Raw genomic sequence first — 57671 nt, forward strand, 5'->3', positions numbered from 1 at the left:
TGATCGTTAAGGCGATGAGTATCCTGGTGTTCCCGTTCGTTATCGCGCTGATGCTGCTGGCCCTGTACCTGATCCCTAACTGGACCGGTGCGGTGTTCGACACGCTCTCCTTCAGCAGCACCCCGGCAACCGGCAGCGGCCTGTGGATGACCCTGTGGCTGGCAATTCCGGTCATGGTCTTCTCCTTCAACCACTCACCGATCATCTCTTCCTTCGCGGTAGCCAAGCGTGAAGAGTACGGCGATGGCGCTGAGAAAAAATGTTCCCGCATCCTGGCATTCGCACACATCATGATGGTGCTGACCGTTATGTTCTTCGTGTTCAGCTGCGTGCTGAGCCTGTCTCCTGCTAACCTGGCAGAAGCGAAAGCGCAGAACATCTCCATCCTGTCTTACCTGGCGAACCACTTTAACGCGCCGGTTATCGCCTGGATGGCCCCCATCATCGCGATGGTAGCGATCACCAAATCCTTCCTCGGCCACTACTTAGGCGCCCGTGAAGGCTTCAACGGTCTGATTATCAAATCGCTGCGCGGCAAAGGCAAAAGCATTGAGATCAACAAGCTGAACCGCATCACCGCGATCTTCATGCTGGTCACCACCTGGATTGTGGCGACGCTGAACCCAAGTATTCTGGGGATGATTGAAACCCTGGGCGGCCCGGTTATCGCCATGATCCTGTTCCTGATGCCGATGTACGCGATTCAGAAAGTCCCGGCCATGCGCAAATACAGCGGCCACATCAGCAACGTGTTCGTTGTGGTCATGGGCCTGATTGCTATCTCTGCAATCTTCTACTCTCTGTTCGGCTAATAGCCCTAAACCGCCTGCTCTCTGCGGGCGGTTCTTCCCCCTCTTCAAGTCACTCACGCAATGGACGCATCATGATTAGCGTATTCGACATTTTTAAAATCGGCATCGGGCCTTCCAGCTCGCATACCGTCGGCCCGATGAAGGCCGGTAAACAGTTCGCTGATGACTTAATCGCGCAAGGGATTTTGCACGATGTCACCCGCGTAATTGTTGATGTTTATGGTTCCCTGTCGCTGACCGGCAAGGGCCACCACACCGATATCGCCATTATTATGGGACTGGCGGGTAATCTGCCGGACACGGTAGATATCGATTCCATCCCGCATTTTATCCAGGATGTGAATACCCACAGCCGCCTGCTGCTGGCCAACGGCGCGCACGAAGTTGAGTTCCCGGTTGATAGCTGCATGAATTTCCATACCGACAACCTGTCGCTGCACGAGAACGGCATGCGTATCACGGCAGTCGCTGGCGATACGGTTCTTTATAGCCAGACTTACTACTCTATCGGCGGCGGCTTTATCGTAGATGAAGCGCATTTTGGCGTGGAAGATACGCAAAAGGTGTCGGTTCCCTACCCGTATAAAAACGCAGTCGACCTGCGCAAACATTGCGACGAGACGGGACTTTCCCTGTCCGGGCTGATGATGCAGAACGAACGTGCGATGCACACGCAGGCGGAAATAGACGCGCACTTCGCGAACGTGTGGAACGTTATGTGCAGCGGCATCGAGCGCGGCATCACCACCGAAGGTGTTCTTCCGGGAAAAATGCGCGTTCCTCGCCGGGCAGCGGCACTGCGCAGAATGCTGGTAAGCAGCGACAAGAACAACTCAGATCCCATGGCGGTTGTTGACTGGATCAACATGTTCGCGCTGGCGGTCAACGAAGAGAACGCAGCCGGTGGCCGTGTCGTCACCGCGCCAACCAACGGCGCATGTGGTATTGTTCCTGCGGTACTGGCCTACTACGACAAGTTTATCCGTGAAGTGAATGCTAACTCCTGCGCGCGCTACTTCCTGGCCGCCGGGGCCATTGGCTCACTTTATAAGATGAACGCCTCGATTTCCGGGGCGGAAGTAGGCTGTCAGGGTGAAGTCGGCGTGGCCTGTTCCATGGCGGCGGCTGGCCTTGCGGAACTACTGGGCGGCAGCCCGGCGCAGGTTTGCATCGCGGCGGAAATCGGCATGGAGCACAACCTGGGGCTGACATGTGACCCGGTTGCGGGACAGGTTCAGGTGCCATGCATCGAGCGTAACGCGATTGCGGCCGTGAAGGCGGTCAACGCCGCGCGTATGGCTATGCGCCGCACCAGCGAGCCACGGGTTAGCCTGGATAAAGTTATTGAGACAATGTACGAAACGGGCAAAGACATGAACGCCAAATACCGGGAGACCTCTCGTGGCGGGCTGGCGATGAAAGTTTCCTGCGATTAATAAGGCCCCTCACCCTAACCCTCTCCCCAAAGGGGCGAGGGAACTGGATCGAGTGCCTGGCCCGTCTCCCTTTCAGAGAGAGGCCATTCAGTTTCTGCTCCCTCTCCCCTTTCAGAGAGAGGCCATCCAGTTTCTGCTCCCTCTCCCTTTCAGGGAGAGGGCCGGGGTGAGGGTAAGAACTAGCGCAAATCCCCCACCTTCACGTGGTCCATATCATCAAATACCTGGTTCTCGCCCACCATTCCCCAGATAAACGTATACGCCCTGGTTCCCACACCGGAGTGAATCGACCAGCTTGGTGAAATCACCGCCTGCTCGTTCTGCACCACAATGTGACGCGTCTCCTGCGGCTGGCCCATCATATGGAATACGCAGCTGTTCTCTTCCAGACCGAAATAGAAATAGACTTCCATACGGCGTTCGTGGGTGTGGCACGGCATGGTGTTCCACAGGTTGCCCGGTGCCAGTTCGGTGAGACCCATGCTCAGCTGGCAGGTTTCCAGCACGTCCGGCACAAAGTATTTGTTGATGGTACGGCGGTTGCTGGTAACGTCTTCGCCCAGCGAAACTGGCGATACGTCAGCAGGCGTCACGCGCTTCGTCGGGTAAGTCGTATGGGCTGGCGCGCAGTTATAGTAGAAGCGCGCAGGTTTAGCAGCGTCCACGCTTTCAAACACCACCTCTTTCGCGCCTTTCCCGACATATAAAGCATCGCGATGGCCAATTTCATAGCAGGTGCCATCAACGGTAATCGTCCCCGGCCCGCCAATGTTAATTACGCCCAGCTCGCGGCGCTCCAGGAAATAGCTCACGCCCAGCTGCTTGCCAACTTCTCCCCCTACGCTCACGGAACGTGTCACCGGCATCACACCGCCCACAATAATGCGGTCGATATGGCTGTAGGTCATGGTGTACGCATCGGCGGTAAAAATGGTCTCGACCAGAAACTCTTTGCGCAGGCCTGCCGTATCGAGCGTTTTAGCATGATCGCTGTGAATGCTTTGACGAATATCCATGACTTCTCCTCATTAAACCCGAATTAAATACTCAAGTTAATTACACAAAATTTACATTTAACTGACTTACTAAATAGTTTAGCAGCGGCCCCGGCGAAATAATGTGATCCAAATTGAAATATCGTTTCATTTTCATTGAATCATAATTCCAATCAATAGATAGTACCAGCCATAAAGTTTCTGTTGGAGCACGGTTACCCAGCTTAAGAGTCTTTCACAGCAGCGAAACAGGAGCGGCCCGTAAGCCACTCAGGCGAAATTTAGCTAACTCAATAAAAAGAAAAACTTTTTATTGCGGACCTCTGCATCCCTTTTTCGGCTGACGCCGCAGGGATAAAAAAGAATGGAGAGTATTTAAATGAAAATCAAAGCCACGATTGAACGTATTCCGGGCGGTATGATGCTGATCCCACTGTTATTAGGGGCCATGCTCAATACCTTCGCACCGCAGACCGGGGCTTACTTCGGATCATTCACCAAAGGAATGATCAGCGGCACGGTGCCGATCCTGGCCGTCTGGTTCTTCTGCATTGGTGCCTCCATCGATCTGCGCGCTACCGGCACTGTGCTGCGCAAGTCCGGGACGCTGGTAATCACTAAGATTGCCGTTGCGTGGGTGGTGGCGATGATTGCCGCCTCCTTTATTCCAGATGAAGGCATCCAGACAGGGATGTTCGCTGGCCTTTCCGTACTGGCGCTGGTTTCCGCGATGGATATGACGAACGGCGGCCTGTACGCCAGCCTGATGAACCAGTATGGCACCAAAGAAGAGTCGGGCGCCTTTGTCCTGATGTCTCTGGAATCCGGCCCGCTGATGACCATGGTTATTCTTGGTTCTGCTGGCCTCGCCTCCTTCGAACCGCACCACTTTATCGGGGCCGTTCTGCCGTTCCTGATCGGTTTCACACTCGGTAACCTGGACCATGATTTCCGCGCCTTCTTCAGCAAAGCAACGCCGACGCTGATTCCGTTCTTCGGCTTCGCGCTGGGCAATACCATCAATCTGAACGTGATTATGGATACCGGCCTGCTGGGCATTATGCTGGGCGTAGCCGTTATCGTCGTGACGGGCATCCCGCTGATTCTGGCGGACAAATTTATCGGCGGCGGCAACGGTACGGCAGGCATTGCAGCTTCGTCTGCTGCGGGTGCCGCAGTGGCAAACCCGGTGATTATCGCGCAGATTAACCCGGCGTTTGAGCCGGTCGCCGCATCGGCTACGGCACTGGTGGCCGCAAGCGTCATCGTGACGGCGATTCTGGTACCTATCATTACCGCAATCTACTCCCGGCGAGTGGGCGGCAAGGTGAAAGAAAAAGCCTTAGTCCAGGAAGTACAGCATCACTAAACAAAAGGAGCCGAAAGGCTCCTTTTTAGTTATGTTGGGGATAAGCCTGTGTCGGATGACGCAAGCTTATCCGACCTACAAAAAGTTGTCAGTTTGTGGGATCAAAGCGCCGATTTAAGGCGCTGCACCGCTTCAAAAAGCTGCTCGTCCGACGCCGTCGCATAAGAGAAACGCAGCGTTTTCTTATCGGCATTGTCGCTGAAGAAGAACTCCCCGGGAACGTAAACCACGCCTTTCGCCAGCGTCTGCTCCAGCCACTTCGTGGTGTCGAAATCGTAGCGGAATTTCGCCCACAGGAACATGCCGCCCTGCGGCTGGTTAAAGCTGATGTGGTCGCCCAGCTCATCATGCAGGTAGCGTGACAGGCTCAGGCATTTCTGCTTATAGGCTTCACGAATCAGGGCAATCTGCGGATTCAGTCGGTTCAGCGACAGATAAGCCGACACCAGCGACTGGCTAAAGGAGTTGGCGTGCAGATCGGTAGCCTGTTTGATAATCGCCACTTTATGCTTCATCCAGTCCGGCATCAGGATCCAGCCCACGCGCAGGCCAGGCGCCAGAATTTTGGAGAAGGTCGAGGTATACACGACGTTTTCGTGATTGCCCATTTCCGCCGCCACCTGGAAGAGAGTCTTCTCGCGGTTTTCGGTGAAGCTGATGGCGCCATACGGGTCATCTTCAATAATGACGAAATCATACTCGATAGCCAGCTTAACCAGCTTTTCGCGGCGCTCAGCGCTCAGCGTTGTACCACTTGGGTTGCCGAATGTCGGCACCAGGTAAACACCTTTAATACGGGTTGTTTTAAGCAGGGCTTCCAGCTCGTCCACAATCATGCCGTGTTCGTCACCGCCAACTGACTTAACGGTCGCTTCCGTAAGGCTCAGGATCTGCAGCGTGGCGAGATAGGTCGGACGTTCAACAACGAACACGTCGCCAGGGTTTGCCAGCGCCCGAATTAATAAATCAAGCGCCTGCTGGGAGCCGGAGGTGATCAGCATCTGCTCGGGCGTGGTCGTAATACCGCGCTCCTGGCAAAGGCCAACAAGCTGCTGGCGCAGCTCGACGTTCCCTTCCGTTAATCCGTACTGAAACGCATCGTTAAAATTCTGCTCCACCACGATCTGCGTGGCCTGCGCCAGCCCTTCTTTATCGAACAGCTCGCTGGAGGGAATGCCGCCTGCAAGGGAGATGACGCCGGGCATTTTGCTGTGCTTCAACAATTCACGAATGGCGGAAGGCTGTAGGTTCTGGATACGGTCTGCGAGGTGGCTGCTCTTGCTCATTTAGTTATCTCTGTTTTTTTATTCCGATAAAATATACATAGCAACCAAATTAATAAGCAATGCCTTTTCCTGGCGATTGCGGAATCATTTTTTTGCGAGGCGCTTTCCCGAATTGAATTCACGGGTTCGCCCCGGCCGCCGCGAAATGTTAAAGTGGGCGCAGATCATTTTTCTGGTAAAAAAATCATGAGCATTCATCTACTTATCGTTGACGCCCTGAACCTCATCCGCCGTATCCACGCGGTGCAGGATTCGCCGTGTACCGATACCTGCCTGCATGCTCTCGGTCAGCTCATCAGCCACAGCCAGCCGACCCACGCCGTGGCGGTCTTTGACGACGAGGACAGGCGAGACGGCTGGCGCCACCAGGTTTTGCCGGACTACAAAGCGGGCCGTGCCCCCATGCCTGAGTCCCTGGAGCAGGAAATGCCCGCCATAAGGGAAGCCTTTATCCGCCGTGGGGTGGCCTGCTGGCACTCGCCGGGTAATGAAGCGGATGATTTAGCAGCAACGCTTGCCGCAAAGCTCGCCGTCAGCGGGCACCAGGCCACCATCGTTTCCACGGATAAGGGCTTCTGCCAGCTGCTGGCACCGACAATTCAGATCAGAGATTATTTCCAGAAGCGCTGGCTGGATGCGCCGTTCATTGACAAAGAATACGGCGTGCTGCCGGAACAGCTGCCGGACTTCTGGGGGCTGGCGGGGATAAGCAGCAGCAAGATCCCGGGAGTGGCGGGCATCGGCCCAAAAAGCGCGACCCAGCTGATTAATCAGTTTTCAACGCTCGAAGCGCTTTATGAAAGGCTTGATGAAGTGCCGGAGAAATGGCGCAGGAAGCTGGAGCAGCACAGAGAGAGCGCGTTTATCTGCCGCCAGGTAGCCAGATTGCAGACGGATTTGAACCTGGAGGGGAATTTGCAGCAGTTAAGATTGGCGGGAAATTCCCCCTCACCCTAACCCTCTCCCCAAAGGGGCGAGGGGATCGGATCGAGTTTCCTTACTCCTCTCCTTTCAGGGAGAGGGTCAATTCTAACGTTCGTCGCGACGGCCACCAACGGCAGCCCACATGCGGCGCACGTGCACGGTCACTTCTTCGCGGTCATGATAGAGCTGGCGCGCCTGGATTTGTGCGCTGATGCCGTTTTCTTCCAGCTTCTCACGGATCTGCGCGAGGTTCTGAGAGACTTCTTCGTAACGCTTTTTCATCGGCAGCTTAAGGTTGAAGATGGTTTCCCGGCACCAGCCGTTGACCAGCCACGTTGCCATCAGGCTGGCGACCTTCGCCGGTTTCTCGACCATGTCGCAGACCATCCACGAAATGTTGCTACGCGTTGGCTTATATTTAAAACCGTCTTCACGCAGCCAGGTCACCTGTCCGGTATCCATCAGGCTCTGCGCCATTGGGCCGTTATCCACAGAAGAGACCCACATGTTGCGCTGCACGAGCTGATAGGTCCAGCCGCCGGGGCAGGCCCCCAGATCCACCGCGTACATGCCGTTTGCCAGACGCTCGTCCCACTCATCGGCGGGAATGAACACATGGAAAGCTTCTTCCAGCTTGAGCGTTGAGCGGCTTGGCGCATCGGAAGGGAATTTCAGACGCGGAATGCCCATATACCATGGGGAGTTATTGTTGGTATAAGAATACCCCGTGTAGCAACAGCCCGGCGCAATAAAGAACACGTGAACAACCGGACGCTTCGGCGTTTCATAGTTGGTCAGCACGCCCGCTTCGCGCAGGCTGGAACGCAGCGGTACCGTGAGCTTACGGCAGAATTTCATCAGCTCTTTGCTCTCGTTGGTATCCGCCACTTCAACGCGCAGATCGCCGCCCTTCTCTACCACGCCCTGCAGCATGCCGGTGATCGGCGTAATACGATCTTCCGGAGGAAGATCTTTTAGCAGCTCACCGGCGACGATCATCTGGCGGGCAAAGATCAGATCGCTAAACGGCAGCTCGCGGGCCAGCTTATCGGCATCTTCCATCTGGTAGCATTCGAAAACAACATAGCCGCTGTTATCTTTAACCCGGGCAAAACCGTAAACGCCGCGCTGACCGGCTTTATCGGTAATTTCTGCCGCGCACTCTTTCTCGAAGCCCTGGCGGCAGTACAAAATCACTTTGTTATTCATGGCTTACGCCCTTACGTTTCAGGCGCATTGCACCAATCAACATCAATATCCAACCGGCGAGGAAACAGACGCCACCGACCGGTGTAACAAACGCCCACAGGCGTAAATGCGACAGCGCCAGGCAGTAAAGGCTGCCGCTGAAGAGTACGGTACCGAGCGCCATAAACAGGCTGCTCCAGTAAAACCAGATGCTAATGCGGCGCTGCATGGCCACCGCGAGGCCGAATATAGCCAGCGTGTGAAACGCCTGATATTGAAGGCCGGTATGAATCCATCCCATCTCCGTCACGCCGAGAGACTTGCTTAACACATGGGCCCCAAAGGCACCGAGCGCAACGAAGATAAATCCGCTAATCGCGGTAAAAATCAGCATGAAACGGCTGGTCATTGTGTAACCCTAAAAGTAGGGCGCGGTGCACTACCGCGCATCGTATGCATTATTGATCGTAGCGGAAGCGGAATTTCTCTTGTTCGCTGGCGGCTTTTGCCAGGATCCACTGCCGGAATGCCGCTATTTTACCGAGTTCTGCCTGACTGTCATGACAAACCAGATAAAAGGCATTTTTACTCACCAGTACGTCATTAAACGGACAGACCAGACGCCCGGCTTCAATTTCGGTTTGCGCCATCACGTTGTTCGCCAGCGCAATGCCCTGCCCGTGAATCGCGGCCTGTAGCACCATCGCGCTGTGGCTGAATATCGGCCCCTGCTGCACATTGATATGGCTTACGCCCAGCTGGCGAGTATATGTCTGCCAGTCCCGACGCGAGGCATCGTGCAATAAAGTATGTTGCGCAAGGTCTTCCGGCGTTTTGATTGGCCTGTCCCCCGTAAGCAGCATTGGCGAGCAAACCGGCAGCAGGTATTCGGCATACAGTTTTTCGACCCTCAGCCCCGGCCAGTTACCGCGACCGTAGAAAATCGCCACGTCCACGTCGTCAGAAAGTTTATCTTCCTGACGGTCCACGGCCTGGATACGAACGTCGATTCCCGGATAAGCTGAGTTAAAGCTTGTGAGGCGAGGCACCAGCCAGTGAATGGCAAAACTGGGCAATAAACTTACCGTTAATGCGCCTTTTGCACTTCGCGCCTGAAGCTTGCGCGTGGCCTCGGTGAGCTGAGAAAAAATCTCTTTAATATCGAGATAATAGCTCTGACCTTCTTCGGTTAACAGCAGGGAACGGTTACGTCGACGGAACAGTTTTAGCCCTAAAAAGTCCTCTAAGGACTTAATCTGGTGGCTAACTGCCGCCTGGGTGACGAATAACTCTTCGGCCGCTTTGGTAAAACTCAGGTGACGTGCGGCGGCATCAAAAACGCGTAAAGCATTCAGAGGTGGCAAGCGCTTGGACATAGTTGACAGGCTTAAATGTTAATGGCTGTTAACAAACAGGTTATTTATATTAACCTATTAGTTTTTTTTATCTGAGCCATTATAAATTGTCCGTTGAGGATGCACCAGCAAATACCTATAGTGGCGGCACTTCCTGAGCCGGAACGAAAAGTTATCTGGAATGCGTGTTTCGGAGGGCTTTTGGCTTACGGTTGTGATGTTGTGTTGTTGTGTTTGCAATTGGTCTGGCATTCCAGACCCCGGTAGCTAAGCTACCCCTTTTTCACTTCCTGTACATTTACCCTGTCTGTCCATAGTGATTAATGTAGCACCGCCTGAAGCGGTGCTTTTTTTTGCCCAAATTTTACTGGTCGAGCTCAACCATCTCTTTCACGTCGGTACGGTTGATCTGCTGCTTGTTGCCGTTGGCGTCTTTGTAGCTGATCATCCCGGTTTCATCATCGGTCTGAGGCTTACCGTCGGCCACGATGGTACGACCATCGTTGGTGTGCATCACGTAGTTTGGGCTGGAACATGCTGCCAGTGTAAAAGTCATCAGACATGCAGATACGATTGCGGCTGCCTTATTCATACTTCTTCTCCTTGTATGTAGATTTTAATGCTAATTAAAGCTCTTATGCTTACAGGCTGAAACCTTAGCCTAACAATAATTAGCATAACTCTCTTTCGTGACTTTGCCAGGTTAAGCAGAAAATTCCGAGGGTTACACATTTCTTGTTTGTTCCTAAAAAATGCGCCACGATCTAAGGACAGAAACGAGGATAACCATGAAAGCATTTAATCCCGCCGCCTTTCGCAGCCAGTTTCCGGCGCTGGCGGATGCGGGCGTCTATCTCGACAGCGCGGCGACCGCGTTAAAACCCCAGCCGGTGATTGAAGCCAGCCAGCAGTTTTACAGCCTCAGCGCAGGGAACGTACACCGCAGCCAGTTTCCTACGGCGCAGCGCCTTACCGCCCGCTACGAAGCGGCGCGTGACGCGGTGGCAGCGCTGCTGAACGCCCCTTCCGGCAAAGATATCGTCTGGACGCGTGGCACCACCGAAGCGATTAATATTGTAGCCCAGTGCTATGCCCGCCCCCGCCTGCAACCCGGCGATGAAATCATCGTCAGCGAAGCGGAACATCATGCCAACTTTGTGCCGTGGCTGATGGTGGCTGAGCAAACCGGCGCTAAAATCGTCAGGCTGCCGATTGGCAAAGATTATCTTCCCGATCTCAGCCAGCTTCCTTCGCTGCTGAACGAACGCAGCAAAATTCTCGCCCTTGGCCAGATGTCGAACGTCACGGGCGGCTGTCCCGATCTGGCGAAGGCTGTCGGCCTTGCCCACAGCGCTGGTGCAGTGGTCATGGTGGATGGTGCTCAGGGCGTCGTGCACTCCCCGCCGGACGTTCAGGCGCTGGGTATCGACTTCTATGCTTTCTCCGCCCACAAGCTGTACGGGCCAACGGGTATCGGCGCGCTGTACGGCAAAACCGACCTGTTAGCAGAGATGTCGCCGTGGCTTGGCGGCGGCAAAATGATTACCCACGTCTCGTTTGACGGCTTCAAAACCCAGGCTGTGCCTTATCGCTTTGAAGCGGGAACGCCAAACGTTGCCGGCGTGATTGGCCTGAGCGCGGCCCTGGAGTGGCTTTCCGGGATTAATATTGCCGAAGCTGAAACCTATAGCCGCGGGCTGGCGACGCTTGCAGAAGCAGAGCTGGCTAAGCGCCCAGGCTTTCGCAGCTTCCGCTGTCAGGACTCAAGCCTGCTGGCCTTCGATTTTGCGGGCGTGCACCACAGCGATCTGGTCACCCTGCTGGCCGAATCCGGCATCGCATTACGCGCGGGCCAGCACTGCGCCCAGCCGCTGCTCGCAGCCCTTGGGGTAAGCGGCACCCTGCGCGCCTCTTTTGCCCCTTACAACACGCAAAGCGACGTGGATGCGCTGGTGAAAGCCATCGACCACGCGCTGGCAATTCTGGTGGATTAAATGACAAGTGGATTCTTAGCCGGCCACCCGTTTGGCCACGCCATCACCCCGGAAATGCTGCGGGCGACATTCGTGCCGCTCCAGCAGTGGGAAGATAAATACCGCCAGCTGATTCTGCTCGGTAAACAGCTGCCCGCCCTGCCCGGGGATTTAAAACGCGACGAGATAGAAATTGCCGGCTGCGAAAATCGCGTCTGGCTTGGTCATGAACGCGAAGCAAACGGCACCCTGCACTTCTATGGCGACAGCGAGGGCCGCATCGTGCGGGGTTTGCTGGCCGTACTATTGACGGCCATAGAGGGAAAAACGCCGGAAGAGCTGCGGAATGCTGACCCGCTGGCGCTGTTTGATGAGCTGGGTTTGCGTAATCAGCTAAGCGCGTCGCGCAGCAGCGGGCTTGCGGCGCTGGCCGATGCGGTTAAACAGGCGGCAAACGCGTAGTTTCTGGAGGATGGCGCTGGCGCTTATCCACCCTGTTGAACGTCGATACGTCGCGCCTTCGCCATCATCTTCTTCAATACGTGGGAAACCGCCACAAAGCCAAAGCTGGCGGTGACCATGGTCGCCGCACCGAAGCCGGACGCGCAATCCATCCGTTTCGGGCCGTCCGCCGTGCTCTTCGCGGCACACACTGAGCCGTCTGCCTGCGGGTAAACCAGCGCCTCGGTGGAAAACACGCAGTCCACGCCCAGCTTGCCTTTGCCGTTCTTCACCACGCCAAAATCGCTCTTCAGCCTTTCGCGCAGCTTCGCCGCCAGCGGATCCTGAATTGTTTTCGCGAGATCGGCCACCTGGATCTGCGTGGGATCGATTTGCCCGCCCGCGCCGCCCGTCGTGACCAGCGGGATCTTGTTGCGACGGCAGTACGAGATCAGCGCCGCCTTCGGGCGCACGCTGTCGATAGCGTCAATCACATAGCTGTACCCCTGGCTCAGCAGCTGCGCGGCGTTGTCCGCCGTTATAAAATCGTCAACCACCGTCACGCGACATTCCGGGTTTATCTCACGGATGCGCGCCGCCATCACCTCTGTTTTCGCCTGGCCGACGTTATCACGCAGGGCGTGGATCTGCCGGTTAGTGTTGGTTACGCACACGTCGTCCATATCGATCAGGGTAATCGCGCCGATCCCGGTGCGGGCCAGCGCCTCTGCAGCCCACGAGCCCACGCCTCCAATACCAATGACGCAAACATGCGCATCGGCAAAGAGTTGCAGCGCATCGCGCCCGTACAGACGAGCAGTGCCGCCAAAGCGTTGCAGCCAGGCATCGGAGAGAACTACAGACATGACGTTTTCCTCGGGTGGATCTTTGCGGGGTACGAAGTTTTGCATGAAACAGCGGGCTGATTATACAGCCCGCGTTGATTGCTGACAAAGAAGGGAAACGGCGGTTAGCCGCTGAAGACGTTACCACCGGCACCCGGAGCGTTTTTCAGCACCCAGACGCGACCGTAGTGGTTGTACCATCCGGCGCGGTGACCGGCATCCGCACCAATCCCCTGGTAAATATCGAAGTGCTGGCCTTTAATCGCGCCGCCAACGTCCAGCGCCACCATTACGCGCAGCTCGTACTGCCCGTTGAACTTGCCGTTATTATCCAGCAGCGGGACCTCTGCAAGAATGGTCGTGCCCGCAGGAACGATTGAGCGGTCAGAAGCAACGGACGCGCGGCCAATCAGCGGCACGGCGCTTGCGCCTTTCACCGGGGCGTAGCTGGCAGGCTTGAAGAAGACGAAAGAGGGGTTCTGCTCCAGCAGCTCCTGCACTTCGGCCTCGCTGTGGGTTTCACCCCAGTGGCGAATCGCCTGCATTGACATATCTTCCTTCTTCACTTCCCCGCGATCGATAAGCACCTTGCCGATGCTGCGGTACGCGTGGCCGTTTTTCCCGGCGTAGCCAAAGAAGGTCAGCGGGCGACCGTCGCCGAAATCGATGTAGCCGCTGCCCTGCACATCCATGATGAAGTTATCCATCAGGGAATTACTGTAGGCAATAATGTAGCTGTCGCTGAGCGCGCCGCGGTAGATCTCGGCACGGGAAGGCAGACGGCCGCGTTTTGGCGGCATACGGTAAATGGGATACTGGAACTCGCCCTGGCGGGTATAGCGCGCCTGTACCACCGGCGTGTAGTAGCCGGTGAACTGCACGTTGCCGTAGTTGTCCGCGCCTTCCATCTGCCAGGCATCAAGTCCGTACTGGCTCAGGGTGCGGGTGTCGCCGCCTGCGCGAAGCCACTGCTGCACCGCGCCATAAACGTCGCTTTTGCTGTTATAGAGCCTTGGGGAAGCAGAGCGGATCTGATTCACCTGTTCTGCGAAGTCGCCACCATTAATAGGCGCACCGACCGCATCAGGCTGATTGACCAGCGAGAAAGGCTGGGTGAACTTGCCATCTTTATACTGCTGGCCTTTATCCGTCGGTTTTGACGAACAGGCCGCCAGTGCCATGACCATCACACCGGTTACTACATATTTTGTCCAACGTCCTTTCATCACTGCCTCTACCTGGTTTATGCCGTAACTCGCCACGGGAAGATAGCAAACGTGACGTCAGATTAAAATGCGTTGCGCCTGAGCATAAACCACGATGTGTATATTCTGAGCAGAAAGCAGGAATTTTCAACAACCTGTGATAAATAAGGATTTTTTTAAAAAAAGGGTTGCATCAAAAGTCCAGCAGAGTATAGTGCGCATCCACGGACGCGGGGTGGAGCAGCCTGGTAGCTCGTCGGGCTCATAACCCGAAGGTCGTCAGTTCAAATCTGGCCCCCGCAACCAATTAAAACGCTGATTACTTGCGTAATGACGTAAAATCATTAAAAGTAAGGAAGTATCCGGACGCGGGGTGGAGCAGCCTGGTAGCTCGTCGGGCTCATAACCCGAAGGTCGTCAGTTCAAATCTGGCCCCCGCAACCAACTAAGTCGCTGAATATCGCGCAATGGTGAAAGCCATTTGGGAAACAAAGCAGTCATCGGACGCGGGGTGGAGCAGCCTGGTAGCTCGTCGGGCTCATAACCCGAAGGTCGTCAGTTCAAATCTGGCCCCCGCAACCAACATTAAACACCTTAACGGGTGTTTTTTTGTATCTGAAATTCGTCAGGCTCCCGCAATAAAACGAAACGGCGCGCTATCCGCGCCGTGCCAGCGTCGCCCCATCCGCAAAATACGCCTTAATCCCTGCCAGAATAGACTCCGCTACCTCCTGCTGGAACGTTGCCGTGCGCAGCTTGCGCTCCTCTTCCCTGTTGCTCAGAAACGCCGTTTCCACAAGGATTGACGGGATGTCCGGGGCTTTGAGCACCGCAAACCCTGCCTGGTCGACGCTGTTTTTATGCAGCTTGTTGACCTTGCCCAGCCTGTTCAGCACTTCTTTGCCAAACTTCAGGCTGTCGTTGATGGTCAGCGACTGCACCATATCGAACATCGTATGGTCGAGATATTTATCCCCGCTCTTGCTCACGCCGCCGATTAAGTCCGCGGCGTTCTGGGTCTGGGCGAGGAATTTCGCTGCCGTACTGGTCGCGCCTTTAGTGGAGAGTGCAAAAACTGACGAGCCGCGGGCGGCCCCTGAAGTAAACGCATCTGCATGAATTGAAACGAACAGGTCGGCACGCTGCTTCTGGGCTTTAGCTACGCGGACTTTTAACGGGATAAAGACATCCTCGTTGCGCGTCATGTAGGCCTTCATATTGCCTTCTTTATCGATCAGCGCCTTCAGGCGCCGCGCGATTTTCAGCACGATATCTTTTTCACGCGTTTTGTTTGGCCCGATGGCACCCGGATCTTCCCCGCCGTGTCCGGGATCGAGCATGATGACAATCGGCCTGTCGCGGCCAGCTTTGCCCGGCTTCGGCCCCTGCTCGGCAGGCATCTTCTTATCCAGCTCGCCGTTGTTGTAATCTTCCAGCAGCGCCAGCAGCGGATCCTGCTCGCTATTCATATTTGCCGGGTAGAGATCCATCACCAGACGCTCTTTAAACTCAGCAACCGGCGCCAGCGCAAACAGGTGCGGCGTAACATTTTGTTTCAGTTCAAAAACCATACGCACGGTATTTGGGTCGAATTGCCCGACGCGCGCTGACTTAATAAAAGGATCGTCAACGCGGATCTGGTTGCCCACGCCCTTAAGCACCGAGTTCAGATTGACCCCTTCGATATCCACCACCACGCGCTCAGGATTGCTTAAAGCGAACTGCTTATACTTAAGCATCTTGTTCGATTCCACCGTCACGCGAGTATAAGACGAGGCCGGCCAGACGCGCACGGCAACCACCTGGCTTGAAGCGGCGTGGCCTACCTGGCTTACGCTCAACAACCACATGGCACCCGCGCCCTGAAGTAAACGGCGGCGGCTAATAAGGGGACTGGAATCTGACATGCCTCTCCTGGACGACTGCTTTTGATGAATAACGAATCATGGCTTCTAATTTTTAGGCGAAAACTTTAGCGAATCACGCCCTTACTGTCATCCTAAAATCGGTAAACATTCCCAAACGTATAGGGATGTCACGTAAAGAAGAAATATTCACTTTGTCAAAATTGCTGCTTGCACGCCGGCCAGGAAAAGAATAAAAATACACAAATAACGAATAATCATGCAATGAGGGTTTGCCGTGGTGAAGGAACGTAGAACCGAACTGGTACAGGGATTCCGCCATTCTGTTCCCTATATAAATGCCCATCGGGGAAAAACGTTTGTCATTATGCTGGGCGGCGAGGCCATCGAGCATGAGAACTTTTCCAGTATCGTCAACGATATTGGCCTGCTGCATAGCCTGGGTATCCGCCTGGTGGTGGTGTATGGCGCCCGCCCGCAAATCGATGCCAATCTGGCCGCCCACAACCATGAGCCGATTTACCATAAATACACCCGCGTGACGGATGCCAAAACTCTGGAGCTGGTGAAGCAGGCTGCGGGTCTTTTGCAGCTGGACATTACCGCGCGCCTGTCCATGAGCCTCGGCAATACGCCGCTGCAGGGGGCGCATATCAACGTGGTCAGCGGCAACTTTATCATTGCCCAGCCGCTGGGCGTGGACGACGGTATAGACTACTGCCACAGCGGGCGTATTCGCCGCATCGACGAAGAGGCCATTCACCGGCAGCTGGATAACGGCGCCATCGTGCTGCTGGGGCCGGTGGCGGTTTCAGTCACCGGTGAGAGCTTTAACCTGACTTCAGAAGAGGTGGCCACCCAGCTTGCGGTGAAGCTGAAGGCCGAGAAGATGATTGGCTTCTGCTCCTCGCAGGGGGTAATCGACGATTCGGGAAACATTATCTCCGAGCTGTTCCCGAACGACGCCCAAAAGCGTATTGAAGAGCTGGAAAGCGCCGGGGATTATCATTCCGGCACCGTCCGCTTCCTGCGCGGGGCGGTAAAAGCCTGCCGCAGCGGCGTGCGTCGCAGCCACCTGATCAGCTACCAGGAAGACGGGGCGCTGCTTCAGGAACTCTTCTCCCGCGACGGGATAGGCACGCAGATTGTGATGGAGAGCGCCGAGCAAATCCGCCGCGCGACCATCAACGATATCGGCGGCATTCTGGAATTAATTCGCCCGCTGGAGCAGCAGGGTATTCTGGTGCGCCGCTCCCGCGAGCAGCTGGAGATGGAAATCGATAAGTTCACAATAATCCAGCGGGATAACCTGACCATCGCCTGTGCGGCGCTCTACCCGTTCCAGGAAGAAGGGATTGGCGAAATGGCCTGCGTGGCGGTTCATCCGGACTACCGCAGCTCGTCGCGCGGCGAAGTGCTGCTGCAGCGCATTGCAACCCAGGCGCGGCAGATGGGGCTGAGCAAGCTGTTCGTGCTCACCACCCGCAGCATCCACTGGTTCCAGGAGCGTGGCTTCACGCCGGTAGATGTAGATTTGCTGCCGGAGAGCAAGAAAGAGATGTACAACTACCAGCGCCGTTCCAAGATTCTGATGGCGGACCTGGCGTAAGGCATCCTCCTCTCACCCCGCCCCTCTCCCCTGAGGGGCGAGGGTGAAATCATTTAAAGATATCGATCAGCCCGCTGCGCCGTTCCGTGCGCGTCTTAATCGCTTTCTCAAACACCCGATCGTCGGCATACAGGGACAGGCGGCTGCGCGCGCGCGTGATAGCGGTATAGACCAGCTCACGCGTCACCACCGGCGTGAACTGGTTAGGCAGCACCAGCGCCGCATGGTCAAACTCAGACCCCTGGGATTTATGCACCGTCATAGCATAGGCGGTGTCGTGGCCCGGCAGACGGCTGGGCTGCACGGACTTAACCGTCCCGTCCGGCATCGCAAACCAGACTCGCAGCCCCCCTTCGCTTTCCAGCGCAATGCCGATATCGCCATTGAACAGCCCGAGCGTGCTGTCGTTGCGGGAAATCATAATGGGGCGGCCGTTATACCAGCGCGATAGCGCAGGTGCAGGACGGGCGATAAGACGCTTTTGGATCAGCGCCTGTTCGATGCGCTCGTTCAGCCCGCTTACGCCAAACGGTCCTTCGCGCAGCGCGCACAGCAGCTGATACTGCCCGAAAGCCAGCAGAATTTGCTCCGGCGCAGCCTGCTGACGGATAAGTTCGAGATAAGCCCGGTAGCCCTCGACCGCATCCGCCATCATCAGCGCATAGTCTTCGCTCTCGCGCAGGGGACGCTTGCTGATATCGGTATAATCGAGGGTAAATGTTTCCTGTGCTCTGCGGGCATCGCTGGCGTTTACTGCAAAGGCAAGCTGGCCGATGCCGGACTGGCTGTCAAAACGGTAGCTCTTTTGTAGCAGGCATAACGCGTCGCGCAGCGCGCTGGCATGCTCGCCCTCGCCCGGCGGGAGCGAATACCCTGTTATGCTGCTAAGCTCCTGCGCCCTGGCAGCGGAATAACCCGAGCTGACGTAGTGACAGATGTCCCCGAGCACCGCCCCGGCCTCAACGGATGCAAGCTGGTCACGGTCCCCCAGGAAAATCACGCGGCCATGTTCCGGCAGGGCTTCAATGACCTTCGCCATCATCGGTAAATCCACCATTGAGGCTTCATCGACCACCAGCACATCCAGATGCAGGGGGTTACCGGCGTGATAACGCAGGCGCTGGCTGTTTGGCTGCGCACCCAGCAGGCGGTGCAGCGTACAGGCATCGTCCGGCAGCGCCTCTTTTTGTTTGTCCGTCAGCGGCAGGCGGCGCAGCGCCGCCCCAAGTGACTCCGTTAAACGGGCGGCCGCTTTGCCTGTCGGAGCCGACAGCTGGATGCGTAATGGCGTATCCCCGGAGAGCTGGACCAGCGCGGCAAGCAATTTTGCCACCGTAGTGGTTTTGCCGGTGCCCGGCCCGCCGGAAATCACGGAGATCCTTCGGGTAAGCGCAACCGCCGCCGCAACCTTTTGCCAGTCGGTGTCCGCCGTTGTTTCAAAGAGCCCGCTGAGCACGTCCTTCAGCTGTTGTTCATCAACCGTCATTGCCCTGTTATGCGCGCCAAAAAACTTCGCCACGGCCTGCTCGTTGCCCCACATGCGGTTAAGGTAGAGCCTTTCACCAATCAGCTTAAGCGGCGTCGGCTCGTCGTCGTCGCTGACGGCAGCCGAGGCCAGCAGCGTCGGGCCCCACTCTGCCCCGCCGACAATCGCAAACAGCTGCCCGGCCAGTTCAGGCTGCCGCCCGGCAAAACAATGTTCCGGGCTTAAGCGGCTCAGCGGCAGGCAGACATGCCCTTCCCCCGCATCGTGGCTGACCAGAGCGGCGGCCAGCATGACCCCCGGCTCGTCGTCGTTTGCCAGCATCATGGCAAACTGTGCGTCCAGCGGACGCAGCAGCTTCAGGTCCACGGCCTGCTGCAGCAGCTCTGACATTTTCATAGCGTCACCTCTTCCTTGCTGCCTGCGAACAGCGCGTCCATTTGTGAAATTAACCCAGCGTCCGGGCGGGTTGAGAAAATCCCCTGGCTAGAGCCGTTACCTTCCACGCCGCGCAGGAAGAGATAAATCACGCCTCCGAAATGGCTTTCATAGTCATAGTCGCGAATACGGTGGCGCAGATAGCGGTGCAGCGCCAGGGTATAGAGCTGATATTGCAGATCGTAGCGATGGGATTGCATCGCAGCGGCCATGGCATCCTGGGTATAGGCCTGGCTGTCTTCCCCCAGCCAGTTTGATTTGTAGTCCAGCAGGTAGTAGCGCCCCTGCCAGCGGAATACCAGATCGATAAAGCCCTTCAGCATGCCACGCACCTGACGGAAGTTAAGAGGCGGGCAGCCCGCCGAAAGAGGGTCATAACGGCGAATCAGGTTATCCAGCTGATCCGCCTGGAGGTCGGTTTCAATGGGCAGATAGAACTCCAGCTCAACCTGCTTTTCCGTTGCTGCCAGCTGGTTAAGCGACACGCCCGTTTCATTAAGCGGCGCCTCTAAAATCTTCGCTAACCATTCGCTGAGCACCGGCTGCCACTGCTCGCCAAAGCCCTGCAACGTCAGCTGCTGCGCTATCCACTCATCGTCCAGCGGGCGGGTAAAATCGATGCCCTCAAACAGGCTGTGCAGAAATGTGCCCGGCGCCGCACCGCGTGGGAAAGCGTGCGGGGTAAGTGATGGCTCACTTTGCTCCTGTTCAACGCCAGCACCATCGACGTCCAGACGCGGGATAAGATCCAGCGCCTGGCTCTGCCCGTGCTGCTGCAGGCCGGAATAGCTGGTGACGCGCCAGCTGTCAGAGACGCGGCGCTGCATAATTCGCGCGCTCAGTTCAGGCTGCTCCGGCGCCGCAGGCTGCCAGGGCTGTGGGTCAACAGGCAGCAGCGAGTTGATACTGATGGCCTCGCAGGCCAGTTCGTCGAGACACGCCTGCAACCCGGCGGCGTCCTGCGCTTCGCCTTTTTGCAGCAGATAGCCCAGCGCGCCCATATGCAGGTCGCTGGCCCCCTTTTTCGCGCGGGTTCCCCGAAACAGCGGCGCAACGCCGAGGCTGCAATGCCATATCGAACGCGTCAGCGCCACGTACAGCAGGCGTAAATCCTCCGCCAGCCGCTCTTCTTCCGCAAGGCTCAGGCTCTCTTCGTCGTTGCTTAAGTCCAGCAGCGAGGCAAAGGTCGTTCGGTCGTGATACAGGCCGTTATTCTGCGGCCGGAAATTAGCAATAAACGGCAGCCAGACGAGGGGATACTCCAGCCCTTTCGATTTGTGGATGGTGACCACCTGCACCAGGTGTTTGTCGCTTTCCAGGCGCAGCTGCTGGCTTGCGGCGTTGCTGTCCGGCTCGGCAACCTGCTGGGCAAGCCAGCGCACCAGGGCGTGTTCGCTGTCCGCTTTCGCCGCCGCCTCCTGCAACAGTTCGCTGATGTGCAGAATATCGGTTAATCGCCTTTCGCCGCCGGGCGTAGCAAGCAGGTTTTCCGCTATTTGCCGCGCTGACATCAATGCTCGCAGCATCGGCATCACTCCCCGACGCAGCCAGATTTGCCGATAGCCCGAAAACTCCTCGACCAGCCGGTCCCAGGCTTCCTCATCATCGTTCAGCGCTTCTATACGCCGGGCGTCCAGGCCCAGCACGCTGGTCGCTATGGCGCTGCGCAAAGCCGACTCTATTTCCGGTGCCAGCACCGCCTGTAAAATCCACAGCATTTCGCGCGCTTCCGGCGTGGCGAAAACGGAATCACGGTTAGAGAGGTACACGGAAGGAATATTCAGACCGCCCAGCGCGTCACGGATCACCGAAGCTTCACCGCGGCTGCGCACGAGGATCGTAATGTCGGATGCCTGCACCGGGCGTGAGCTCTCTCCCTTCCAGAGCAGCGCATCGCCCCGCTGTCCCGCAGCGAGCCAGTCGCGGATCTGCTGCGCGCACTGCAATGCCATGGCTTGTTGGTAATCACTGACTCCGCAGCCTTCTCCCGGCTGCAGCCACAGCGACATCGCCGCCTGGGTCTGCCCTTTAACCGTAAAACGCAGGCCGCTGTTTTTCGGGGCTGATTTCACCGACAGGAAAGGTATCTGACGAAAAAGAAAGGGGTTATCAAGCTGTTCAAACAGCCTGTTAACGCCGGTAATCATCGCCGGAGACGAGCGCCAGTTGGTATCCAGCGTGTAGTGATCGCTCACTTCATGCCGCGCTTTCATATAGGTAAAGATGTCCGCCCCGCGAAAGGCGTAGATAGCCTGCTTGGGGTCGCCGATCAACAACAGCGCGGTTCCGGGCTGGTTGATGTACAGGCGGCGGAAGATCCGGTACTGCTGCGGGTCGGTATCCTGAAATTCATCTATCATCGCCGCCGGAAAACGGCCGCGTATCGCTTCGGCCAGGGCATCGCCGCCCGGCTGGTGTAGCGCATCGTCGAGACGGCTTAGCATGTCGTCGAAGCCCAGCTCACCGCGTCGCCGCTTTTCCTGCTGCACAATGAAGCGAATCTCCGCCATCGCGCGGGCAATCACCAGGTCACGAAGCGTGAGCGGCTCTGCCAGCAGCGCGGCAATTTCGCTGAAAAGCGGGTGGCGTGGCGCCTCGCCTTTTTTGGTTTTCTCTTCCAGCACCGCCTGGGAAAAACGGCTTAGCGCGTCCGGCAGCTGGTAGCTTGTGGTTTCGGTTTGCGCCCATTCGCCCACCAGACTAAGCCAGTTAGGCAGGTTTTTACTGCTGTAGCTGCGGCGGTCGACGCCGGACTGCTCAATAATCGCGGCAATCTCACCTGACGCGGCCTGCCAGCCTGCTTTGACGCTGTCGATAGCCGTGACGATCTTTTCATGGCGGGCAATCAGCGTTTCGTTATCCGGCGGGGACTGCTTCAGCGAAGGCTGTTCACCCTGTAGCCAGCTGTTGATATCCCGCAGCAGCTCTTCTGGCCCGGCCCACTGTTCGCTCATCGCCTGGGCCACGGGCTTCGGCAGCGGGTAGCAGTGGCGACGCCAGAAGTCCGCACAGGCATGGCGGCGCAGCAGGGACTCGTCTTCGATTAACCGCTGTTCAAACAGCATGCCCGATTCAAAAGCGTTCAGGCTGAGCATTCTCTGGCAGAAGCCGTGGATGGTGAAGATAGCGGCTTCATCCATCTGCTGCTCGGCCAGACGCAGGATCTGTGCGGCCTGGTGAAGGTCGGGGATTTGTTCAAGCAGGCTTTTGAAAAGAGGATTATCAGTTCGGTTGCGCACGCAGGCGACGCACAGCTCATGAATATTGGCACGAATACGGCCACGAAGTTCTTCCGTGGCCGCTTCGGTAAAGGTGACCACCAGCAGCTCTTCTACGCCGAGCGGGCGGGGAAACGCGGCGTTTCCCCCTAATCCCAGCAGCAGCCGCAGGTAGAGCGCGGCGATGGTAAATGTTTTTCCGGTTCCGGCAGAAGCTTCAATCAGTCGCTCGCCCGTCAGCGGCAGGCTAAGAGGATCAAGGGGCTGTGCGGTTCCGGTCATTGTTTCTCACTTTATTTGTCGTCGACGAGCGGCAGCGTTTGCTGCAGGTTGCTGACGCCTTCCCATGTCTTCCATCCTTCTGGTGCCGCATAGCCCGCCTTGCCGCTCTGGCTGCCGGAAACCTGCGACAGCAGCGCTGCCCCCTGAGGATCAATCACCGCCTGATGGAAGAAATCGGCCAGCTTCTGTGGCGTCAGCTTCTTGATTTCGGCGACTACTTTAGCACGCGAATCAAAGGCCAGGTTTCCTCTGTCGAAATCTTTGCTCAGCTGTGAGGCTTCCTGCGACAGCGTTTGTGGCGCCTGCATGATTTCACCCACCACACCCTGCTGGATCTGGGCAAAATCTTCCGGGCTCATCGCGCGCAGCTTTTGTTCCGCCGTTGGGTAAAACGCCTTAAAGCGTTCATAAAGCTGGCCCGGCTGCTTGTCGCTGCTTTGCAGAAGGAAGCCGATGCCCCACTGGCGGCCTACGGACATCGGGAAGGCAAAGACGGCATAGCCGAGCTGCTCCTGGGTGCGCAGCTGGTTGTAGAACCAGGGCTGAATAATCTGTCCAAGCATGGTGCTGTAGGCTGTACTCACCAGCTCGTCATAGCCTTTCGGGACATAGACCGCGGCCAGGGCAGAATCCGTGCTGCTACCGGCTTTCTCGAACATGGCGAGCGTTGGTTTATCCACCAGCACGTCTTTATTGCGGCACCACTCGTTGCCTTTGGTTCCCAGCTGGCTCTGCACCTGATGCGCCAGATCCTTCGCCTGCTGCGGGGCCATATTCCCCAGCACCAGGAATTCTGGTTTGGCATTGGTTTTCAGCGCATCACGGTAATCAACGACGTCTTTCAGCGTCAGCGAAGGCAGCAGGGCCCGCCGCTCGTCGCGCTGGAAATAAGGCACCTGGGAGACCATCTGAATCGGCATTATGGCCTGATCGTAGGCCTTGCCTTTCTCCGCCGAATCCATCATCTGCGCGTACCAGGACTTCGCCTGCTCGAGCTGCTCCTGGGTCGGGGTATAGGAGAAGTAGCCCGCCAGCAGCGCTTCGAACAGCTGCGGCAGACGCTGGGTATAGCCGTTGGCATTGACCATCAGGCCGCTGTTAGCGTTAGTCGAGAAGCTAATGCCGCCTATTGCCGCCTGATTGCTCAGCTCGTCCAGCGCGATCCCCGCCAGGTAGTCGTTGATGGCAAAGAGAACCTGGTTTTTTGCACTGTCCATCGCCTGCGGGTTACGCAGCACCATGGTCACGTCCGCTTTCGGCTCGCTGGCAAAATATTTGCTCGGCATGTAGAGGACGCGCAGGCCGGGCTCTTTGACAAGCAGTTCAGGATGAGCGTAGCGCTTGTCCTGTTTGATCAGGGTAAAATCATCCGGGATGTACGGATTCAGCTCCGGCAGCGTCAGATGAATTGCCTCAGCCTTCTGCTGCCAGCTGTCGAAGGTTGGCTTACCGATTTTGTCTACCTGATAGGGCGCGTTCACAAAGTAAGCCATTTTGTTGTGCGGCTCTTTCGGGCTGATGTACCAGACGCGGGCGTTCTGCGGGGTCATCATGTCCAGACGGGCTTTTATGGCCGCCGGATCGTACTGGTCAGCAATATTGACGGCATCCAGCGTGTGCTCAACGGGCACGCGAAGCATGGTGTCCGCCAGCCACTCAACGTAGTCCATATCCCTGGTGATAGATGGATAGCGGAAGTCCAGATCCAGCACGTGGGCCAGCTCGTCAAAGTAACGTTTATCAACGCCGTTCTGGCGCAGAGTATTCAGATAGCTAAAGACGGCGGCAACGACCTCATCGCGCTTAGCGAGGCCCTTGTCGGTCAGGGAAACGGAGATGGCAAACACCCCGCTGTTACCGTTGACCAGCGGATCGGAATCGGCACGAATGCTGTCCGCCAGTCCCTGCTTCTGCAGCCAGTCGGAGAGGGTGTTATCGCTACGGTTGCCAATCAGATAGCCGATAAGCTCATCGGTTTTGCTGCGGAATTTATCGCTGTTGTTATCGATGCGAAACTCAACGCGAAGCACTTTACGAGGCAGAGCCGGAACGTAATGAATGATGATGCCTTTCTGCGCATCCGTGACCACGGGAGTGGTGATGACCGGTTTCTCAATGTTTTTATTCGGCACGCGCCCGTAAGTGTCTACAGCAATCTTCGCCAGGTCGGGCAACGGTTTGTTGCTGTAGATAACGGCTTTCATCAGGTTCGCCGAATAGTATTTGTCACGGAAGGCGATCAGCGAGTCCAGCAGCTTGCTGCCGGGTTTATCGCGCAGGGTTTCCAGATTACCACCTGAAAAACGCGAGCCAGGGTGCGCCGGGTTCAACGTTTCCGCGCCGACCTGGGCCATACGCATACCGTCACGGGACCGCGCGAGCGTCAGCTCTGCGTTAACGGCATTGCGTTCGCGGTCCGCATATTCCGGGGAAAGATTCGGTTCGGCTATAGCATCGGCAAGGCGGTCAACGGCTCCCGTCAGGGCGTCGTTCTCGACTTCCATATAATAGGCGGTGCGGTAGGTCGCGGTGCTGGCGTTGTGGCTACCACCGTGCTTTTTGAGGAATTCTGACAGGCTGTCCGGCTCCGGGTATTTCTTAGAGCCCATCAGCGACATATGCTCGAGATAGTGAGCCAGCCCAAGATGCGCATCCGGATCTTCCAGCGACCCCACAGGGACCACCAGCGCGGACAACGACTTCACCGCCTGCGGATCCGAGACCAGCAGTACGGTCATATCGTTATCAAGACGGATAGCCTGATACTGGCGGTTGTCTTTATCGCTTTTGCGAATGGTTTCCTGAATAGGGTGCCAACCCGTGTCTGCCTGACTTAATGGTGCCCAAAGAGCAACGAACAAGAAAAGCGGTGTAAACCAGGTGCTGCATTTAGGCATTCACGAACCTCTTTATCACGAAACTTCCTAACTCACTCATCATTAACAACTTTCCAATTAATTCGCTATCGTAGTTGTTACTTTTTTCGCCAGCCCTGAGCAAGATGCGCATCATAGAGTAACTTGCCGGACTGTGCAATTTTTATACAGTGCTTTATGGCTGGTTAAAGCGGAACAGCGGCAGCAGGTATCGCTCGGCTTCATGAATAACCGCCTCGTAATAGTCGTTATCCAGCGTGCGGTACAGGCGCTGGAGCCAGACATCTGCACCTTCACCTTCGACCATCTGATTACCTTCCCAGGCCGCCAGCAGCTTAGCTCTGGCTTTCTGCTGCGTCTGCTCATCCCATAAAATGGCATCATTTGCCTGGTCATAACAGGCTTTTATCCACGCCCCCCCACTATTTGGGAGTAACAGAAGCGGCTGGCTTAAACCTTCCAGATAACCTTCAATAAGCTGCTGTAAATATGTCCGCGCCTGTTCAGGGTCCATCGGCGGGAAAACCCATGCCGAATTTTTACGACCATAAACCCGACTGCTTCCCTGGCCGCCTGACGCGCACCAGACAATGTGCTCGACCCAGAGCTGCATACCGTGGGCTACGTTCAATACGGAAGGCCGCCAGCGCAGCAGGCCGTCAGGCTGAACATCCGACAGCCACCCTACCAGCCTGGTTCCCGCGATCGTTATATCAACCTCTACGCTTGCGCTATTTTGTCGCTCAGCGCTCACTTTTGTGGCCAGCTCTACCATTTCCGTTAACTGTTTTTCCCAGACTATTTCACCAAACGCGCCGTAGGGCAGCGCGCCTGCGGCACGGTAGCGGCGGAACAGAAGCTGCGGATCGCCTCCCTGCACAAGAGTATTGAGCAGCTGTTGGTTCATCTGAAAACGTTCAAGGCTGTCGAGGGTGAAGGGCTCGGCGTCCGGCAGCTCGCTGTCCTCAAGCCAGAAGTTAATCCCCAGCCGCATCTGGAAGAAGGCCCGCACAGGATGACGCCAGAAGCGCAGGAGCTGCTCCAGCGTAATGTCTTCGGGCACCTTGTGCTGTAGCGCCTGGATAAAGGGCGCATGGGCTTCGCCCTGCTCGCCAGCGGCGGGCAGCCACTCGCTGGCATAGCTTTGCTCAAGGCTTGTCGGCAGGAAGTTGTTGGCGTCAAAAGGCGTACGGCTGTGCTGATAGATGAGGTGGGCTTTTACCGCCTCTCCGCTTTCGTCGCAGGTTCGCGCGCAGTCGTCCGGCAGACAGTGGCTTTGCGCGATGTAATCAAGAAGCTCTTCCACCAGGACGGACGGATAACGGCGGCTGTTATCCTGAATAGACCGGCCAATATAGCTGATATACAGGCACTGCTGCGCCGAGTTCAGCGCTTCCAGGAACAGATAGCGGTCGTCGTCGCGGCGGCTTCGGTCACCGCGCTGGGGTTTCTGACTCATCAGATCGAAGCCCAGCGGCGCAAGGGTCCTTGGATAAACGCCGTCGTTCATGCCCAGCAGGCAAACCACTTTAAAGGGAATAGAGCGCATTGGCATCAGGGTACAGAAGTTAACCGGGCCAGCCAGGAACCGCTGGCTGATGCGCTCCTGATCGAGGCGCTGTGCCAGCTCGTCATGCAATAAGGTAAGCGGTACCGCCTGCTGGTAACGGGCATCCAGGCCGTGTTTGATCATCTCCTGCCACTGCTTCTCGATGAGCGCCAGCGCCGCTTCGGTATCCCGATCCGGCAGGAAGAAGCAGTCGAGCATTTCGCGACAGACCGGCACCCACTCCGCCAGCGTTCTGGGGGAAGAAAGAGCCTGACGCCAGCGGCTTAGCTGCATTAATAGTTCAGCAAGCTGGCCGACAAGTTCGGCTATCAGGCCGCTGGACTCGTCGTAGGGGAGCACCGACTGCCACTCCCCCGCCTTGCTGTCCATGGCGTAGCCCAGCAGCATCCTCGTTAAGCCAAAGCGCCAGGTGTGCTGCCCGGTGGCGGGAAGATCGAATTCCCGCACGTTGTCGTCATCAATCCCCCAGCGCACCCCGGATTCGTTTACCCACAGGCGCAGATAGCGCAGGCCCTCTTCACTGATGGCAAATCGCGCCGCAAGGGCAGGCACCTCAAGCAAAGCCAGAACGTCTTCTGCCATAAACCGGCTGTCCGGTAGTGAAAGCAGATCGATAAAAGCCTGTAATGCCGGATGAGCCTGGCTTGCCCGTCGATCGGATATCGCGAACGGCAGCCAGCGGTCCGGGGCAGCATTACCGAAAACAGCCTGAATAAACGGGCTATAGCTGTCAATGTCCGCCACCATCACGATGATGTCTCGCGGAGTGAGATCGGGATCGGCATCCAGCATCGCCAGCAGCTGGTCATGCAGCACTTCCACTTCCCGCTGCGGGCTGTGGCACTCGTGGAAGGTCATGGAACGATCGTCTGGATCCAGCCTTCGTTTACCGTGGCTCTGCAGATAATCTTCTTCCGTCAGCCCGGCCACCGCGTTGTTTTGCAGTTCCAGAAGATCGTACTGCAGGCTGTGCAGCAGGTTATCCGGCTCGATGTCGACGAACACATCAATCTCTTCGAACTGCTCAAGCTCCGCCAGCAGGAAGGTGTAATCGCGTCCCAGTTTGCCCCACGAGGCCAGCATCGGGTTGCCAACGTCCTGCTCGCCGTCATCGTTAAACAGCGTGGATGCAGACTGGTTATCCTTAAATAACGGCAGAGAGTCCCCCGCCTGGTAGTGGCTGCGGCGACGACGGCTAATCAGCCTGGCCAGATAAGCGGGATCTTTAATATCACCCCAGTAGTAGCGGCAGGGGTTGGTAAACAACAGATGCACGTCAATATGCTTGCCCAGCGCCTGCAGCGCCTGCAAATAGACTGGCGGAAGGGCTGAGATGCCGCAGATAAAGACCCGTGGCGGCAGGCCCGCCGGGCATTCATCGCTGTTTTCAAGCTGGTGGATAAAACGCTGGTAGAGGTTTGCGCGGTGCCATTCCGGCTGCTCAAGCTCACGGGTGTGCTGTACCAGAGCCGCCCACAGCGGCGCCTGCCAGAGCTGGGCCTCTCCGGCGTTATCCACCCGTTCGCCCTTTTCCCATGTGCTTAACCAGCCCGGGCGGTAAACCAGATACTGGTCATAGAGATCGGCAATACGCGAAGCCAGCTGGAACAGCTTCCTGCCGTTGTCGTCTTCGCTGAGGTAATTCTGCAGCAGGGCGAATTCGGGCCTGTCCAGCATACCGGGAATGAGCTTCATCAGCTTCCAGCTCATGCTTTGTTTATTGAATGCGCTCTCTTCCGGAATAGCGGGCAGCACACGAACAAACATGTCCCAGATGAAGCTCGCCGGCAGCGGGAATTCTATGTTGGCGGCAATACCAAACTTTTGCGCCAGCGTCATTTGCAGCCATTGCGCCATACCGGTGCTCTGTACCAGAACCACTTCCGGCTGGAACGGATCGGGTAAAGGCTGTCCTTCCACGATGTATTCCATCAGCGTTTCCAGAACATCGAGGCGGTTGGAATGGTAAACACGCAACATAAAATCGCTACTCCTGACTTTTCCTATGGGCAGTGCAGCCGGGAAAGCTGCCCGCTGCGGCCCGACGGGCTGGTAATGTTGACGGCGATGCTGACACATCCTGCTGCCGTTGTCTGCTGCCGGATGACTTTCCACTCCTCTGGCGCCTGCGGGCTTTGGGGCTCGGTCAGCTCCACCGCGAGTCGCCAGAGCTGACGAAACTGCCACTGCGCCTGAAATCCTTGCAGCAGGACCCGGTGGTAACCGAGCAGCACGGTCATCACCACGGCAAAGAGCGCAAGCGAGCACAGTACTTCCGGCAGGCTAAAGCCTTGTTGTTTGCTCTTTAATCTGGCAACAGACATGCGTCCACCTCCGGCAAAGGACAAAAATCCGCCCAGCCGTGCGGGGCCGCTGCCCATCGGCCACTGCTCAGGGTCCCCCAGCGCCAGAGGGTAACCGGGGCGCTCTCCTTCGGGTAAACGCCCTGCGCTGCCATAATCCCTTTTCCATCTTCTGTTATCCTCAGGCAGGCGCGCCAGCCTGTTGTCTGCTGCTGACACTGCCAGTGTTTTTTACCCTGCCAGCTCTGCTGCCCTCCCCACGCCATTGCAGACGTCGCGGCGGCATACTCTTTCAAATATCTCACCTCCCCGGCTACAGCCGTGCGCTGCCCATGCAGCTGTTGCTGCAGACCATTAAGTATCAGCATACCTAAGGAAAAAAGCAGCAGCACGAATGCCAGCGAACTGCTGCCCTGCTGATGATGACGATTCATTGGTTGTACCCCACAACACGGTGTTGCACAGTGACAATCCGGCGGCTCTTCTTATGAAAAGCACTCAGATTGATTTCCAGTAACGGCGGCATATTGCGCCGACCCAGGCGGCTAACGGTAAAGCTTCGGATAGCCATCAGAGTCGGATCAGAAATTTTTTGCCAGCCGCCGCCTTCGCACTGCGTCGCTCCTTTTAAGGTTTCCAGGCTACCGTCCCGCAGCCGGAACCCCGTTGCCTCAGCGTCCTGGTGCCCCACAGGCTCCCACAGGCCATTGCTGTTGGTATCCCAGCGGGTGATGACGCATTGCCCACCGTTGTTTATCGCAAGTCCTGCCCCTGCACATTGCCCGTTGCAGTAGCCAGCGCGGCGAAGATGCTTGCCGATACCGAAGGCCAGCTGCCAGAGTGACTCCTGCAACGCTTCCTGCTGATACAGCCCCAGCACACCACGCTGTAAAGCGGGGAACAGCCTTCCCGCGCCGACCAGGACCGCACTGCTTAACGCGAGGGCGATTAGCGTTTCCAGCAGCGTGAAACCATGCTGTTTTACAGGCATCTTGTGGCCTCATCCGTAGTGCAGATCCGAATACGTCCCCATGCCGAGACGATGACCTGCCACGTACCGGCAGGGCTGCTAAGGGTGATATGCCCTGGCCAGGCCGTATTACGAAGCCCGTAAAAACCGAGTCCGGCGGTCATTTCCGCGATACGGACATCGGCAAATGGCTGCCTGAGCTGCCATTGTCCGGAGCTCCCGCATCCAGTTTGCGGCCCGGCGAGACCCAGACACCAGCCCGCTCCCGTCTGGCTCAACGCCAGCAGCCGATCCTGGTTATGCCAGCTGGCGTCACTGCGCAGCCGCTCAAGCAGGTTTCGTACCTGTTGAACCGTTATCCATAGCCGCTGTTGCTGCTGCCATTGCTGCCAGCCGTACAGCCCTCCCGCGCTTAATGCCACAACGATGGTCATCACGATCAGCACTTCAACCAGGCTAAAACCATTTTGCTTTTTGTTCATGCGGGGAGTTTGCCGTCGCCTGAAAAAGCTCGCCAGCGTTAAGGTGGATTTCGTCGAGGGATGCCGAAAGAAATATGCGGTTTTGCAGGGCGTTGCAGAAGGTCTGGAAGGAGCCTCGAAGGATTAAACCGAGAGCAAAAAAAAACCGGCGCACTAAGGCGCCGGTTGTGTCAGTCTGCCGTCACCTAAATGGCGACAGGGGCTTTTATCGCCGGATGCGGATCGTAGCCTTCGATGTCGAAGTCTTCGAAACGGTAGTCAAACAGGGATTCAGGCTTACGCTTGATCACGAGCTTCGGCAACGGACGCGGTTCGCGGGTCAGCTGCAGAGCAGTCTGCTCCAGGTGGTTGCTGTACAGGTGGGTATCGCCCCCCGTCCAGACAAAGTCACCCACTTCCAGGTCACACTGCTGCGCCATCATGTGTACCAGCAGCGCATAGCTGGCGATGTTAAACGGCAGGCCAAGGAAGATATCGCAGGAGCGCTGGTAGAGCTGGCAGGAGAGCTTGCCGTCCGCCACGTAAAACTGGAAGAAGGCATGGCAAGGCGCCAGCGCCATTTTATCCAGTTCGCCAACGTTCCAGGCTGAAACGATGATACGGCGGGAGTCCGGGTCGTTTTTCAGCTGGTTCAGCACGGTGGTGAGCTGGTCGACGTGGCGGCCATCAGGCGTGGCCCATGAGCGCCACTGTTTACCATAAACCGGGCCGAGATCGCCGTTCTCATCTGCCCATTCGTCCCAGATCGAGACGTTATTTTCATGCAGATAAGCAACGTTGGTGTCGCCTTTTAAGAACCACAGCAGTTCATGGATGATGGAGCGCAAATGACAACGTTTAGTGGTGACCAGCGGAAAACCTTCCTGCAGGTTAAAACGCATCTGATGCCCGAAAATCGACAGCGTGCCGGTGCCGGTGCGGTCATTTTTAGGGGTGCCTTCTTCAAGCACTTTTTTCATCAAATCAAGATACTGTTGCATGTTTCCTCACGAAAGCTGCTGCTGTGGGCGACGACGGTAGGCCCAGACCATCATGATAACACCGGCCACGATCATCGGAATCGAGAGGATCTGCCCCATGCTGATGTACTGTACCCACTCCCCGGTAAACTGGGCATCCGGCTGGCGGAAGAACTCAACGATGATACGGAACGCGCCGTAGCCGATGAGGAACAGGCCAGAAACCGCGCCCATTGGCCGTGGCTTACGGATGTACAGATTCAGGATGATAAACAGAACGATACCTTCCAGCGCCAGTTCATACAGCTGGGAAGGATGGCGCGGCAGGACACCGTAGGTATTGAACAGCGACTGCCATTCCGGGTGCGTAGCCAGCAGGCCAATATCTTCGCCGCGAGAGCCAGGGAAAAGCATTGCCCAGCGGAAGTTCGGGTCGACCCGGCCCCACAGTTCGCCGTTGATAAAGTTGCCAAGGCGCCCTGCACCCAAACCAAACGGGATCAGCGGCGCAATAAAATCAGAGACCTGGAAGAAGCTGCGCTTCGTGCGGCGCGCAAACCAGATCATCACGCAGATCACCCCGACCAGACCACCGTGGAACGACATGCCGCCATCCCAGACTTTAAACAGGTAAAGCGGGTCGGCCATAAAGAGTGGCAGGTTGTAGAAGAAGACATAGCCCAGACGGCCACCGAGGAATACGCCCAGGAAGCCTGCGTAGAGCAGGTTTTCAACTTCGTTTTTGGTCCAGCCGCTGCCTGGTTTATTGGCGCGGCGTCCGGCAAGCCACATGGCAAACACGAACCCAACCAGGTACATCATCCCGTACCAGTGCAGGGAAACCGGCCCGACGGAGAAAATCACCGGGTCAAATTCAGGGAAATGCAGATAGCCACTATTCATCTGTCACCACAAGCCTTTGTTACCCCACCGAAAAACACGGCAGGTTGCAAATACGCACCCGGGCGGGCGCGCTCCGAAAGCCGCGAATCATAGCACAAAGGGAGGTCTGATTAAGTTCGCGAAGTTGTAAAAGATATGTAATACCGCAGGGAAAACGGTGCTGCAGGCGCTCTAGCGCCCGCCGCGAATTAAACCGCCCATGCCGCGCCGTTCCATAAACGAGGCGACCTGGTGGCGCACTTCCGTTGCCAGCTGCGCTTCAAGGCTGCGCTCCGCCAGCATTTGCGCTTCTTCAAGACTGATATGGCGAAGAAGGTATTTAACACGCGCAACCGAGCGTCCGTTCATGGAGAGATGCCGATACCCCATGCCCACCAGCAGCACCACGCACATAGGGTCACCGGCCATTTCACCGCACAGGCACAGATCGATGTCGTATCTTTCTGCTTCGCTGGCGATCATCCGCAGCGCCCTTAACATCGCCGGGTGCAGGCTGTCGTACAGGCTGGCGACACGGGTGTTGTTGCGGTCGACGGCGAGGAGATACTGCGTCAGGTCATTGGTGCCGACGGAGATAAAATCGACCCGGCTGGCAAGCTGTCCGAGCATAAAGACCATGGACGGGACTTCGACCATCACGCCGATACGAGGTTTTGGCAGCGGATAGCCCAGCACCTCTTCCACCTCGCGCCCGGCACGGTCGATCAGGCGTCTTGCTTCATCGACCTCATCCAGGCTGGTGATCATCGGCAGCAGAATGCTTAAGTTACCGGTCGCGGCGTTAGCGCGCAGCATGGCGCGAACCTGCACCAGGAAGATTTCCGGCTGGTCGAGCGTAATGCGAATACCGCGCCAGCCCAGACACGGGTTCTCTTCGCTGATCGGCATGTACGGCAGCTGTTTGTCCGCGCCCACGTCCAGCGTACGCAGCGTGACGGGCTTTTCGTTGAACATCTGCAGCATGCCCTGATACTGAGCGACCTGCTCCTCTTCCGAAGGGAAGCCGCTTTGCAGCATGAAAGGGATTTCAGTGCGATAAAGCCCGATACCGTCGATGCGGCTGCCGAGCTTTTCTTCGTGTTCCGGGCTCAGTCCGGCGTTGAGCATGACCTGCACCCGCTCGCCGCTTTTCAGCGCAGCAGGAAGATCCACATCGTCTTCTGCAATGCGGCTCAGCTCATTTTCTTCGCTGATAAGCCGCTGGTATTCCTGCAGCAGGATCGGCTCAGGATCGACCAGGATTTCGCCGCGATAGCCATCCACCACCAGCGTGCGGCGGTGCAGCACCGAGGGCTGAATATCCGCCCCCATGACAGTAGGAATACCCAGCGCACGAACCATAATGGCGGCGTGGGAGTTTGCGGCACCGTCACGCACCACAACGCCGACCAGACGGTTTTGCGGCAGTTCGGCAAGGGTGGCGGCGGAAAGTTCGTCGGCAACCAGGATAAAGCGTTCCGGCCAGGTATTTGGCCCCTGGATGGTGTCATCGAGGTGGAACAGCAGCCGCTGGCCGAGCGTGCGTAAATCACCCGCCCGCTCTTTAAGGTAGCTGTCGCTCAGGCTGGCAAACTGTTCAGCAAATTTCTCAACGACCTTTTTAACCGCCCATTCTGCCACGGAGCCTTTATCGACTTCGCCGTATAGCTCGCGGCGCAGCCGGGCATCGGTCAACAGGTGGGAGTAAAGGTCAAAAATGGCGGCGGTTTCTTTCTGCGCGCCTGCCGCAAAGCGTTTACTGTAGCGGCGGAATTCGTTCGATGCCTCTTCAAGTGCGGCGGTCAGTCGCTCGCGCTCAAGGGTGGTGTCGAGGGTGGAAGCTTCGGAAACCTGCTCCATCAGCGGCAGCGTGGAGTCCATCCAGCCTTCGGCGACCGCCACGCCCGGTGAGGCGGGAAGCGCACGAATACGCGTCTGGCGGTATTGCCCGAAGAGCGCGGCAAGCTGTGACTGGGAGAGAATGGCTGCCATCTGTGTGGCGAGCGTAACGAGGAAGGACTCCTCGCTTTCATCGTACTGACGGTGTTCACGCTGCTGAACAACAAGCACGCCGAGCAGCTGACGGCGCTGAATGATCGGCACGCCCAGGAAGGCTCGAAAACGCTCTTCTTTCACCGCGGGCACGTATTTAAAGCTCGGGTGTTTCTGGGCATCCGCAAGGTTGATAGGTTCGGCAAGACGCCCGACCAGGCCTACGATGCCTTCATCAAATGCGAGGGTAATGGTGCGCCCACGGGGCTTTTTCAGCCCCTTCGTTGCCATCAGATAGAAGCAGCGACGGTCATGATCCGCGAGATAAACCGAGCATACCTCGGTGTCCATCGCAAGGCAGATATCTGTCACCAGGATATCCAGCGCCTCATTGAGGCGCGGGGCGCTGGCAACCTTTTCGACTATTTCTCGCAAACGGGTGAGCATTTTCTGCGTGACTTAACCTCTTTTACGTCGCCATGCGGGCGCGTTATTGCGTGGTGGCGTAACTTCCTGCAGCGGCATAACGACACTGGCAAACTCTTTCATCACCCGCCGATAAACATCACGCTTAAAGGAGACAACCTGACGCACGGGATACCAGTAACTTACCCAACGCCAGCCGTCGAACTCCGGGGTGCTGCTGGTTTGCATATTGATGTCGTTATCAGAGCTTATCAGCTGCAAAAGGAACCATTTTTGTTTCTGGCCGATACATACCGGCTTTGTGTCCCAACGCACCAAACGTTTCGGTAACTTGTAACGCAGCCAGTTGCGGGTCGAGGCGAGAATGCGCACATCTTTGCGCTGCAGCCCCACTTCCTCAAAGAGCTCGCGGTACATTGCCTGCTCAGGAGATTCGCCAGGATTGATGCCACCCTGCGGAAACTGCCAGGAGTGCTGGCCGAAACGTCTGGCCCACATCACCTGCCCTTGCCGATTACAAATTACGATACCAACATTCGGGCGGTAGCCATCATCATCGATCACCGGACTACCTCAAATAAAACCTGGATTGCAGCGATTGTTTCATACAAGCCTCAGGCGGTAAACCACTCTTAACAGGCAACCTTGACGAATAACATTTGAATAACTCACAAATTTAACCAGAGTTATAAACAGAAGGGGTAATTCCCTCGCGCTTTTATTCACTTTTTCTGTGGATATCACTGTGAAAAACTGTCGGATACTCTCGGGACAACTTTAGATAACTCAAAATAAGAGCATTCCCAGCGCCTAAAATAACGCTTATATTTCATATTACTACACCGTAAAATGCTGTTCATAACTTTCATAACGTGATCGGCATCACATGCGAAGATCGCACATTGTCGAAAGATCGAGCAACGACGTTTTTATCCACAGATTGTGCAAACAACTTGGTCACATATCGCTGAAAAAATGTGTTTTACCCCTCCGTCAAGGCTGTAAATAGAACCAGTAGTGACGGTTTTTACCAGTTATCCCATTTTTCTGTGGATAACCCGGTGTAAGATCCTGTTCATTGTCAGTGACCAGAATTGGAAAAGATTTTATCTGCGGATTTAATATGCGAGGAAACGCACAAAAAGTCATTATAAATCATGAAATTGATATTCCCCCTCGCGACACGCTAAACTATTTCCACATTGTGGGTAAACCACGGCTATTTTTTAACCACCTGGCACTCATCCGTTATGCATTCGATCAAACCCCTGCTTCAGCCGCCGCCGGACGAACAGATTTTGCTTGCTCAGGCGCAGAATCTGGCGGGCTATTCCCTTGGGGAGCTGGCCGCCATCGCGGGTCTTCCCGTGCCACCCGATCTAAAACGAGATAAGGGCTGGATTGGCATTTTGCTGGAGCTGTGGCTGGGCGCCAGCGCAGGCAGCAAGCCGGAACAGGATTTTGCCGCGCTGGGAATAGAGCTGAAAACGATCCCGATAGATAGTCTGGGTCGCCCGCTGGAGACAACCTTCGTCTGCGTCGCTCCGCTCACCGGGAACACGGGCGTAGTCTGGGAAACCAGCCACGTGCGCCACAAGCTCAGGCGCGTGCTGTGGATCCCCGTTGAAGGCGAGCGGCAAATTCCCCTGGCGGATCGTCGGGTCGGCTCACCGCTGCTGTGGGAGCCGTCGCCAGAAGAGGAGCAGCAACTAAGGCTCGACTGGGAAGAGCTGATGGATTTGATCGTGCTGGGTCAGGTTGAGCGAATCACCGCTCGCCACGGCGAAGTGCTGCAGCTGCGCCCGAAAGCCGCTAACAGCAAAGCGCTCACCGAAGCTATTGGCGCTGACGGCAGCCGCATCCTCACGCTGCCGCGTGGGTTTTATCTAAAAAAGAACTTCACCGCAGCCCTGCTGGCGCGCCATTTCCACGTCTGAGCGCAATTTTCTTGTACTCCCTTTCCGGCTGGCGTTTATAATTGCGTTTTCTTTTTTTGGCAGGACCTTTTAGATGTTTGCATGGATATCCGACCCCAATGCGTGGATGGCGTTAGGTACGCTAACGATTCTGGAAATCGTTTTGGGCATCGACAACATTATTTTCCTCTCTCTGGTTGTTGCAAAGCTGCCGAAAGCCCAGCAGCAGAAAGCTCGTCGACTGGGCCTGGGCGCCGCCATGATTATGCGTCTGGCGCTGCTGGCCTCAATCGCGTGGGTGATTCGCTTAACCACACCGCTGTTCACCGTGATGGGCAACGAGATTTCCGCAAGGGATCTGATTCTGCTGTTAGGGGGGCTGTTCCTTATCTGGAAGGCGAGCAAAGAGATCCACGAATCCATCGAAGGTGAAGAAGAAGGGATAAAAACTAACGTTCACTCCTTCTTCGGTGCCATCGTGCAGATTATGCTGCTGGATATCATTTTCAGCCTCGATTCGGTGATTACCGCCGTCGGCCTTTCTGACCATCTGTTTATCATGATGGCGGCGGTGATTATTGCCGTTGGGGTGATGATGTTCGCCGCCCGCGCAATCGGCGATTTTGTGGACAGGCACCCGTCGGTGAAAATGCTGGCGCTGGCCTTCCTGCTGCTGGTGGGCTTCACGCTGATCCTCGAAAGCTTCGACGTGCACGTACCGAAAGGCTACATCTACTTCGCGATGTTCTTCTCCATTGCGGTAGAAAGCCTGAACCTCATCCGCAACAAAAAGAATCCTCTCTGATCCGCTCAGGGGAAGGCTTACACGCTTTCCCCTGATTTATTTTAAGAATTTCCTGCTTATCCTCTAGCCTTTATCAGAGTATTACTAAACTATGTATGTCATTCCATTCCTGACGAGGCGAATAACGATGAAAAAATGGGCAGTTGTAATTTCCGCTGTGGGTCTGGCTTTTGCCGTTTCCGGCTGCAGCAGCGACTATGTCATGGCGACCAAAGATGGCCGCATGATCCTGACCGACGGTAAACCGAAGGTCGACGACGAAACCGGTCTGGTGAGCTATCGCGACAACGAAGGCAACGAGATGCAAATCAACCGCGACGACGTGTCACAGATCATTGAACGCTAGCACCTGAGGGTCAGCGCCCCGCTGACCTGAATACTTTTCTTAACGCCCCCCTTTCGCTTTTGCTTCCCCTCTGCCATGTTAATAGTCCGTTTTTTATCGGGCTTCTGCCTGATGTGGTCTGTTATAAGAATAAGGAAGCCGGCAATGCACTATCATCGTATCCCCCATAGCTCGCTCGAAATCAGCACCCTCGGGCTGGGAACCATGACATTTGGTGAACAAAACAGTGAAGCCGATGCCCACGCCCAGCTCGATTACGCCATAAGCCAGGGCGTTAACCTGATTGACGTCGCAGAGATGTATCCCGTGCCGCCGCGTCCGGAAACCCAGGGTTTAACTGAAACCTACGTGGGTAACTGGCTTAAGAAAAGCGGCCATCGCGACAAACTGATCGTCGCCTCCAAAGTTAGCGGCCCGACTCGTAATAACGACGCCGGTATCCGCCCGAATCAAAATCTTGACCGCAAAAATATCCGCGACGCGCTGGATGCCAGCCTGAAGCGTCTGCAAACCGACTATCTCGACCTGTATCAGGTGCACTGGCCGCAGCGCGCGACCAACTGCTTCGGCAAGCTGGGCTACAGCTGGACCGATAACGCGGTGCCGGTGACGCTTCTGGAAACGCTGGAGGCGCTGGCAGAACATCAGCGCGCCGGGAAAATCCGCTATATCGGCGTGTCCAACGAAACGCCGTGGGGCGTGATGCGCTATCTTCAGCTGGCAGAAAAGCATGACCTGCCACGCATCGTGACAATCCAGAATCCGTACAGCCTGGTTAACCGCAGCTTTGAAGTGGGGCTGGCAGAGATTACCCAGCGCGAAGGCGTTGAGCTGCTCGCCTATTCCTGCCTGGCGTTCGGGACGTTAACGGGGAAATACCTGAACGGCGCTAAACCAGCCGGCGCGCGTAATACCCTGTTCAGCCGCTTTACGCGCTACAGCGGCGAGCAAACCAACCTGGCAGTGGCCGCCTATGTGGATATCGCGAAACGCCACAAACTTGATCCGGCCCAGATGGCGCTGGCGTTCGTTCGCCGCCAGCCGTTCGTTGCCAGCACTCTGCTGGGGGCAACCACCATGGAACAGCTGAAAACCAACCTTGAGAGCCTGCATCTGGAACTGAGCGAGGATGTGCTTGAGGAGATTGAAGCGGTGAACCGGGTGTATACCTACCCGGCGCCTTAATATTCAGATGAAGTAAAAGCGGATGACGCTGCGCTGCTACGCGGCCAGGGGCGTCATCCGTCAGTGAGTTAAGACTAACGCGCTGCCGCCCTTCCCCGAATCTGCCAGATCCACAGCGCGCCGATCGCCAGCGCGAACACCACGCCAAAACCGATGCCGATGCCGATAATCGACGCGCCGGTTTTTACCGCCAGCGAATACAGCCCGAGCATCAGCAGCATCGCGGTGTTCTCGCCCAGGTTCTGTACCGCAATCGCGTTGCCCGCCCCGACGCTGCGCTTGCCGCGATCCTGGAGCAGCGCGTTGAGCGGCACCACGAAGAAGCCGCCGAGCACGCCAATCAGCAGAAGCAGCCCGTAAGCCGGCAGCAGCGCGTGCTGCATTGCAAAGAACAGAACGCCCACGCCGATGAGTATGCCAGCAGGCATGCAGCGCGCCACCGTTTCCAGCGTCACCAGCTTCGCAGCTGCGCCTGCGCCAGCGACAATCCCTACGGCTACCATTGCGTTCAGATAGGTTGGCGTCGCGTTATCCACAATACCCAAAGCAACCGGCACCCACAGCACCAGCAGGAAACGCAAGGTCACCCCAGCGCCCCAGAATAAGCTGGTGCCAACCAGCGAGAAGCGCGTTTCGCCGTTATTCCACAGCGTGCGGCAGGCCGAGAAGAAGCTGCGGGTCATTGGCGTAATGCGCCAGGACTGGCCGGGGCGTGCCGGAGCAAGCTTAGGAATGTAGAAGTTAGCGACAACGGCCCCCGCATAAACCAGCACGCAGACCGCAAGCGCGGCTATGACGTGCCAGTCGGCAAGCACGCCCCCCGCCATCGACCCAAGCAAAATCGCCGCAATGGTCGAAGACTCCATGATGCCGTTGGCCTTCACCAGACGATCGCCGGTGGTCAGCTCGCCCAGAATGCCGTATTTAGCTGGCGAGTAGGCCGCCGCACCCACGCCCACCAGCGTGTAGCCCACAAACGGATTCAGGCCGAAGCAGATGACCGCCGCCCCCACAAGCTTCAGGCTATTGGCGAACATCATCACGCGCCCTTTGGCGAAGCTGTCCGCAATCTGCCCCACGAACGGGGCAAAGAGGATGTATGCGCCAACGAACACCATCTGCAGCACCGGCTGGCTCCAGTCGGGATAAAACTGCTGTTTGAGTACGGCTAGGGTGGCGAACAGCAAAGCGTTATCGCCGAAGGCGGACAAAAACTGCGCCGCCGTCACCGCCTTCATCCCCTTTGACCACAGGGAGGTATCGTTTAGCGCGTTATCACGCATTCTCGCTCTCCATCTGTGCTTTCAGGGTGACGAAATCAGGTTTGCCGCTGCCCAGCAGAGGCAGCTGCTTCATAAAGCGGATGTCCCGTGGAACCGCAAGCTCCGGCACGCCGTGCTCGCGGGCGTAGCGCAGCAGCTTCTCGCGGTTCAGCTCGCCGTCGGTGGTGTACAGCACCAGCGCTTCACCTTTCGACGCATCGCTCTTAATCACGGTGGCGTGCATCTTGTCCGGCGAAACGCCCAGCGCCAGCTGCTCGACCATTTCCAGCGACACCATCTCGCCCGCAATTTTGGCAAAGCGTTTTGCCCGCCCCTGGATAATGCAGTAGCCCTGCTCGTCAAACCTGACGATGTCGCCCGTGTCGTACCAGCCTTTTTCCATTTCGCCCTGGGCGTTTTCCGCGGTCGGCACTTCCAGCACGCCAGGATTTTCAACGCGCAGATAGCCGTTCATGATGTTTGGCCCTTTCAGCTGCAAACGCCCGCCCTCTTCGATACCCGGCACCGCCATCAGGCGCGCGTCCATCGCCGGGAGAATGCGGCCAACGGTGCCTGGCTTCGCCGCCATCGGCACGTTAATCGACACCACCGGCGCGCACTCCGTTACCCCATAGCCCTCGAGGATGCGCAGGCCGAACTTGTCCTGCCAGATCTGCTTCGTGCTCTCCTGGAGTTTTTCCGCCCCGGCCACCACGTAGCGCAGGCGGAAGAAGTCGTAAGGATTGGCGAAGCGCGCGTAGTTGCCGAGGAAGGTAGATGTGCCGAACAGCACCGTACAGTTGCGGTCATAGACCAGCTCCGGCACCACGCGGTAATGCAGCGGGCTTGGGTAGAGGAACACTTCCGCCCCGGTCAGCAGCGGCGTGAGCAGGCCCACCGTCAGGCCAAAGGAGTGGAACAGCGGCAGCGCCGACATAAAGCGATCGTTGGCGGTAAAGTCGGCGATGGTGCGGATCTGCTCGACGTTTGCCAGCAGGCTTTTGTGGCTGTGCACCACGCCTTTCGGGTTCCCTTCCGAACCGGAGGTAAACAGCACCATCGCGGCATCTTCCGGCTTCTGTTTAACCTGCGCCAGGTGAGGCGCTAACAGATGGGCGAAGATCCACAGCTTATCTTTGAGGGTGACATCCCCTTTCAGGTCTTCAAGGAAGACCCAGCGGACCTGGGTGAGCTGCTCCGGCAGGTGCCAAAGCTTGCCCTTATCGAGGAACTGGCGGGAGGTGAATACCGTTTTGATCTGCGCGGCGGTAATTGCGCTCGTCAGCCCTTTGACGCCCGCCGTGTAGTTCATCATCGCCGGGATCCGTCCACGGGACGAGGCGCCAAAGATCACCGCCGCGCTGATGCCCGCATTCGGCAGCATCAGGCCGATAGTCTCCCCGGCGGCGCTGTACTTATCGAGAATACGGCCAACGAACAGCGTTTTGGTCAGCAAAGAGCGATAGGTGTCAGGCTTGAAGTTAATGTCTTCGATGCAGTTTTTACGATCGCCGTAGCGGTACTGTGCGGAGAGCAAAGCTTCGTACAAAGTCTCACGCGGGCGCACCGCCATCCGGGCTTCCATCATAATCTGATGCAGCATCTCGCCGGTTATTTTACGGCGGTCGCGGGCGCGTGGCGCATCCGGCATCGCAATAGACGTTGGCGGAAGAAGATGCAGCGTGATGCGCGGGAAGAGCCGCTGTTTAACCAGCCCTTTGAGGCGGCTGAAGTAAGTCAGCTCAGCACCTTCAATGCGCACCGGCACGACGGTGGCGTTGGCTTTTGCCGCCACAAACGCCGCCCCTTCGTAGATTTTCATCAGCGAGCCGGAAACGGATATGCGCCCTTCAGGGAAGATAACCACCGGACGCCCCTGCTCCACCAGCCGCACCAGATTTTTAATCGACATGGGTTTGGTCGGGTCGAGCGGCACAAAATCAATGATCGGCTTAAGCCAGCGCATATACCAGCGCTGGCTGATGGATGAATAGACGGCGAACACCGGGCGAACCGGCAGAAACAGCGCCAGCAGGATGCCATCAATAAACGAGACATGGTTGGGGACAATCAGCACGCGCGGCAGGTTAAGGGCGTTCGTGTCGCCATACAGGCGCACCCGGAACAGCGTGCGAAACAGCCAGCGGAAGAAACTTAAAATCATATCAACTCCCTTTGTCATTAATCAGCTCAGACACTTAAGTGTAGTGGCTGCAGATTACACGACTAGCTTTCAGGGAGCGAGAGGACGGAGGGGGGATAATCCTGAAAAAAAGGCAAAAAAAACCTGCGCATCTGCGCAGGTCGGTGCAAGAAGATTTGTACGCAAGCGCACGAAGAATTCTCACCAATCAATACCTCTGGGACTTAAAATGTAGCAGTCGTCAGGCCAGGTACGCCATGGGGAAATCGCAACAGCGCACTGCAAACTGTAAGCAAAGATTTAGCCTGAAATTATTAAAAATCCGCAACATGCCGCTGCCCGCCGCTGCGTCTCATTTTCAGGTAAACGCTTGTGTAACTTACGGGCCGTAGCGCCGCATATTTTCCTTCGCTTTGCGAGCGCGACGACAGTTGCGCCCTTGAAGTGGCGCGGCTTTTCCGTAACACTTAAGCTTGTGTAAACGTTTACCCTCACAGGAATATTCTTTATGGCGACAATTAAGGATGTAGCGCGACTGGCAGGGGTCTCTGTCGCCACGGTGTCCCGCGTCATTAACAGCTCGCCGAAAGCCAGCGACGCCTCAAGGCTTGCGGTTAACAGCGCCATGGAAGAGCTGAACTACCATCCTAACGCCAACGCCCGCGCCCTTGCCCAGCAAACGACGGAAACAATCGGCCTGGTCGTCGGCGACGTTTCAGACCCCTTTTTTGGCGCGATGGCCAAAGCCGTCGAGCAGGTGGCCTATAACACCGGCAACTTTTTGCTTATCGGCAACGGCTATCACAACGAGCAAAAAGAGCGTCAGGCCATCGAGCAGCTTATCCGCCACCGCTGCGCCGCGCTGGTGGTGCACGCAAAAAAGATCCCGGACGCCGACTTAATCTCGCTGATGCAGCAAATGCCGGGCATGGTGCTGATTAACCGCACGCTGCCGGGCTTTGAAAAGCGCTGCGTGGCGCTGGACGACCGCTATGGCGCATGGCTTGCCACCCGTCACCTTATCCAGCAGGGCCACACAAAAATCGGCTATCTGTGCTCCAACCACGCGATTTCCGATGCGGAAGATCGCCTGCAGGGCTATTACGACGCGCTGAAAGAGCATGGTTTGCCGGTGAACGATCGCCTGGTGACCTTTGGCGAACCGGATGAAAGCGGCGGCGAGCAGGCGATGACCGAGCTGCTGGGCCGGGGCAAAAATTTTACCGCAGTGGCCTGCTATAACGACTCGATGGCCGCAGGCGCTATGGGGGTGCTGAATGATAACGGCATCGACGTGCCGAAAGAGATTTCGCTGATTGGCTTTGATGACGTGCTGATTTCACGCTACGTGCGCCCGCGGCTGACCACCGTCCGCTACCCGATTGTCACCATGGCAACTCAGGCGGCGGAGCTGGCTATGGCGCTGGCGGATAATCAGCCCATCCCGGAAACCACACACATGTTCAGCCCGACGCTTGTGCGCCGCCATTCGGTGATTACCCCCGCCGGGGAGTAATCAGGCGGCGCGGCCAGGCATTACACCAGCTTGCCCTGGAAAATAGGCACGGACTCAAAAAGATAGCCGTCAAAATCGGGGGCGTCGGCATCAGAAAGCTCCAGCAGGCTGTTTTTGACGTTCTCCAGATGCTGCCACATCGCCTGCCAGGATCCCATGACGTCACGGCGGCGCAGGGCAGCGAGAATCGTCTGGTGATCCCCCTGCCATTTCAGGCGGTAGGCCCGCGTTTCGATATTTGCCCGCAGCTGCTGCCAGAGCGGGCTGCTGTCATGATGCTGCCAGATACTCTCCACCGTCGACAGCAGCATCTGATTCTGAGACGCGCCCGCCAGCACCAGGTGAAACAGTTTATTGTTGTCCTGACTCAAATCGTTGGCCGCAATCGCGCGCTGTTCCTGCTCCAGAATGCGCTTAAGATTGTCGATATCCGCCTTGGTGGCCATTTTAGCTGCAAAAGCCGCAATGTTACTTTCCAGCAGCTGGCGCGCCTGGAGCATTTCAAACGGGCCAATGTCGCTGTTAAAGAAAGCTTCTTCTTCCGCTTCGTTTTCCGCAGGAACACGCATAACGTATACCCCCGACCCCTGACGGATATCTACCGTGCCCTGGAGCTCCAGCATCAGCAGGGCTTCACGAACGATGGTGCGGCTCACGCCATATTTTTCGGCGATGTTGCGCTCCGGTGGCAGGCGCGATCCCACCGGGTACATGCCCTGAATTATTTGCGACCGCAGATCCTCACCGATTTCCTGGTACTGCTTCTTTTCTGGCGAAAGTACTACCTTGTCCACAATATCACCTGCGTCTTTTAAACAGCTTTAAGGCAACGGCGGCACGGGTTTTCTCGCCGCCGGTCAGAAGGGTTAGCTTACCAAATTAAGCCACGCAAATGGCTATTTCCATTCATCGTCCAGGGTTAACGTCAGCGTGCGGCCGTCGCTTAGCTCCCGATACCACCAGGCAGATTTTTTCATCCGCCTGGCCCGGTTGTTCTCCAGGTCGATTTCAATCAGCCCGTAGCGGTTTTTGAAAGCATTCATTGGCGAAACATTATCGGTAAAAGCCCACAGCATGTAGCCCTGACAATTTGCGCCGTCTTGCCGTGCGCGCAGCGTCTGGTGAAGATGTTCACTGATAAAAGCGATGCGGTAGTCATCTTCAATAATCCCTTCGGCGCTGCGAAACTGCCCTTCGTTTTCTATGCCCATACCGCTCTCCGCAACGAACCAGGGAATATTTTTGTATTCCCGTTTGATGCGCATCGCCATGTCATAGACGATCTGCGGATAGATTTCCCAGCCCCGGGATTTATTCATGCGGCGGCCCGGTAGCTCGAACGGCTCGTAATAATAGGCGGGATGAAACGGCGTATCAGGGTGCCAGGCGCGGCTCGGCGCTTTGACACGATGCGGGTAATAGAGGTTGATACCCAGCTCATCAACGGTATTTTCCCTGATGATTTTCAGCTCTTCGGGCGTGTAGTCCCAGCGCACATCATGTTTCACGAGCAGATCCAGCAGCTGCTGCGGATACTCCCCTTTAACCAGCGGATCGAGGAACACGCGGTTGTAGAAAAGATCGTATATCTGCGCTGCTTTGCAATCGTGCTCGGCGCTCGAACGGGGATAGGTGACCTCCGGGTTAAGGATGCACCCCACCGTCCCCTGATAGCCCTTCTCCCGGAAAAGCCTGACGACCATGGCCGTGGCGAGATTTTTGTGGTGATTCCACTGCATCCATTTGCCGGTATTCTGCTCGTAGGGCCAGCGCAAAGCATCCAGATAGACACGCGTCTGCACGACAATCGGCTCGTTAAAGGTAAACCAGCGATCCACTTTATGGGCGTAGCGCTCAAAGACTTTTTGCGCGTACATCACGAACAGTTCAACCACATGCTTTGACCCCCAGCCGCCGTACTTTTCCAGCAGGATGATGGGAAGCTCGTAATGCTCGAGACAGAGCATCGGCGTGATGTTCGCACGGCGCATTTCATCGATCAGATTGTCGTAATACGCCGCATATTCCTCGTCCACCGCGCCCGTTTCATAGTCCGTGAAGAAACGCGACCAGTTGATGGAGGTGCGATAGTGCGTCAGCCCTGCCTGCTTCATCAGCGCGACATCTTCGCGGTAGCGGTGATAAAAATCTGTCGCCACCGCCGGGCCATAGCCGTTATGCCAGACGTGGCGATCGGCCTTGTACCATGCGTCGGGCCAGGAGTCCTGCCCCTCTTTTTTCCCGCTCCAGCCTTCGGTCTGCCAGGCCGAAGCCGCCGCACCGAGAATAAAATCCGCTGGGATCGCCATCTTAATTTTGCTCATTTTTACCTCAGGCGTTGTCGGTAAGCTGCTGCTGCGCGGCCAGCTGCGCCTGCTCGGCACGACGCGAGGCAACTTTTACAAACGGCAGATAAATCAGCACGGCAACCACGATGCAGCCGAGCTGGGTGATCACGGCCCCCATGGAACCCGCCGTGGACAGCCACGCGTTAATCAGCGGAGGAGTGGTCCAGGGCACCATCACCACGGCTTTGCCGGCAAAGCCGGTTAGCGTTGCAAAGTAGCCTATAGTGCCGGTAACCAGCGGCGTGATGATGAACGGGATAGCCAGAATCGGGTTGAGCATGATCGGCATACCAAAGATCACCGGCTCGTTGATATTAAAGATCCCCGGGCCGATGGAGAGCTTGGCGATCTCTTTCATCTCCTTGCGTTTAGTGGCGATCATCACCGCTATCAGCAGGCCAATGGTCAACCCGGAGCCGCCGATGCTCATATAGACATCCCAGAACGGCATGGTGATGATATTCGGCACCTCTTTACCCTGCTCAAACGCGCTCATGTTGACGGTTATCGCCCCCAGCAGCAGCGGCTCACGTATCGGTTTAATCATCTGGTTACCGTGAATGCCGATGACCCAGAACAGCTGGGCGACAAACATCAGCAGCAGAATGCCCGGCAAGCTCTGCACCACTTTTTCCAGAGGCTGCTGCACGACCTGGTAGACCGCGTCGTACAGATACATCCCGGTGACCTGATGGAAGATGAAGCCAAAGGTTGCAATCAGCGTGACGGTGATAATTGAGGGGATAAGCGCCGAGAACGACGCCGAAACGTTCGGCGGCACGGTGTCCGGCATCTTGATTTTTAGCGCTTCCCGTTTCTCCAGCCAGCAGTAAACCTCAACGGATAAGATAGCGATAAACATCCCGAGGAACAGACTACGGGTATCGGAGAACTGGCGCGCGAGAACGTCTTTCACCATATGCATCTCCCCGTCCACCATCATGGTGATAGTGGTTGGCGTGACGCAAATAAAGCAGATCACAGCAAGCAGGCCGGGGAAGAGGGATTTGATGCCGTTAATTCGGCCAAGCTCAATACCGATAAGAAACACCGCGCCAATATTGAGGAAGTTCAGCGTGGCGTAGTTAATGGCGCTGGTAATCGGCTTCAGGTCCGCAAGGAATGCCAGGGCGGAGAAGCTCGCCAGACCGTTTTTCGGATCGAGTACCATATTGGATATCAGTACCGAAAACGCGCCGACGATGATCACCGGCATCAGGGTGATAAAAGATGCCTTGATCGCCATGATGTAACGATAGCTATTGAATTTAGTCGCGAAACTGCCCAGAGAATCGATCAGCTTTTCCTGCACTGCCATAGGGTGTACCTCGGTAAGGTAATTGTTATGACTTCGTTATTTTTGGTATACCAAAAATAGGTGTGAAGGCGACAAAATTCCGTGACAGCACTCTCATAACCTCTATCTGGGATTCCAATAATTCAAAATTATTCTTTTTGGTATACCAAACGACTGCAAGTTGCCAGGCATCGCATTGGGATCGCGCCGTTAATGCAAAAGCGTGATCCTGGTAGGACATTTTGAGCACCTCTTGCGCCCCGCCGGATCTGTACCGTCTGGCGCATGTGGTAGACTGCCCTCAGAACTGCGGCATCGCGACGGAAGTCTTAATCAGGAAAGAACAAATGGTAACAATGCTGGATGTCTCGCTACGCGCAGGCGTTTCAAAAGCAACGGTATCACGGGTGTTGAACGGTACCGGACAGGTCAAGGAGAGCACCCGCAAGCAGGTGTTTAAGGCCATGGAAGAGCTGGGCTATCGCCCAAATTTTCTTGCGCGCTCGCTGGCTAACCGCAGCAGCAACAGCGTTGGCCTGGTGGTCTCGACCTTTGACGGCTTTTACTTCGGTCGTCTGCTGCAGCAGGCTTCCCGCCAGACGGAACTCCATGGTAAACAGCTGATTGTCACCGACGGGCACGACACGCCGCAAAAAGAGCTGGATGCGGTGCAGATGCTGGTGGACCGGCACTGCGACGCCATCGTGCTCTATACCCGTTTTATGTCCGAGCGCGCGCTGATGTCGCTGATGAGCACTATTCGCGTGCCGCTGGTGGTGGTGAACCGTGACGTTACCCAGGCCCGCGAACGCTGCGTGTTCTTCGAACAGCAGGATGCGGCGTTCCAGGCAACCGAATACCTGATTCAGCAGGGCCATCGCGATATCGCCTGCATCACCGTGCCAATCTCCACCCCGACCGGCCAGGCCCGACTGATGGGCTACCGCAAGGCGCTGCAAAAGCATGGTATTCGCTTCAGCGAAGAGCGGGTGAAAAACGGCGACTCCACGATGACGGTCGGACACCAGCTTTGTCAGGAGCTGCTGGAAAGCGGCGTCGCCTTTACGGCGCTGTTTGCCTGTAACGATGATATGGCCCTGGGGGCATCGAAAGCGCTGCACCAGGCGGGCATTCGCATTCCTGAAGAGATGTCGCTGTTTGGCTTTGACGATGCGCCAAGCGCGCAGTGGCTGCAGCCCGCGCTCTCCACCGTTTATTTGCCTATCGACAATATGATTACCACCGCTATCGACCAGGCGATAAAACTGGCAAACGGCGAAGATCTTGAGCCGATCCCGCCGTTTGTGGGTACGCTGTTGCTGCGTGAATCCGTGGCGCCCGGCCCCTTCTTTCAGCCCGGGCGCAAAACCTCAAAGTAGTTCCAGATCGATAAGCTCCTGCACGGTCTGGCGGCGGCGAATCAGGCGCGCGCTACCGTTATCAAACAGCACTTCCGGCAGCAGCGGGCGGCTATTGTAGTTTGAAGACATAGAAGCCCCGTACGCGCCGGTATCGTGCAGCACCAGATAGTCCCCCACTTTCACCGGAGGCAGGCTGCGGGTTTCTACTTTGCCACCTTCCTGCTGGGTAAAGACGTCCCCGGATTCACACAACGGCCCGGCAACCACGGTTTCGATAGCTGGCTGAGCCGTTAAATCACGCCCGTCCCCCGCAATGGCCGAGATATGGTGGTAGCTGCCGTACATGGATGGCCGCATCAGATCGTTAAAGCCCGCGTCGATCAGCACGAAGTGGCGGGATCCCATATCTTTTACGGAACGCACCTGCGCCACCAGCACGCCGGATTCCGCGACCAGGAAGCGCCCCGGTTCGATTTCCAGCTTCACCGGGTGGCCCAGACGTTGGGCTATTTTGTCGCGAGCCGCGCTCCACAGGCCGAAATAATGGCTGGTATCGATCTTTTCTTCGCCTTCGCGGTAAGGGATAGACAGGCCGCCGCCCGCGGAGATCGCCTCAAGATCCTGAGCGAAGTCGACGACCTGCTGCACCATCGCGCCACATACGCGCTCCAGGTGGGCGTAATCCACCCCTGAGCCAATGTGCATGTGAATGCCGACCAGATGCAGGTTATAGCGCTTAACTATTTCCAGCGCCTGCGGCATATCGGCGTGCCAGATGCCGTGCTTGCTGTTCTCCCCGCCGGTATTGGTTTTCTGACTGTGTCCATGGCCGAAACCAGGGTTCACGCGCAGCCAGATGCGATGGCCCGGGGAAACCTCACCAAGCTGGCCAAGCATATCCACCGAACCTGCGTTCACCGGGATTTTGTGCTCGGCAACCAGCGCAAGCGTGGCTTCGTCGATCATATCGGCGGTAAAGACGATATCGTCTGGATTTTCGGACGGGTTATAGCCCGCCGCCAGCGCGCGCAGGATTTCACCCTGAGACACCGAGTCTACCTTCACGCCCTGCTCGCGCATCAGACGCAGAATATGGATATTAGAACATGCCTTCTGCGCGAAGCGGATCACGTCAAACTGGCGCAGACGTGCCACCTGCTGGCGAATAATTTCCGCATCGTAAACCCACACTGGGCAGCCAAACTCCGCGGGCAGGGTCAGCAGGTTCTGCGCGTTAAGCGCGGTATCGGTATTGTCGAGAGGGCGTGGCATGGTCAGCTCCGGTCATGATTCATTTTGTTCATTACGCCACAGCGCGAAGTGAAGAAAAAATATCGATTTCTCACGAGTCTATTCATATATGATATGGAAAGTCGCCCCTCACCCCGGCCCTCTCCCCAGAGGGGCGAGGGGGAAAAGGAATGAAAATGCCAACAGTCACGCTTCGCCATATCGAAATCTTCCACGCGGTGATGACCGCCGGGAACCTCACGGAGGCTGCGGGGCTGCTGCATACCTCGCAGCCTACGGTCAGCCGCGAGCTGGCGCGCTTCGAGAAGCTGACGGGGCTCCAGCTGTTCGAGCGCAGCCGCGGCCGCCTGCATCCTACCGTTCAGGGGCTGCGTCTGTTTGAAGAGGTTCAGCGCTCCTGGTACGGGCTGGATCGCATCGTTAGCGCGGCAGAAAGCCTGCGCGAGTTTCGCCAGGGCGAGCTTTCCATCGCTTGCCTGCCGGTCTTCTCCCAGTCTTTTCTGCCGCAGCTGGTGCAGCCTTTCCTGGCGCGCTACCCGGAGCTAAGCCTGAATATTGTCCCGCAGGAGTCGCCGCTGCTGGAGGAGTGGCTGTCGGCCCAGCGCCACGATCTGGGGCTGACGGAGAATATTTCCACGCCTGCCGGAACGGAGCGCCAGACGCTGCTGACCTTAAACGAGGTGTGCGTGCTGCCCGCCGGGCATCGGCTGGCGCGCAAAGCGGAACTCACGCCGCAGGATTTTGCCGGGGAAAACTACATCAGCCTGTCGCGGACGGACAGCTACCGGCAGCTGCTGGATTCGTTATTTCAGGAGCACGAGGTCAAACGCAGAATGGTGGTGGAGACGCACAGCGCCGCTTCGGTATGTGCGATGGTGCGGGCGGGAGCGGGTATCTCCGTCGTTAACCCGCTTACCGCTCTGGACTATGCCTCAAGCGGCGTGGTGGCGCGGCGCTTCAGCGTGGCGGTGCCTTTTACCGTGAGCCTGATCCGCCCGCTGCACCGCCCTGCCTCCGCGCTGGTCAGCGCTTTCAGCGAGCATATGCATGATTTCATGCATATCTTCAATGACCCGCTAAAAGCGCTGCTCGACGCCTGACCTATTGCTCGGTAGCCGGATGATGATGGCCGGTGCCGCTGCTGAAGTTAATCAGACAGATAATCAGCCCGATAACCGCCAGCCCCGCAGCGGCAACCGGCACGGCGGTTAGCCCATACCCGCGATCGATAACCGTACCGCCAACCCATGCTCCAAGCGCATTGCCGACGTTAAACGCGGCGATATTCAGCGTAGAGACCAGGTTTGGCGCATCTTTGCCATGCAGCACCACGTTGATTTGCAAAGCGGGCACGGTGGCAAACGCCGCCATCGCCCACAGGAACAGCGTGATTTCAGCAAGCCACGCGCCGTGGCTCGTCCAGCGGAACAGCAGAGAGAAAATGGCGATAAACGTAAAGCTCAGGATCAGGCTTACGGAGACGCGCCAGTCCGCCAGACGCCCGCCCAGAATATTGCCCACCGTCAGGCCCGCGCCTATCAGGAACAGCGTCCAGCTCACGCCTTTATGGGTGATGCCGGTGACCTGGAGCAGCATCGGGGCGATATAGCTGAACAGCGCGAACATCGCCGCCGCAAAGAAAATTGTCATCGACAGCGAGAGCCACAGCTTGCCGTTAGCCAGCGCGCTGACCTCACGCTTTAAGTCTGCGGGCGCCTCATCCTTCTGCGAAGGCAGGCTGACGATAAGCGCGATAAACGCCACGACGCCAATCACCGCTACGCCCCAGAACGTTGACCGCCAGCCGTACATCTGCCCGAACCAGGTGCCAATCGGCACGCCCAGCACGTTGGCAAGCGTCAGCCCGGTAAACATCAGCGCCACGGCGGAAGCCTTGCGGTTTGGCGCAACGAGCCCTGCGGCCACCACGGCACCAATGCCGAAGAACGCCCCGTGGCAAAGCGCGGTAACAATGCGGGCGAGCATCAGGAAGTTATACGAGATCGCCACGGCGCACAGCAGGTTGCCAATAATAAAAATCACCATCAGCAGGACGAGAGAAAGTTTACGCGGCAGACGAGCCGTCAGCAGGGCCATAATCGGCGCGCCAATTGCCACGCCCAGGGCGTAGCCGCTTATCAGCCAGCCCGCAGTGGGAATCGAAATATGAAGATCCCCGGCCACGTCGGGCAGCAGGCCCATAATGACAAACTCCGTCGTGCCGATGGCAAACGCACTCATCGCCAGCGCGAGTAGGGAAACAGGCATGGAATAACTCCCGGTTGCAGAAATGACAAAAGGCGGGCGAGTGAAAACTCTGACCGCCTGGTAGCGAGGATGTAGAGGTGCAGCTTATTGGAATTTTGTGCGCTGCTTAACAAATTAATAACACAAAAAACGCCGGGGATGACCCGGCGCGGCGTGAGGATAACGTAATTTACCGCTTAACCTCATGAAAGTTTGGATAAAAAAATTATTGCCCGGCAAGCATAAATTTAACCGCGTCCTCCGCATGGATGGCGGCGGTATCAAACACCGGCAGCGGACAATCCTGCTGTTGCAGCAGCAGGCCAATCTCCGTGCAGCCGAAGATTACCCCCTGGGCCCCCTGCTCCTGAAGGTCGGCAATCGCCTGCTGGTAGTAGCGCTTCGATTCCGCCGTTATTTTGCCGAGGCACAGCTCGTCGAAAATAATCTGGTTAATGCGCAGGCGCTGAGGTTCATCAGGGATCAGCGAGGTGATGCCAAATTCAGCTTCCAGGCGACCGCGATAAAAATCCTGCTCCATGGTGTAGCGCGTGCCGAGCAGCGCAACCTGGCTTACGCCCTGCGCGGCTATTGCCCGCCCGGTGGCATCGGCAATGTGCAGAAAAGGCAGGCCGCAGCGGGATTCGATATGCCCGGCAACTTTATGCATAGTGTTAGTACACAGCACGATGCCTTCGGCCCCGGCCTTCTGTAAACCCAGAGCCGCATCCGCCAGCATCTCACCGGCTTTATCCCACTCGCCGCTTGCCTGGCAGGCTTCAATTTCGTGGAAATCGACGCTGTGCAGAACGATCTTCGCCGAATGCAGTCCGCCAAGTCGGGACTTTATCCCTTCGTTAATCAGGCGGTAATAGGGAATGGTGGACTCCCAGCTCATGCCGCCTAACAGGCCTATCGTTTTCATTGCTCATCCCCTTCTCATAGTGATGCCTCTGGTTATATCACGAAGCTCCCGGCGGGAAAGCGTGATGTTCATGGCAGATTCAGGCAATCGGCTATCTCAAACTCCGATCTCATGTCATGATTATAAAAATGAAATGCCATTTCACATTATTCAGGAGCGACGATGTTTACCTTCATTAACGACACTAAGCTGGAAGATTTGGGGGCTGGCGTCACCCGCCGCGTACTCGCGAACGGCGGAAAAATGATGGCGGTGCAGGTGAATTTCGAAACCGGAGCCGTGGGGCCCATGCATAATCACCCGCACGAACAGCTAACATACGTGCTTTCCGGCGAGTTCGAATTCACCATTGGCGAAGAGGTGCATAAGGTTAAAGCCGGGGATACGCTTTATAAAGAGCCGCACGTGATGCACGGCTGCGTGTGTCTGGCCGCCGGTACGCTGCTGGATACCTTTACGCCGATTCGGGAAGATTTTCTTTAGCTGAATAAATTGGCAAGGCTGATAACAAATTTTTCTGGTAGGTCGGATAAGCGTAAGCGTCATCCGACACAAAAACCTCAGTGGTGGATGGCGCTTACGCTTATCCACCCTACGATACTGGCTAGATAAATTTATCCAGCTCCATTCGGCGGCTGCTTAAAGCATGACGGGTCAGCACCATGCCAGCCGCCACAATCAGGCCAACCAGCGTGGCCAGCACCACCACTAAAGATTTACCCGGACCGTCTTTTTTCACCGGCAGCGAAGGCTGCATCTGGTATTTAAACGGCCTGAAGTCCACCTCACCGATGTTAATCGCTTCCAGCTGGCTGACCAGATGCTCACGATTCTGCACCGCAACGTTAAGCTGAGCAACGTCCTTAATCGACTCCTCAATTTTCAGCTTTTCTGCCAGCCCGTCAGAGCCCAGGGCAACCGAATAGTCCGGATCGTCTTTTACGGCCTGGCCGTTGCTGTAGACCGGCTTTTTAATCCCGGCGGCGCTGGCGACCTGCAGCGAATAGCCCAGACGCTGCAGATTAACGTTATGCTCATTTTCCAGCAGGGAGCGGTCCAGCTTCAGCTTATCTTTTTCAAAGATGATTTTAAGCTCCACCGCGTCTTTCAGATCCTGCAGGACGCTGATATTCACCTCGTTCACAATATAGGCAATATAGTTTTTTAGCACCAGCTGAGCGTTTTCAGCATCAGGGGCGTTGAAACTCAGCGTCCAGGAGGAATAAGGCATACTGGCAGTTTGTTTCGGATCGGCATTATTCTGCGATTTGAATTTCTCCGAGACGTTCATAATGGCCCGATGCAGCTCGGAGGTATCCACTTCTTTATTACTCAGCAGCGCCTGCACATAAGGCGACGTTGAAAGAAAGCGTTCGCGCAGCGCCTGAGAATCAAATTTTTTCAGGAACATATTAAATACGGTGCTGCCGTCTACGTTAGCCCCAACGTTCAGCACGTTCATATTGACCATCGCCCGGCGCAGTTCGACCATCTGTTCATTCTCAGGTGCAGTAATGACGGCCTGGCTAGTCCACTTCTGGGGCAGAAGGAAACTAGCGATGACGCCACAGAGTGCAAAAATGAGGGTAATGCCAACGATCTGCTTGCGGGCTGCAAACAGCGTAGACAGCAGCGCCAGAAGATCGATCTCCTCACGTTGTTGAGAGTGAAGGGGGTAGACAGGAGCGCTCTCTAACTGCTGTGATTTCACTTCTATAGATGACATAACAAACCGCTTAATGGTGTGGTGAGAACAGACCTGTTTCGCCAGACGCGGAAAACCCTTCCGCGCGCAGAGGATAGAACAGGCAACGAGTTAGCTGTTTTTATAGTGGGAAAATGCGGCATGTCTGTTCCTTGTGAGCATCACTTTGACTGCAACATAACTGTCGGAAAATACCGGACTTAACATCGTCCTGACTGCCGCAGGAGGATGAATAATTAGCAGAACTAAAGGTATTTTTTAGGAGACAACCATTATTCCTAAGATAAATCCCAAAAACAACTACCAGTTTCCGCAGCTTAATATTTTAAGAATTCGCCAGATTGTTTTCTCTCAGGTTCGTAATTTTAACGCGAAAGGGTCTGAAGAGTGAGCAACAAGAAGGAAGGGATGAAAGTAAGGGGAGCGTCCGTAGCGCAAAAAAAAAACCTCCCGGTTAAGGGAGGCTTATGGTTTTTTGAGGCTTAGCGAGCCAGCCAGCCGCCGTCCACCGCGATGGTGTAACCGTTAACGTAGTCAGAAGCAGGTGAAGCCAGGAAGACGATTGGCCCCATCAGGTCGCTCGGCAGCCCCCAGCGGCCCGCCGGGATGCGGTCGAGGATTTCGCTGCTGCGCTGCTCATCGGCACGCAGCTGCTGGGTGTTGTTAGTAGCCATGTAGCCCGGCGCAATAGCGTTAACGTTGATGCCGTGCTTCGCCCACTCGTTTGCCAGCAGGCGGGTTACGCCCATGACCGCACTCTTGGAAGCGGTGTAGGAAGGCACCCGAATACCGCCCTGGAAGGAGAGCATAGAGGCGATGTTAATGATTTTGCCGCCGTTGCCCTGGGCAATAAAGTGCTTCGCCGCCGCCTGAGCCATAAAGAAAACGCTTTTGATGTTGAGATTCATCACGTCGTCCCAGTTCTGCTCGCTGAACTCAATGGCGTCCTCACGGCGAATCAGGCCCGCGTTGTTGACCAGAATGTCGATATGGCCAAACTCGGCAACGGCGCGATCCAGCAGCCCCGGGATACCGTCAATTTTACGCAGGTCAGCGGTCAGGCTGAGAAAACGGCGGCCCAGCGCGGTCACCTGCTCGATGGTGTCGGTCGGCTCAACGATGTTGATACCCACGATGTCGCAGCCCGCCTGCGCAAGTCCCAGCGCCATGCCCTGACCCAGACCCGTATCACAACCTGTGACAACAGCGACTTTACCCTCAAGGGAGAATGTATCCAGAATCATGTCGATTTCCTTTTTATTCGCGCCCGCATCAGGCAGGCAAAGATGTTCAGTGCCGCCATACTAATCCTCCTGAAACGCCATTTCAATTATAAATAAAACATCGTTTCATTTTTATTGGCAGAAGAGATCAAATTTGGTACCGGGATCACGCCGCACCGGTTCTCAGCCAGCAAAAAGCCCACCCCGGCAAACCGAAGGTGAGCTCTTTCTGAGAGAACTAATCAGGTAAGCTAATCGCGCTCGATGGCGAGGGCAACGCCCTGCCCGCCCCCGATGCACAGCGTTGCCAGCCCCTTTTTCGCATCCCGTTTGACCATTTCATGCACCAGCGAGACGAGGATGCGGCAGCCGGACGCGCCGATGGGGTGGCCAAGCGCGATGGCTCCGCCGTTGACGTTAACCTTGCGCTCGTCCCACTCCAGCATCTTCCCTACCGAAAGCGCCTGCGCGGCAAACGCTTCGTTCGCTTCGATTAAATCCAGCTCTTCCAGCGCCCAGCCCGCTCTTTCCAGGCAGCGACGCGTGGCCGTGACGGGGGCGATCCCCATCAGCGCAGGGTCGACGCCGACGCTGGCAAAGGCCCGGATGCGCGCCAGAACGGGCAGCCCCAGCTCTTCGGCTTTTGCGGCGCTCATCATTAAGACGGCCGCTGCGCCATCGTTAATAGAAGAGGCGTTGCCTGCCGTGACGCTGCCGGCAATCTCAAACGCAGGGCTCAGCCGGGCCAGGGCTTCCGCGCTGGCGTCCGTGCGGGGCTGCTCATCGGTGTCCACCAGCACGGTCGCTCCCGAGCGCAGCTCGACGGGCACCGGTACGATTTCGTCTTTAAAGCGGCCCGCATCAATAGCGGCGCGAGCCTTCTGCTGCGAGGCCAGCGCGAACGCATCCTGCCGTTCACGGCTGATATCGTATTCGCGGGCGAGGTTTTCTGCGGTG

General features: G+C 56.7%; 47 protein-coding genes and 3 tRNA genes (2 of these 50 running past the window's edge). 18 read left to right on the forward strand and 32 right to left on the reverse strand.

Going from position 1 to position 57671, the window contains the following annotated elements; genetic code table 11:
- Positions 1-812 carry the 3' portion of an HAAAP family serine/threonine permease gene (locus tag AAE045_RS00715; protein ID WP_455425565.1) on the forward strand. 478 nt of this gene lie to the left of the window's left edge, so the window shows 812 of its 1290 coding nt (coding positions 479-1290); its start codon lies beyond the left edge, outside the window; its stop codon occupies positions 810-812.
- A gap of 71 nt (positions 813-883) precedes the next feature.
- Entirely contained in the window at positions 884-2248 is a 1365-nt protein-coding gene (locus AAE045_RS00720; protein ID WP_455546054.1) for an L-serine ammonia-lyase, read from the forward strand.
- Positions 2249-2427: 179 nt separating this feature from the next.
- Here AAE045_RS00720 and kduI read toward each other — a convergent pair whose 3' ends face one another.
- Complete coding sequence (gene kduI / locus AAE045_RS00725) at positions 2428-3264, reverse strand: 5-dehydro-4-deoxy-D-glucuronate isomerase (RefSeq protein WP_455546055.1); 837 nt, start codon at positions 3262-3264, stop codon at positions 2428-2430.
- Positions 3265-3622: 358 nt separating this feature from the next.
- On the opposite strand from kduI, the gene kdgT reads away from it, so the two are divergent.
- Positions 3623-4612: a 2-keto-3-deoxygluconate transporter gene (gene kdgT, locus AAE045_RS00730; protein ID WP_455546056.1), complete on the forward strand. Its 990-nt coding sequence runs from the start codon at positions 3623-3625 to the stop codon at positions 4610-4612.
- 101 nt (positions 4613-4713) lie between these two features.
- Here the strand turns inward: kdgT and AAE045_RS00735 are convergent, their stop codons facing one another.
- Complete coding sequence (locus tag AAE045_RS00735) at positions 4714-5898, reverse strand: aminotransferase-like domain-containing protein (RefSeq protein ID WP_455546057.1); 1185 nt, start codon at positions 5896-5898, stop codon at positions 4714-4716.
- A 186-nt stretch (positions 5899-6084) separates the two neighbouring features.
- On the opposite strand from AAE045_RS00735, the gene xni reads away from it, so the two are divergent.
- Positions 6085-6855, forward strand: a complete 771-nt coding sequence (gene xni, locus AAE045_RS00740; RefSeq protein ID WP_455546058.1) for a flap endonuclease Xni — start codon at positions 6085-6087, stop codon at positions 6853-6855.
- 72 nt (positions 6856-6927) lie between these two features.
- Here the strand turns inward: xni and rlmM are convergent, their stop codons facing one another.
- The 4 genes from rlmM to AAE045_RS00760 all read right to left on the reverse strand — a co-directional run bounded on the left by rlmM (position 6928) and on the right by AAE045_RS00760 (position 9957).
- Positions 6928-8031 carry a 23S rRNA (cytidine(2498)-2'-O)-methyltransferase RlmM gene (gene rlmM / locus AAE045_RS00745; RefSeq protein ID WP_455425571.1) on the reverse strand — a complete coding sequence of 368 codons (1104 nt, stop codon included), beginning with the start codon at positions 8029-8031 and terminating at the stop codon, positions 6928-6930.
- The gene (locus AAE045_RS00750) at positions 8024-8419 is read right to left on the reverse strand and encodes a DUF423 domain-containing protein (protein ID WP_455546059.1); all 396 of its coding nucleotides are present in this window, start codon (positions 8417-8419) and stop codon (positions 8024-8026) included. The genes rlmM and AAE045_RS00750 overlap by 8 nt, the downstream gene beginning before the upstream one ends.
- 49 nt (positions 8420-8468) lie before the next feature.
- Positions 8469-9386 (reverse strand): transcriptional regulator GcvA, encoded by a 918-nt coding sequence (gene gcvA, locus AAE045_RS00755; protein WP_455425573.1) that lies wholly within the window; start codon positions 9384-9386, stop codon positions 8469-8471.
- 343 nt (positions 9387-9729) lie between these two features.
- Entirely contained in the window at positions 9730-9957 is a 228-nt protein-coding gene (locus AAE045_RS00760; protein WP_455546060.1) for a YgdI/YgdR family lipoprotein, read from the reverse strand.
- Between the two features lie 196 nt (positions 9958-10153).
- Between AAE045_RS00760 and csdA the strand changes: the two genes are divergently transcribed.
- Together csdA and csdE are read left to right on the forward strand one after the other, a co-directional pair.
- Positions 10154-11359: a cysteine desulfurase CsdA gene (gene csdA, locus AAE045_RS00765; RefSeq protein WP_455546061.1), complete on the forward strand. Its 1206-nt coding sequence runs from the start codon at positions 10154-10156 to the stop codon at positions 11357-11359.
- A complete protein-coding gene (gene csdE, locus AAE045_RS00770; RefSeq protein WP_455546062.1) occupies positions 11360-11800 on the forward strand; it encodes a cysteine desulfurase sulfur acceptor subunit CsdE in 441 nt (146 codons plus the stop codon).
- A 23-nt stretch (positions 11801-11823) separates the two neighbouring features.
- Here csdE and tcdA read toward each other — a convergent pair whose 3' ends face one another.
- Together tcdA and mltA are read right to left on the reverse strand one after the other, a co-directional pair.
- Entirely contained in the window at positions 11824-12645 is an 822-nt protein-coding gene (gene tcdA, locus AAE045_RS00775) for a tRNA cyclic N6-threonylcarbamoyladenosine(37) synthase TcdA (protein WP_455546063.1), read from the reverse strand.
- A 104-nt stretch (positions 12646-12749) separates the two neighbouring features.
- Positions 12750-13850 carry a murein transglycosylase A gene (gene mltA / locus AAE045_RS00780; RefSeq protein ID WP_455546566.1) on the reverse strand — a complete coding sequence of 367 codons (1101 nt, stop codon included), beginning with the start codon at positions 13848-13850 and terminating at the stop codon, positions 12750-12752.
- Positions 13851-14058: 208 nt separating this feature from the next.
- Between mltA and AAE045_RS00785 the strand changes: the two genes are divergently transcribed.
- The 3 genes from AAE045_RS00785 to AAE045_RS00795 all read left to right on the forward strand — a co-directional run bounded on the left by AAE045_RS00785 (position 14059) and on the right by AAE045_RS00795 (position 14411).
- Positions 14059-14135: transfer RNA gene (locus AAE045_RS00785), tRNA-Met, on the forward strand.
- Between the two features lie 61 nt (positions 14136-14196).
- A tRNA-Met gene (locus AAE045_RS00790) sits at positions 14197-14273 on the forward strand.
- Between the two features lie 61 nt (positions 14274-14334).
- Positions 14335-14411, forward strand: a tRNA-Met gene (locus tag AAE045_RS00795).
- A gap of 74 nt (positions 14412-14485) precedes the next feature.
- Here the strand turns inward: AAE045_RS00795 and amiC are convergent.
- Positions 14486-15736, reverse strand: coding sequence for an N-acetylmuramoyl-L-alanine amidase AmiC (gene amiC, locus AAE045_RS00800; RefSeq protein WP_455546064.1), 1251 nt, complete (start codon positions 15734-15736; stop codon positions 14486-14488).
- Positions 15737-15971: 235 nt separating this feature from the next.
- Between amiC and argA the strand changes: the two genes are divergently transcribed.
- On the forward strand, positions 15972-17303 hold the full coding sequence (argA, locus tag AAE045_RS00805) for an amino-acid N-acetyltransferase (protein WP_455546065.1): 1332 nt from the start codon (positions 15972-15974) through the stop codon (positions 17301-17303).
- Between the two features lie 49 nt (positions 17304-17352).
- Here argA and recD read toward each other — a convergent pair whose 3' ends face one another.
- The 12 genes from recD to rppH form a co-directional block, all read right to left on the reverse strand.
- The gene (recD, locus tag AAE045_RS00810; RefSeq protein WP_455546066.1) at positions 17353-19185 is read right to left on the reverse strand and encodes an exodeoxyribonuclease V subunit alpha; all 1833 of its coding nucleotides are present in this window, start codon (positions 19183-19185) and stop codon (positions 17353-17355) included.
- Positions 19182-22724: an exodeoxyribonuclease V subunit beta gene (recB, locus tag AAE045_RS00815; protein ID WP_455546067.1), complete on the reverse strand. Its 3543-nt coding sequence runs from the start codon at positions 22722-22724 to the stop codon at positions 19182-19184. Before recB ends, recD begins: the two co-directional genes overlap by 4 nt.
- A gap of 11 nt (positions 22725-22735) precedes the next feature.
- Positions 22736-25621: a pitrilysin gene (gene ptrA / locus AAE045_RS00820; RefSeq protein WP_455546068.1), complete on the reverse strand. Its 2886-nt coding sequence runs from the start codon at positions 25619-25621 to the stop codon at positions 22736-22738.
- A gap of 154 nt (positions 25622-25775) precedes the next feature.
- Positions 25776-29150 carry an exodeoxyribonuclease V subunit gamma gene (gene recC / locus AAE045_RS00825; protein ID WP_455546069.1) on the reverse strand — a complete coding sequence of 1125 codons (3375 nt, stop codon included), beginning with the start codon at positions 29148-29150 and terminating at the stop codon, positions 25776-25778.
- Between the two features lie 23 nt (positions 29151-29173).
- A complete protein-coding gene (locus AAE045_RS00830; protein WP_455546070.1) occupies positions 29174-29494 on the reverse strand; it encodes a prepilin-type N-terminal cleavage/methylation domain-containing protein in 321 nt (106 codons plus the stop codon).
- The gene (locus tag AAE045_RS00835) at positions 29476-29907 is read right to left on the reverse strand and encodes a YgdB family protein (RefSeq protein ID WP_455546071.1); all 432 of its coding nucleotides are present in this window, start codon (positions 29905-29907) and stop codon (positions 29476-29478) included. Before AAE045_RS00835 ends, AAE045_RS00830 begins: the two co-directional genes overlap by 19 nt.
- Entirely contained in the window at positions 29904-30464 is a 561-nt protein-coding gene (locus tag AAE045_RS00840; protein ID WP_455546072.1) for a prepilin peptidase-dependent protein, read from the reverse strand. Before AAE045_RS00840 ends, AAE045_RS00835 begins: the two co-directional genes overlap by 4 nt.
- The gene (locus AAE045_RS00845; protein WP_455546073.1) at positions 30455-30925 is read right to left on the reverse strand and encodes a prepilin peptidase-dependent protein; all 471 of its coding nucleotides are present in this window, start codon (positions 30923-30925) and stop codon (positions 30455-30457) included. The genes AAE045_RS00840 and AAE045_RS00845 overlap by 10 nt, the downstream gene beginning before the upstream one ends.
- Before the next feature lie 185 nt (positions 30926-31110).
- Complete coding sequence (gene thyA / locus AAE045_RS00850; RefSeq protein WP_455425588.1) at positions 31111-31905, reverse strand: thymidylate synthase; 795 nt, start codon at positions 31903-31905, stop codon at positions 31111-31113.
- Positions 31906-31911: 6 nt separating this feature from the next.
- A complete protein-coding gene (gene lgt, locus AAE045_RS00855; RefSeq protein WP_455546074.1) occupies positions 31912-32787 on the reverse strand; it encodes a prolipoprotein diacylglyceryl transferase in 876 nt (291 codons plus the stop codon).
- Positions 32788-32958: 171 nt separating this feature from the next.
- On the reverse strand, positions 32959-35205 hold the full coding sequence (gene ptsP, locus AAE045_RS00860; protein ID WP_455546075.1) for a phosphoenolpyruvate--protein phosphotransferase: 2247 nt from the start codon (positions 35203-35205) through the stop codon (positions 32959-32961).
- A gap of 12 nt (positions 35206-35217) precedes the next feature.
- Positions 35218-35748, reverse strand: coding sequence for an RNA pyrophosphohydrolase (gene rppH / locus AAE045_RS00865; RefSeq protein ID WP_034498067.1), 531 nt, complete (start codon positions 35746-35748; stop codon positions 35218-35220).
- A 686-nt stretch (positions 35749-36434) separates the two neighbouring features.
- On the opposite strand from rppH, the gene mutH reads away from it, so the two are divergent.
- The 4 genes from mutH (at position 36435) to AAE045_RS00885 (ending at position 39436) form a co-directional block, all read left to right on the forward strand.
- Positions 36435-37121 (forward strand): DNA mismatch repair endonuclease MutH, encoded by a 687-nt coding sequence (mutH, locus tag AAE045_RS00870; RefSeq protein WP_455546076.1) that lies wholly within the window; start codon positions 36435-36437, stop codon positions 37119-37121.
- 73 nt (positions 37122-37194) lie between these two features.
- Positions 37195-37905, forward strand: a complete 711-nt coding sequence (locus AAE045_RS00875) for a TerC family protein (protein ID WP_455546077.1) — start codon at positions 37195-37197, stop codon at positions 37903-37905.
- 127 nt (positions 37906-38032) lie between these two features.
- Positions 38033-38251 carry a YgdI/YgdR family lipoprotein gene (locus AAE045_RS00880; protein WP_202303338.1) on the forward strand — a complete coding sequence of 73 codons (219 nt, stop codon included), beginning with the start codon at positions 38033-38035 and terminating at the stop codon, positions 38249-38251.
- A gap of 144 nt (positions 38252-38395) precedes the next feature.
- Positions 38396-39436: an NADP(H)-dependent aldo-keto reductase gene (locus AAE045_RS00885; protein WP_455546078.1), complete on the forward strand. Its 1041-nt coding sequence runs from the start codon at positions 38396-38398 to the stop codon at positions 39434-39436.
- 74 nt (positions 39437-39510) lie between these two features.
- Here the strand turns inward: AAE045_RS00885 and lplT are convergent, their stop codons facing one another.
- Positions 39511-40719 (reverse strand): lysophospholipid transporter LplT, encoded by a 1209-nt coding sequence (gene lplT, locus AAE045_RS00890; protein WP_455546079.1) that lies wholly within the window; start codon positions 40717-40719, stop codon positions 39511-39513.
- A complete protein-coding gene (aas, locus tag AAE045_RS00895) occupies positions 40712-42862 on the reverse strand; it encodes a bifunctional acyl-ACP--phospholipid O-acyltransferase/long-chain-fatty-acid--ACP ligase (protein WP_455546080.1) in 2151 nt (716 codons plus the stop codon). Before aas ends, lplT begins: the two co-directional genes overlap by 8 nt.
- Positions 42863-43349: 487 nt before the next feature.
- Here aas and galR point away from each other — a divergent pair, with 487 nt between their 5' ends.
- On the forward strand, positions 43350-44357 hold the full coding sequence (gene galR / locus AAE045_RS00900; protein WP_455546081.1) for an HTH-type transcriptional regulator GalR: 1008 nt from the start codon (positions 43350-43352) through the stop codon (positions 44355-44357).
- 20 nt (positions 44358-44377) lie between these two features.
- On the opposite strand, the gene AAE045_RS00905 is transcribed toward galR, so the two are convergent.
- The 3 genes from AAE045_RS00905 to AAE045_RS00915 all read right to left on the reverse strand — a co-directional run bounded on the left by AAE045_RS00905 (position 44378) and on the right by AAE045_RS00915 (position 48023).
- Positions 44378-45151, reverse strand: a complete 774-nt coding sequence (locus tag AAE045_RS00905; protein WP_455546082.1) for an FCD domain-containing protein — start codon at positions 45149-45151, stop codon at positions 44378-44380.
- 102 nt (positions 45152-45253) lie between these two features.
- Positions 45254-46681, reverse strand: a complete 1428-nt coding sequence (locus AAE045_RS00910; RefSeq protein WP_455546083.1) for a glycoside hydrolase family 1 protein — start codon at positions 46679-46681, stop codon at positions 45254-45256.
- Positions 46682-46688: 7 nt separating this feature from the next.
- A complete protein-coding gene (locus AAE045_RS00915; RefSeq protein WP_455546084.1) occupies positions 46689-48023 on the reverse strand; it encodes a PTS sugar transporter subunit IIC in 1335 nt (444 codons plus the stop codon).
- Positions 48024-48358: 335 nt separating this feature from the next.
- Here AAE045_RS00915 and AAE045_RS00920 point away from each other — a divergent pair, with 335 nt between their 5' ends.
- Complete coding sequence (locus AAE045_RS00920; RefSeq protein ID WP_455546567.1) at positions 48359-49381, forward strand: LacI family DNA-binding transcriptional regulator; 1023 nt, start codon at positions 48359-48361, stop codon at positions 49379-49381.
- Here AAE045_RS00920 and lysA read toward each other — a convergent pair.
- Positions 49373-50635, reverse strand: coding sequence for a diaminopimelate decarboxylase (gene lysA / locus AAE045_RS00925; RefSeq protein ID WP_455546085.1), 1263 nt, complete (start codon positions 50633-50635; stop codon positions 49373-49375). The genes AAE045_RS00920 and lysA overlap by 9 nt on opposite strands.
- A 155-nt stretch (positions 50636-50790) precedes the next feature.
- Here lysA and AAE045_RS00930 point away from each other — a divergent pair, with 155 nt between their 5' ends.
- Positions 50791-51714 carry a LysR family transcriptional regulator gene (locus AAE045_RS00930; RefSeq protein WP_455546568.1) on the forward strand — a complete coding sequence of 308 codons (924 nt, stop codon included), beginning with the start codon at positions 50791-50793 and terminating at the stop codon, positions 51712-51714.
- A gap of 1 nt (position 51715) precedes the next feature.
- On the opposite strand, the gene AAE045_RS00935 is transcribed toward AAE045_RS00930, so the two are convergent.
- Positions 51716-52882 carry an MFS transporter gene (locus AAE045_RS00935; protein WP_455425603.1) on the reverse strand — a complete coding sequence of 389 codons (1167 nt, stop codon included), beginning with the start codon at positions 52880-52882 and terminating at the stop codon, positions 51716-51718.
- Between the two features lie 205 nt (positions 52883-53087).
- Positions 53088-53786 (reverse strand): aspartate/glutamate racemase, encoded by a 699-nt coding sequence (locus AAE045_RS00940; protein WP_455546086.1) that lies wholly within the window; start codon positions 53784-53786, stop codon positions 53088-53090.
- 162 nt (positions 53787-53948) lie between these two features.
- On the opposite strand from AAE045_RS00940, the gene AAE045_RS00945 reads away from it, so the two are divergent.
- Positions 53949-54269 carry a cupin domain-containing protein gene (locus tag AAE045_RS00945; RefSeq protein WP_202303329.1) on the forward strand — a complete coding sequence of 107 codons (321 nt, stop codon included), beginning with the start codon at positions 53949-53951 and terminating at the stop codon, positions 54267-54269.
- Positions 54270-54390: 121 nt separating this feature from the next.
- On the opposite strand, the gene wzz(fepE) is transcribed toward AAE045_RS00945, so the two are convergent.
- The 3 genes from wzz(fepE) to AAE045_RS00960 all read right to left on the reverse strand — a co-directional run.
- Positions 54391-55512, reverse strand: a complete 1122-nt coding sequence (gene wzz(fepE), locus AAE045_RS00950; RefSeq protein WP_455546087.1) for an LPS O-antigen length regulator Wzz(fepE) — start codon at positions 55510-55512, stop codon at positions 54391-54393.
- A gap of 461 nt (positions 55513-55973) precedes the next feature.
- Positions 55974-56735 carry a 2-dehydro-3-deoxy-D-gluconate 5-dehydrogenase KduD gene (kduD, locus tag AAE045_RS00955; protein ID WP_455546088.1) on the reverse strand — a complete coding sequence of 254 codons (762 nt, stop codon included), beginning with the start codon at positions 56733-56735 and terminating at the stop codon, positions 55974-55976.
- A 230-nt stretch (positions 56736-56965) separates the two neighbouring features.
- On the reverse strand, positions 56966-57671 hold the 3' portion of the coding sequence (locus AAE045_RS00960) for an acetyl-CoA C-acetyltransferase (protein WP_455546089.1). Its footprint extends 476 nt past the window's final position; 706 of the gene's 1182 nt are visible here — the last part of the coding sequence; its start codon lies beyond the right edge, outside the window; its stop codon occupies positions 56966-56968.

The organism is Dryocola clanedunensis (genome assembly GCF_038405435.1).
GTDB lineage: Bacteria > Pseudomonadota > Gammaproteobacteria > Enterobacterales > Enterobacteriaceae > Dryocola > Dryocola clanedunensis_A.

Bases quoted from the DNA above. Each gene is read 5' to 3' on its own strand.
- AAE045_RS00720 (WP_455546054.1), top strand. From the start codon at position 884: ATGATTAGCGTATTCGACATTTTTAAAATCGGCATCGGGCCTTCCAGC.
- kduI (WP_455546055.1), bottom strand. From the start codon at position 3,264: ATGGATATTCGTCAAAGCATTCACAGCGATCATGCTAAAACGCTCGAT.
- kdgT (WP_455546056.1), top strand. From the start codon at position 3,623: ATGAAAATCAAAGCCACGATTGAACGTATTCCGGGCGGTATGATGCTG.
- AAE045_RS00735 (WP_455546057.1), bottom strand. From the start codon at position 5,898: ATGAGCAAGAGCAGCCACCTCGCAGACCGTATCCAGAACCTACAGCCT.
- xni (WP_455546058.1), top strand. From the start codon at position 6,085: ATGAGCATTCATCTACTTATCGTTGACGCCCTGAACCTCATCCGCCGT.
- rlmM (WP_455425571.1), bottom strand. From the start codon at position 8,031: ATGAATAACAAAGTGATTTTGTACTGCCGCCAGGGCTTCGAGAAAGAG.
- AAE045_RS00750 (WP_455546059.1), bottom strand. From the start codon at position 8,419: ATGACCAGCCGTTTCATGCTGATTTTTACCGCGATTAGCGGATTTATC.
- gcvA (WP_455425573.1), bottom strand. From the start codon at position 9,386: ATGTCCAAGCGCTTGCCACCTCTGAATGCTTTACGCGTTTTTGATGCC.
- AAE045_RS00760 (WP_455546060.1), bottom strand. From the start codon at position 9,957: ATGAATAAGGCAGCCGCAATCGTATCTGCATGTCTGATGACTTTTACA.
- csdA (WP_455546061.1), top strand. From the start codon at position 10,154: ATGAAAGCATTTAATCCCGCCGCCTTTCGCAGCCAGTTTCCGGCGCTG.
- csdE (WP_455546062.1), top strand. From the start codon at position 11,360: ATGACAAGTGGATTCTTAGCCGGCCACCCGTTTGGCCACGCCATCACC.
- tcdA (WP_455546063.1), bottom strand. From the start codon at position 12,645: ATGTCTGTAGTTCTCTCCGATGCCTGGCTGCAACGCTTTGGCGGCACT.
- mltA (WP_455546566.1), bottom strand. From the start codon at position 13,850: ATGAAAGGACGTTGGACAAAATATGTAGTAACCGGTGTGATGGTCATG.
- amiC (WP_455546064.1), bottom strand. From the start codon at position 15,736: ATGTCAGATTCCAGTCCCCTTATTAGCCGCCGCCGTTTACTTCAGGGC.
- recD (WP_455546066.1), bottom strand. From the start codon at position 19,185: ATGAAAATGTCAGAGCTGCTGCAGCAGGCCGTGGACCTGAAGCTGCTG.
- recB (WP_455546067.1), bottom strand. From the start codon at position 22,724: ATGACCGGAACCGCACAGCCCCTTGATCCTCTTAGCCTGCCGCTGACG.
- ptrA (WP_455546068.1), bottom strand. From the start codon at position 25,621: ATGCCTAAATGCAGCACCTGGTTTACACCGCTTTTCTTGTTCGTTGCT.
- recC (WP_455546069.1), bottom strand. From the start codon at position 29,150: ATGTTGCGTGTTTACCATTCCAACCGCCTCGATGTTCTGGAAACGCTG.
- AAE045_RS00830 (WP_455546070.1), bottom strand. From the start codon at position 29,494: ATGTCTGTTGCCAGATTAAAGAGCAAACAACAAGGCTTTAGCCTGCCG.
- AAE045_RS00835 (WP_455546071.1), bottom strand. From the start codon at position 29,907: ATGAATCGTCATCATCAGCAGGGCAGCAGTTCGCTGGCATTCGTGCTG.
- AAE045_RS00840 (WP_455546072.1), bottom strand. From the start codon at position 30,464: ATGCCTGTAAAACAGCATGGTTTCACGCTGCTGGAAACGCTAATCGCC.
- AAE045_RS00845 (WP_455546073.1), bottom strand. From the start codon at position 30,925: ATGAACAAAAAGCAAAATGGTTTTAGCCTGGTTGAAGTGCTGATCGTG.
- thyA (WP_455425588.1), bottom strand. From the start codon at position 31,905: ATGCAACAGTATCTTGATTTGATGAAAAAAGTGCTTGAAGAAGGCACC.
- lgt (WP_455546074.1), bottom strand. From the start codon at position 32,787: ATGAATAGTGGCTATCTGCATTTCCCTGAATTTGACCCGGTGATTTTC.
- ptsP (WP_455546075.1), bottom strand. From the start codon at position 35,205: ATGCTCACCCGTTTGCGAGAAATAGTCGAAAAGGTTGCCAGCGCCCCG.
- mutH (WP_455546076.1), top strand. From the start codon at position 36,435: ATGCATTCGATCAAACCCCTGCTTCAGCCGCCGCCGGACGAACAGATT.
- AAE045_RS00875 (WP_455546077.1), top strand. From the start codon at position 37,195: ATGTTTGCATGGATATCCGACCCCAATGCGTGGATGGCGTTAGGTACG.
- AAE045_RS00880 (WP_202303338.1), top strand. From the start codon at position 38,033: ATGAAAAAATGGGCAGTTGTAATTTCCGCTGTGGGTCTGGCTTTTGCC.
- AAE045_RS00885 (WP_455546078.1), top strand. From the start codon at position 38,396: ATGCACTATCATCGTATCCCCCATAGCTCGCTCGAAATCAGCACCCTC.
- lplT (WP_455546079.1), bottom strand. From the start codon at position 40,719: ATGCGTGATAACGCGCTAAACGATACCTCCCTGTGGTCAAAGGGGATG.
- aas (WP_455546080.1), bottom strand. From the start codon at position 42,862: ATGATTTTAAGTTTCTTCCGCTGGCTGTTTCGCACGCTGTTCCGGGTG.
- galR (WP_455546081.1), top strand. From the start codon at position 43,350: ATGGCGACAATTAAGGATGTAGCGCGACTGGCAGGGGTCTCTGTCGCC.
- AAE045_RS00910 (WP_455546083.1), bottom strand. From the start codon at position 46,681: ATGAGCAAAATTAAGATGGCGATCCCAGCGGATTTTATTCTCGGTGCG.
- AAE045_RS00915 (WP_455546084.1), bottom strand. From the start codon at position 48,023: ATGGCAGTGCAGGAAAAGCTGATCGATTCTCTGGGCAGTTTCGCGACT.
- AAE045_RS00920 (WP_455546567.1), top strand. From the start codon at position 48,359: ATGCTGGATGTCTCGCTACGCGCAGGCGTTTCAAAAGCAACGGTATCA.
- lysA (WP_455546085.1), bottom strand. From the start codon at position 50,635: ATGCCACGCCCTCTCGACAATACCGATACCGCGCTTAACGCGCAGAAC.
- AAE045_RS00930 (WP_455546568.1), top strand. From the start codon at position 50,791: ATGCCAACAGTCACGCTTCGCCATATCGAAATCTTCCACGCGGTGATG.
- AAE045_RS00935 (WP_455425603.1), bottom strand. From the start codon at position 52,882: ATGCCTGTTTCCCTACTCGCGCTGGCGATGAGTGCGTTTGCCATCGGC.
- AAE045_RS00940 (WP_455546086.1), bottom strand. From the start codon at position 53,786: ATGAAAACGATAGGCCTGTTAGGCGGCATGAGCTGGGAGTCCACCATT.
- AAE045_RS00945 (WP_202303329.1), top strand. From the start codon at position 53,949: ATGTTTACCTTCATTAACGACACTAAGCTGGAAGATTTGGGGGCTGGC.
- kduD (WP_455546088.1), bottom strand. From the start codon at position 56,735: ATGATTCTGGATACATTCTCCCTTGAGGGTAAAGTCGCTGTTGTCACA.